Source organism: Tistrella sp., assembly GCF_002684955.1.
Taxonomy (GTDB): domain Bacteria; phylum Pseudomonadota; class Alphaproteobacteria; order Tistrellales; family Tistrellaceae; genus Tistrella; species Tistrella mobilis.
Window position 1 is genome coordinate 1 of record NZ_NYWI01000029.1, and the last position, 57,671, is coordinate 57,671.

At 68.9% G+C, this 57,671-nt stretch carries 43 protein-coding genes and 1 pseudogene (1 of these 44 running past the window's edge); 21 read left to right on the forward strand and 23 right to left on the reverse strand.

From position 1 onward, the window contains the following. The 7 genes and pseudogenes from CMO28_RS07080 to CMO28_RS07110 all read right to left on the reverse strand — a co-directional run. Window positions 1-6,276 (reverse strand): annotated as a pseudogene (locus CMO28_RS07080) (hypothetical protein); the annotation flags it as partial. A gap of 290 nt (window positions 6,277-6,566) precedes the next feature. Next, window positions 6,567-9,362 carry a beta strand repeat-containing protein gene (locus CMO28_RS07085; RefSeq protein ID WP_296711670.1) on the reverse strand — a complete coding sequence of 932 codons (2,796 nt, stop codon included), beginning with the start codon at window positions 9,360-9,362 and terminating at the stop codon, window positions 6,567-6,569. Between the two features lie 218 nt (window positions 9,363-9,580). After that, the gene (locus tag CMO28_RS07090; protein WP_322111313.1) at window positions 9,581-10,378 is read right to left on the reverse strand and encodes a carbohydrate ABC transporter permease; all 798 of its coding nucleotides are present in this window, start codon (window positions 10,376-10,378) and stop codon (window positions 9,581-9,583) included. A 74-nt stretch (window positions 10,379-10,452) separates the two neighbouring features. Then, window positions 10,453-11,331 carry a carbohydrate ABC transporter permease gene (locus CMO28_RS07095; protein ID WP_062767227.1) on the reverse strand — a complete coding sequence of 293 codons (879 nt, stop codon included), beginning with the start codon at window positions 11,329-11,331 and terminating at the stop codon, window positions 10,453-10,455. Window positions 11,332-11,414: 83 nt separating this feature from the next. Continuing rightward, window positions 11,415-12,707 (reverse strand): ABC transporter substrate-binding protein, encoded by a 1,293-nt coding sequence (locus tag CMO28_RS07100; protein ID WP_296711680.1) that lies wholly within the window; start codon window positions 12,705-12,707, stop codon window positions 11,415-11,417. Window positions 12,708-12,736: 29 nt separating this feature from the next. Continuing rightward, a complete protein-coding gene (locus CMO28_RS07105) occupies window positions 12,737-13,825 on the reverse strand; it encodes an ABC transporter ATP-binding protein (protein ID WP_296711682.1) in 1,089 nt (362 codons plus the stop codon). After that, complete coding sequence (locus tag CMO28_RS07110; RefSeq protein ID WP_296711684.1) at window positions 13,822-14,589, reverse strand: DeoR/GlpR family DNA-binding transcription regulator; 768 nt, start codon at window positions 14,587-14,589, stop codon at window positions 13,822-13,824. The genes CMO28_RS07105 and CMO28_RS07110 overlap by 4 nt, the downstream gene beginning before the upstream one ends. Window positions 14,590-14,917: 328 nt before the next feature. Between CMO28_RS07110 and CMO28_RS07115 the strand changes: the two genes are divergently transcribed. Both CMO28_RS07115 and CMO28_RS07120 read left to right on the forward strand, forming a co-directional pair. Further along, a complete protein-coding gene (locus CMO28_RS07115) occupies window positions 14,918-15,460 on the forward strand; it encodes a GNAT family N-acetyltransferase (protein WP_296711687.1) in 543 nt (180 codons plus the stop codon). A gap of 205 nt (window positions 15,461-15,665) precedes the next feature. After that, entirely contained in the window at window positions 15,666-18,071 is a 2,406-nt protein-coding gene (locus tag CMO28_RS07120) for a S8 family serine peptidase (protein WP_296711690.1), read from the forward strand. Between the two features lie 87 nt (window positions 18,072-18,158). On the opposite strand, the gene CMO28_RS07125 is transcribed toward CMO28_RS07120, so the two are convergent. Continuing rightward, window positions 18,159-19,229, reverse strand: coding sequence for a WD40 repeat domain-containing protein (locus CMO28_RS07125; protein WP_296711692.1), 1,071 nt, complete (start codon window positions 19,227-19,229; stop codon window positions 18,159-18,161). Then, window positions 19,213-20,271 (reverse strand): CobW family GTP-binding protein, encoded by a 1,059-nt coding sequence (locus CMO28_RS07130; protein WP_296711694.1) that lies wholly within the window; start codon window positions 20,269-20,271, stop codon window positions 19,213-19,215. The genes CMO28_RS07125 and CMO28_RS07130 overlap by 17 nt, the downstream gene beginning before the upstream one ends. 236 nt (window positions 20,272-20,507) lie before the next feature. Here CMO28_RS07130 and CMO28_RS07135 point away from each other — a divergent pair, with 236 nt between their 5' ends. Next, window positions 20,508-21,293 carry a hypothetical protein gene (locus CMO28_RS07135; RefSeq protein ID WP_296711700.1) on the forward strand — a complete coding sequence of 262 codons (786 nt, stop codon included), beginning with the start codon at window positions 20,508-20,510 and terminating at the stop codon, window positions 21,291-21,293. An 8-nt stretch (window positions 21,294-21,301) separates the two neighbouring features. Beyond that, entirely contained in the window at window positions 21,302-21,439 is a 138-nt protein-coding gene (locus CMO28_RS07140) for a hypothetical protein (RefSeq protein WP_296711708.1), read from the forward strand. Between the two features lie 47 nt (window positions 21,440-21,486). Here the strand turns inward: CMO28_RS07140 and CMO28_RS07145 are convergent, their stop codons facing one another. Continuing rightward, window positions 21,487-22,128 (reverse strand): LysE family translocator, encoded by a 642-nt coding sequence (locus tag CMO28_RS07145; protein WP_296711711.1) that lies wholly within the window; start codon window positions 22,126-22,128, stop codon window positions 21,487-21,489. After that, on the reverse strand, window positions 22,125-22,616 hold the full coding sequence (locus tag CMO28_RS07150) for an Lrp/AsnC family transcriptional regulator (RefSeq protein WP_296711714.1): 492 nt from the start codon (window positions 22,614-22,616) through the stop codon (window positions 22,125-22,127). Before CMO28_RS07150 ends, CMO28_RS07145 begins: the two co-directional genes overlap by 4 nt. 386 nt (window positions 22,617-23,002) lie before the next feature. Here CMO28_RS07150 and CMO28_RS07155 point away from each other — a divergent pair, with 386 nt between their 5' ends. From CMO28_RS07155 to CMO28_RS07180, 6 genes are read left to right on the forward strand one after another with little or no spacing between them, the layout of a single operon-like run. After that, complete coding sequence (locus CMO28_RS07155) at window positions 23,003-25,081, forward strand: TonB-dependent hemoglobin/transferrin/lactoferrin family receptor (RefSeq protein WP_296711719.1); 2,079 nt, start codon at window positions 23,003-23,005, stop codon at window positions 25,079-25,081. 47 nt (window positions 25,082-25,128) lie between these two features. Then, window positions 25,129-25,326 carry a hemin uptake protein HemP gene (locus tag CMO28_RS07160; protein WP_296711722.1) on the forward strand — a complete coding sequence of 66 codons (198 nt, stop codon included), beginning with the start codon at window positions 25,129-25,131 and terminating at the stop codon, window positions 25,324-25,326. Window positions 25,327-25,336: 10 nt separating this feature from the next. Further along, window positions 25,337-26,398, forward strand: coding sequence for a hemin-degrading factor (locus tag CMO28_RS07165; protein ID WP_296711724.1), 1,062 nt, complete (start codon window positions 25,337-25,339; stop codon window positions 26,396-26,398). After that, complete coding sequence (locus CMO28_RS07170; protein WP_296711726.1) at window positions 26,398-27,294, forward strand: heme/hemin ABC transporter substrate-binding protein; 897 nt, start codon at window positions 26,398-26,400, stop codon at window positions 27,292-27,294. Before CMO28_RS07165 ends, CMO28_RS07170 begins: the two co-directional genes overlap by 1 nt. A gap of 4 nt (window positions 27,295-27,298) precedes the next feature. After that, window positions 27,299-28,447: a FecCD family ABC transporter permease gene (locus CMO28_RS07175; protein WP_296711729.1), complete on the forward strand. Its 1,149-nt coding sequence runs from the start codon at window positions 27,299-27,301 to the stop codon at window positions 28,445-28,447. A 17-nt stretch (window positions 28,448-28,464) separates the two neighbouring features. Next, window positions 28,465-29,253: an ATP-binding cassette domain-containing protein gene (locus CMO28_RS07180; RefSeq protein ID WP_296711732.1), complete on the forward strand. Its 789-nt coding sequence runs from the start codon at window positions 28,465-28,467 to the stop codon at window positions 29,251-29,253. 13 nt (window positions 29,254-29,266) lie between these two features. Here CMO28_RS07180 and CMO28_RS07185 read toward each other — a convergent pair whose 3' ends face one another. After that, entirely contained in the window at window positions 29,267-30,523 is a 1,257-nt protein-coding gene (locus tag CMO28_RS07185) for a cytochrome P450 (protein WP_296711736.1), read from the reverse strand. Window positions 30,524-30,851: 328 nt separating this feature from the next. Here CMO28_RS07185 and mscL point away from each other — a divergent pair, with 328 nt between their 5' ends. Then, window positions 30,852-31,301, forward strand: a complete 450-nt coding sequence (gene mscL, locus CMO28_RS07190) for a large conductance mechanosensitive channel protein MscL (RefSeq protein ID WP_062767190.1) — start codon at window positions 30,852-30,854, stop codon at window positions 31,299-31,301. Between the two features lie 47 nt (window positions 31,302-31,348). Here the strand turns inward: mscL and CMO28_RS07195 are convergent, their stop codons facing one another. Further along, entirely contained in the window at window positions 31,349-32,887 is a 1,539-nt protein-coding gene (locus CMO28_RS07195; protein WP_296711741.1) for a hypothetical protein, read from the reverse strand. Between the two features lie 539 nt (window positions 32,888-33,426). Here CMO28_RS07195 and CMO28_RS07200 point away from each other — a divergent pair. The 6 genes from CMO28_RS07200 to CMO28_RS07225 all read left to right on the forward strand — a co-directional run bounded on the left by CMO28_RS07200 (window position 33,427) and on the right by CMO28_RS07225 (window position 38,285). Then, window positions 33,427-34,137, forward strand: a complete 711-nt coding sequence (locus CMO28_RS07200; RefSeq protein WP_296711744.1) for an outer membrane protein — start codon at window positions 33,427-33,429, stop codon at window positions 34,135-34,137. Window positions 34,138-34,404: 267 nt separating this feature from the next. After that, window positions 34,405-34,932 (forward strand): CC0125/CC1285 family lipoprotein, encoded by a 528-nt coding sequence (locus CMO28_RS07205; protein ID WP_062767183.1) that lies wholly within the window; start codon window positions 34,405-34,407, stop codon window positions 34,930-34,932. Between the two features lie 471 nt (window positions 34,933-35,403). Next, window positions 35,404-36,279: a MotA/TolQ/ExbB proton channel family protein gene (locus CMO28_RS07210; protein WP_296711747.1), complete on the forward strand. Its 876-nt coding sequence runs from the start codon at window positions 35,404-35,406 to the stop codon at window positions 36,277-36,279. 25 nt (window positions 36,280-36,304) lie between these two features. Continuing rightward, window positions 36,305-36,718 (forward strand): ExbD/TolR family protein, encoded by a 414-nt coding sequence (locus CMO28_RS07215; RefSeq protein WP_296711750.1) that lies wholly within the window; start codon window positions 36,305-36,307, stop codon window positions 36,716-36,718. Beyond that, entirely contained in the window at window positions 36,715-37,143 is a 429-nt protein-coding gene (locus tag CMO28_RS07220; RefSeq protein ID WP_296711752.1) for an ExbD/TolR family protein, read from the forward strand. Before CMO28_RS07215 ends, CMO28_RS07220 begins: the two co-directional genes overlap by 4 nt. Beyond that, window positions 37,140-38,285, forward strand: coding sequence for an energy transducer TonB (locus CMO28_RS07225; RefSeq protein WP_296711753.1), 1,146 nt, complete (start codon window positions 37,140-37,142; stop codon window positions 38,283-38,285). Before CMO28_RS07220 ends, CMO28_RS07225 begins: the two co-directional genes overlap by 4 nt. Window positions 38,286-38,434: 149 nt before the next feature. On the opposite strand, the gene CMO28_RS07230 is transcribed toward CMO28_RS07225, so the two are convergent. Continuing rightward, window positions 38,435-41,101 carry a glycosyltransferase gene (locus CMO28_RS07230; protein WP_296711755.1) on the reverse strand — a complete coding sequence of 889 codons (2,667 nt, stop codon included), beginning with the start codon at window positions 41,099-41,101 and terminating at the stop codon, window positions 38,435-38,437. Between the two features lie 338 nt (window positions 41,102-41,439). Here CMO28_RS07230 and CMO28_RS07235 point away from each other — a divergent pair, with 338 nt between their 5' ends. Beyond that, window positions 41,440-41,814 carry a hypothetical protein gene (locus tag CMO28_RS07235; RefSeq protein ID WP_051045319.1) on the forward strand — a complete coding sequence of 125 codons (375 nt, stop codon included), beginning with the start codon at window positions 41,440-41,442 and terminating at the stop codon, window positions 41,812-41,814. 4 nt (window positions 41,815-41,818) lie between these two features. Here CMO28_RS07235 and CMO28_RS07240 read toward each other — a convergent pair whose 3' ends face one another. Beyond that, on the reverse strand, window positions 41,819-43,624 hold the full coding sequence (locus CMO28_RS07240) for a calcium-binding protein (RefSeq protein WP_296711761.1): 1,806 nt from the start codon (window positions 43,622-43,624) through the stop codon (window positions 41,819-41,821). A gap of 197 nt (window positions 43,625-43,821) precedes the next feature. On the opposite strand from CMO28_RS07240, the gene CMO28_RS07245 reads away from it, so the two are divergent. Continuing rightward, a complete protein-coding gene (locus tag CMO28_RS07245; protein WP_296711763.1) occupies window positions 43,822-44,916 on the forward strand; it encodes a glucokinase in 1,095 nt (364 codons plus the stop codon). Window positions 44,917-44,943: 27 nt separating this feature from the next. Next, a complete protein-coding gene (gene aguA / locus CMO28_RS07250; protein WP_296711765.1) occupies window positions 44,944-46,083 on the forward strand; it encodes an agmatine deiminase in 1,140 nt (379 codons plus the stop codon). 4 nt (window positions 46,084-46,087) lie between these two features. Here the strand turns inward: aguA and CMO28_RS07255 are convergent, their stop codons facing one another. The 3 genes from CMO28_RS07255 to CMO28_RS07265 form a co-directional block, all read right to left on the reverse strand. Continuing rightward, the gene (locus CMO28_RS07255; RefSeq protein WP_296711767.1) at window positions 46,088-46,984 is read right to left on the reverse strand and encodes a pirin family protein; all 897 of its coding nucleotides are present in this window, start codon (window positions 46,982-46,984) and stop codon (window positions 46,088-46,090) included. Between the two features lie 145 nt (window positions 46,985-47,129). After that, a complete protein-coding gene (locus tag CMO28_RS07260; protein ID WP_296711768.1) occupies window positions 47,130-48,311 on the reverse strand; it encodes a M24 family metallopeptidase in 1,182 nt (393 codons plus the stop codon). A gap of 5 nt (window positions 48,312-48,316) precedes the next feature. Then, a complete protein-coding gene (locus tag CMO28_RS07265) occupies window positions 48,317-49,621 on the reverse strand; it encodes a spinster family MFS transporter (RefSeq protein ID WP_296711770.1) in 1,305 nt (434 codons plus the stop codon). A 160-nt stretch (window positions 49,622-49,781) separates the two neighbouring features. On the opposite strand from CMO28_RS07265, the gene CMO28_RS07270 reads away from it, so the two are divergent. After that, complete coding sequence (locus CMO28_RS07270; RefSeq protein ID WP_296711774.1) at window positions 49,782-50,786, forward strand: helix-turn-helix domain-containing protein; 1,005 nt, start codon at window positions 49,782-49,784, stop codon at window positions 50,784-50,786. On the opposite strand, the gene CMO28_RS07275 is transcribed toward CMO28_RS07270, so the two are convergent. The 5 genes from CMO28_RS07275 to CMO28_RS07295 form a co-directional block, all read right to left on the reverse strand. Next, on the reverse strand, window positions 50,776-51,684 hold the full coding sequence (locus CMO28_RS07275) for a cation diffusion facilitator family transporter (protein WP_296711777.1): 909 nt from the start codon (window positions 51,682-51,684) through the stop codon (window positions 50,776-50,778). The two genes, CMO28_RS07270 and CMO28_RS07275, sit on opposite strands and share 11 nt — an antisense overlap. A 204-nt stretch (window positions 51,685-51,888) precedes the next feature. Continuing rightward, a complete protein-coding gene (locus tag CMO28_RS07280; protein ID WP_296711780.1) occupies window positions 51,889-53,565 on the reverse strand; it encodes a glycosyl hydrolase family 17 protein in 1,677 nt (558 codons plus the stop codon). A gap of 84 nt (window positions 53,566-53,649) precedes the next feature. Further along, the gene (gene cobD, locus CMO28_RS07285) at window positions 53,650-54,723 is read right to left on the reverse strand and encodes a threonine-phosphate decarboxylase CobD (protein ID WP_296711783.1); all 1,074 of its coding nucleotides are present in this window, start codon (window positions 54,721-54,723) and stop codon (window positions 53,650-53,652) included. After that, entirely contained in the window at window positions 54,720-56,192 is a 1,473-nt protein-coding gene (locus tag CMO28_RS07290) for a cobyric acid synthase (RefSeq protein ID WP_296711787.1), read from the reverse strand. The genes cobD and CMO28_RS07290 overlap by 4 nt, the downstream gene beginning before the upstream one ends. Before the next feature lie 18 nt (window positions 56,193-56,210). Next, window positions 56,211-57,671: the 3' portion of a TonB-dependent receptor plug domain-containing protein gene (locus tag CMO28_RS07295; RefSeq protein ID WP_296711790.1), read on the reverse strand. 435 nt of this gene lie beyond the right edge of the window; only the last 1,461 of its 1,896 coding nucleotides appear in the window; its start codon lies off the right edge, out of view — the gene reads right to left on this strand; its stop codon occupies window positions 56,211-56,213.

The window sequence follows — 57,671 nt, forward strand, 5'->3', positions numbered from 1 at the left end:
ACCGGTCGCCGTGCCGGCGCCGAGGTTCACGGTCACAGCCGCTGCGGCGGCGGCATAGCTGACGGTGTCGGTGCCGTCGCCGCCGTCGAGGGTGTTGTCACCGGCATCGCCGGTCAGCGTGTCGTCGAAATCGGTGCCGATCAGGTTTTCGATCGAGGTCAGCGTATCCTGTTCGGTGCCGATGGTGGCGGTGCCGGTGGTGAGGTCGGCGACCACGGCGGCTGCGGCGCCGGCATAGCTGGCGGTGTCGAGGCCGTCGCCGCCGTCGAGCGCGTCGTTGCCGGCGCCGCCGGCCAGGATGTCGTCGCCCAGGCCGCCGGCGAGGCTGTTGTCGCCGGCATCGCCGGTCAGGATGTCGTTGCCGCTGCCGCCGATCAGGTTCTCGATCGAGGTCAGGGTATCGCCGACGCTGTTGGGGCCGCCCAGCGTGACGGTAAGGTCGGTGGTGAAGGCCTGGTAGCTGACGGTGTCGGTGCCGGTGTGGCCGTCGATGAGACTGGCGCCGGCGCCGCTGACGATGATGTCGTCACCCTGGCCGCCGATCGCGTTCTCGATATCGATCAGCTGGTCGCCCTCGCTGCTGCTGCCCGCGGCCAGGTCGATGGTGAGACCGGTGGTCTGTTCGATATAGCTGGCAGTGTCGCTGCCGGCACCGCCTTCCAGGCGGTCGGCGCCGTTGCCGCCGCGCAGCAGGTCGTCTCCGGCGCCGCCGCGCAGGATGTCGTCGCCATCGGCGCCGGCCAGACGGTCGTCGCCGTCGCCGCCGTCGAAGGTGTTGGCGATGCTGGTGCCGTTCAGGACGTCGTCGCCACTGCCGCCGATCAGACCTTCGATCGAGGAGAAGAGGTCTTCATTGCCTTGGGTCTCGCCCAGATTGACCGTAACGCCGGTGGTGCGGTCTTCATAGCTGGCGGTGTCGAAACCGTCGCCGCCGATCAGGGCATCCTGGCCCAGCCCGCCGATCAACCGGTCGTCGCCTGTGCTGCCGCTCAAACGGTTCTCGCCGTCGGTGCCGATGATCACATCGTCGAAGGCCGTGCCGGTGGCGTTCTCGATCGAGATCAACTGGTCCTGGTCCGAGGTGGTGCCGCCGGCCAGATCGATGGTCATGAAGCTCTGTGCATCGGTCGCCACGAAGGTGTCGATACCGTCGCCGCCGTCGATCCGGTCGGCGCCCGCACCGCCATAAAGGACGTCGTCGCCGAGTCCGCCCCGAAGGTCGTCGTCGCCGTCGTAGCCGGCCAGAAGATTCGCCGCGTCATCACCGATGACGACATCGTCGAAGCTGCTGCCGTAGACGTTCTCGATCGAGCTGTAGCTGTCGCCGGTCGCCGTGCCGGCCGTGCCGGTACCGGTGGCGAGATCGACCGCGATGCCGCCGGCGGCGTCGCGGTAATAAACCCCGTCGATGCCCGCGCCGCCGATGAAGGTCTCGCTGCCGGCGGCATCGATCAGCAGGTCGTCACCATCGCCGCCGTCGAGCCGGGCACCGTCGATGGCCAGGATGACGTCGTTCTGCGCGCTGCCGATCACCGCCTCGACATTGGAGAGCTGATCGATCGGCGCGCCGGCGGTGAAGCCGGCGAAATTGCCGGCACCGGCCTGGCCGGTGGTGAGGTCGATGCGCATATCGGCCGAGGCGGCGGCATAGCTGACCGTGTCGAAGCCCGCGCCACCGTCGATGACATTGACGCCGGCCGTGCCGCTGAGCGTGTCGTCGAAGGCCGAGCCGGTGACGTTTTCGATCGAGATCAGCGTATCGGCGCCGTCGCCGGATGCTTCGCCCGCCTCCAGATCCACGGTCACGGCGCCTGTGGCATCGGCATAGCTGACGGTGTCGGTGCCGGCGCCGCCGTCGAGGATGTTGTCGCCGGCATTGCCGCCGAGCGTGTCATCGAAGGCCGAGCCGGTGACGTTTTCGATGGCGATCAGCGTGTCGCTGCCGTCGCCGGTTGCCGTGCCCGCGGCGAGGCTGACGGAGACAGCCGCGGCCGCCGCGGCATAGCTGACGGTGTCGATGCCGTCGCCGCCATCCAGGGTGTTGGCGCCGGCATCGCCGGCAAGCGTGTCGTCGAAGGCGGAACCGATGAGGTTCTCGATCCCGGTCAGGCTGTCGGTGCCATCGGCACCGGTGACGGTACCCGTGCCGAGATCCGCCGTCACGGCGCCGGTTGCGCCAGCGTAGCTGACGGTGTCGCTGCCGTCGCCGCCGTCGAGGACGTTGTTCCCGGCATCGCCGCTGAGCATGTCGTCGAAGGCCGAGCCGATGACGTTTTCGATCGCGATCAGCGTGTCGGTGCCGTCGCCGGTTGCGGTTCCCGCGGCCAGATCGACCGTCACCGCGGCTGCGGCTGCGGCATAGCTGACCGTGTCGAGGCCCTGACCGCCGTCGAGGATGTTGTTCCCGTCCGTTCCACCGAGCGTGTCGTCGAAGGCCGAGCCGGTGACGTTTTCGATCGAGGTCAGCATGTCGGCGCCGTCGCCGGTTGCCGTGCCTGCGGCCAGATCGACCGTCACCGCGGTGGCGGCCGCGGCATAGCTGACCGTGTCGATGCCGTCGCCGCCGTCCAGCCGGTTCGCACCGCCATCGCCGGCCAGCAGGTCGTCGAAATCGGAACCGATGACGTTTTCGATCGCGGTCAGGCTGTCGGTTCCGCCGCTGCCGTCATCCGCGCTGCCGGCGGCGAGGTCGACCGAGACCGCCGCCGCGGCGGTGGCATAGCTGACGGTGTCGGTGCCGTCGCCGCCGTCAATGCTGTCGTTGCCGAGGCCGCCGGTGAAGCTGTTGGCACCGGCATCGCCGGTCAGGCTGTCGTCGAAATCGGAGCCGACCAGGTTTTCGATCGCGATCAGCGTGTCCTGTTCGGTGCCGCTGGTGGCGGTGCCGGTTGAGAGGTTCGCGGTCACGGCCGCGGCGGCTGCGGCATAGCTGGCGGTGTCGATGCCGTCGCCGCCGTCGAGCGTGTCGTCGCCCGCGCCGCCGGCCAGCAGGTCGTTGCCGCCCAGACCGCGGATGACATTGGCCCCGGCCGAGCCGGTGAGGATGTCGTCGAAGGCCGTGCCGGTCAGGTTCTCGATCGAGATCAGCGTGTCGCCATCGGGGTTGGCGCCGGTTTCGAGATCGACCGCGACGCCGCTGTCGCGGCCGTCATAGCTGACCGTGTCGAGCCCATCGCCACCATCGAGGATATCGGCGCCCGCACCGCCGTTCAGCGTGTCGTCGCCGGCGCCGCCGGCCAGGTTGTTGTCCTGATCGTCACCGGTCAGGCTGTCATTGCCGCTGCCGGCGATGACGACCTCGATGTCGATCAGCGTATCGCCATCCGGCCCGGTGCCGCTGGCGAGATCGATGGTGAGATTGCCGGTCTCGCTGCTGTAATCGGCCGTATCGACGCCCGCGCCGCCGTCGAGGGGGTCGGCGCCGGCGCCGCCCGCCAGGATGTCGTCGCCATCGCCGCCGTCGAGCCGGTTGTCCCCGGCATCGCCGGTGAGGGTGTCGTTGCCGCTGCCGCCGCGCACGCCCTCGATCGAGATGAATGTGTCGCTGTCCGGATTGGCTCCGGTGGCAAGGTTCACCATGACCGGGCCGGTGCGATCGGCATAGTCGGCAAGGTCGATACCGTCGCCGCCGTCCAGGGTGTCGCGGCCGAGCCCGCCCTGAAGCAGGTCGTCGCCGGCACCGCCGGTCAGGCGATTGTTGCCGGTATTGCCGATCAGCAGATCGTCATGGGCGCTGCCGGTGAGGTTTTCGATGCCGACAAGCACGTCGCCGACCGCTTCGTCATCCGGGGCCGTGCCGATGCCACCCGACACCAGGCTGACGGAAACGCCCGCGGCCGCATCGGCATAGCTGGCGGTGTCGGATCCCGAGCCGCCTTCCAGCCGGTCGGCGCCGCGGCCGCCTATCAGGATATCGGAGCCGGCGCCGCCGATGAGAACGTCGTCGCCATCACGGCCCTCGACGATGTCATTGCCGCTACCGCCGTCGATGGTGTCGGACTGATTGCTGCCGGCGATGATGTCTGCGTGATAGGAGCCGATGATCGCTTCGATGCCCGAGTACTGGTCACCCGCCGCGTCTCCGCCCGATCCACCGGAGATCAGGTCGACATGTACGCCGCTGGTCGCCCCGCCGTAGTCTGCCGTGTCAAAACCACTGCCGCCTTCGAGACTGTCCGCGCCAGCGCCACCTGCGAGAACGTCATCGCCGTCACCACCGGTCAGCTCGTCATCGCCATCGCCACCGTCGAGGGTGTCGTCGCCATCCCGGCCTTCGAGCCTGTTGTCGCCCGCATCGCCGATGAGCGTATCGGCCCCCGACCCGCCGATAACGCCCTCAATCCCGGTCAGCAGATCGCCATCCGGGTTCTCCCCATCCAGTTCGACGGTCAGATCATCGCTGCGGTCGGCATAGCTGACCATGTCGAAACCGTCGCCGCCCGCCAGTTCGTCCGCGCCATAGCCGCCGTCGAGAATGTCGTCGCCGGCGCCGCCGATCAGGATGTCGTCATTGTCGCTGCCGGTCAGGCGGTCATTGCCCGCACCGCCTTCCAGGCCCTCGATCGAGATCAGGGTGTCGCCGTCGGGAACGGTGCCGCCGAGCGTGGCTTCGATCCCCTCGGTGCGGTCGGCATAGCTGGCGATGTCGAGACCCGCCCCGCCATCGAGCGTGTCGGCACCGAGGCCGCCGCGCAGCACATCGTTGCCGTCGCCGCCCGCAAGCGTGTTGACGCCGTCATCGCCGATCAGCGTGTCGTTGCCGCTGCCGCCGGTGAGGTTCTCGATACCGGTCAGGCTGTCGCCACCCGTGGCGGTGCCCTGGGTGAGGTCGGCGGTGATGTTGGTGGTGCTGTCGGCATAGCTGGCGGTGTCGGTGCCGTCCCCGCCGATGAGGGTATCGGCACCGAGACCACCGCGCAGAAGGTCGTCCCCCGCGCCGCCCGTGAGGACGTTGTCGCCGTCATCGCCGCCGAGCTGGTCGTTGCCGCTGCCGCCGGTCAGGTTTTCGATGCTGCTGAAGCTGTCACCGTCGGAGGCCGTGCCGGTCGCGAGATCGGCAATGACGGTGGTGGTCCGCTCGGCGTAATCGGCGGTATCGGTACCGTCGCCGCCCGCGAGTGTGTCGGCACCCAGGCCGCCGCGCAGCACGTCGTCGCCATCGCCGCCGATGAGCGTGTTGGCGCCGTCATCGCCGGTCAGGCTGTCGTTGCCGCTGCCGCCGGTCAGATTTTCGATGCTGCTGAAGCTGTCGCCGTCGGGGGCCGTACCGGTTGCGAGGTTGGCGACCACGGTGGTGGTGCGCTCGCCGTAATCGGCGGTATCGGTACCATCGCCCCCCGCGAGTGTGTCGGCACCCAGGCCGCCGCGCAGCACGTCGTCGCCGTCGCCGCCCGAAAGCGTGTTGATGCCGTCATCGCCGGTCAGGACATCGTTGCCGCCGCCACCGGTCAGGTTTTCGATGCCGATGAACACGTCATCGTCGGTGTTGAGACCGGTCGCGAGATCCGCCGTGACCGAGGTGGTGCGACCGGCATAGCTGGCGGTATCGATACCGTCACCGCCGTCGAGCGTATCGGCGCCGAGGCCGCCACGCAGGATGTCGTCGCCGGCGCCGCCCGAGAGCGTGTTGGCGCCGTCATCGCCGCCGAGCACGTCGTCATGGGCGGAGCCTTCCAGGTTCTCGATACCGACCAGCACATCGCCTTCGGCATCGCCCCCCGCACCGATGACGGCCTCGGCGACGGTGACCGTCGCGCCGCCGGCAAAGCCGGCCCAGCTTCCCTCGATCGTCTGGCGGTTGGCCAGATCGACCGTCACCCCCGCTGCCGAGCCGGCGTAAGAGGCCGTGTCGGCATCCTCGGCAGGGTCGTAGAGATCGGTGGTGTCGGCGGGCAGGGCCAGCTCGCCGCCGACGATCAGATCCGCACCGGCGCCGCCGGCGAGGGTATCGTTGCCCATGCCGCCTTCAAGGAAATCCGCCCCGGCGCCGGCATCGATGATGTCGTCGCCTTCGCCGCCGAGGATGCTGTCGTCACCCTGGTCGCCGTAGACGGTGTCGTTGCCGTCTCCGGCCTCGATCTCGTCGGCGCCGTCGCCGCCGTAAATCGTATCGTCCCCGGCTTCCCCGAGGAGGCGATCATCGCCTGTACCACCATCTATGATGTCGTTACCCGCACGGCCCCTGAGCGTGTCGTCGCCACCCAGGCCCAGAAGGGTGTCGTCGCCGGACGTGCCGTTGATGATGTTGTTCGCATCGGTACCGGTGTAGGTCGCCATGCCGCCGTTCCCTCGCCTGCGGGGCACATGATGCGGGCATGTTGATGTGTGTCTGGATGGTCAGTCAACTACAAGGAAAGATGGAAATTTTACGTTAATACCAATGGTGTTAAAAATGCGCTGACAGATCAAACAGGTGATCATGTCATGGTTAACGAGAGTTTAATGAACTTTTTGCGCGGAATGGGATGCGGCAGCGCGCACGCCCGGTTCTGATGGTGCGCAGACAGGAAGACGGCCCGCGGCTGATGACAACCGCGGGCCGCCGGGTCTGCGCTGCCTGCCGAAGGTCAGAGCAGGAAGGCGTCGGCCGAGAAGTCCGCCACGGGCAGGGCGACCTCGAAGAGGAAGTTGCTCGTCCCATCACCGTCGGTGTCAATGCCGACGCTGGTATAGCCGGCATTGACGGAGGCAGTGATGCGCACTTCGCCGGCCGTGCCCGTATACGCGCCGCTGCCGATATAGGTCATCGTCTCGTGAGCGCTGGTTGACGGATCGATATCGAAGGTGGAGAGGTCGATCCGGTCGCCGGCGGCGATATCGAGATCCATGATCCGGTCACGCGAACTGGTGCCGGCGTTGCTGTCGGTGAGTGACTGGAACACGAAGCGGTCGGCACCGTCGCCGCCGGTCATGATGTCGCGTCCTGAACCGCCGATCAGGACATCGTCGCCGTCACCGCCCGACAGCGTGTCATTGCCGGTGTTGCCGAGCAGAATGTCGTCGCCATTGCCGCCCGCCAGCAGATCATCTCCGGAATAGCCGTCAAGCTGGTTGTTGCCGCCATCGCCGGTGACGGTGTCGTTCTCGGTGCCGGCGATCACGTTTTCGATCGAGATCAGCGTGTCGTCATGCGGCGCAGTGCCGGTTGAGAGGTCGATGGTCAGATCGACATGCTGTTCGACATAGCTGATGGTGTCAGTGCCCGCGCCGCCATCCAGTGTGTCGGCGCCGTTGCCGCCGCGCAGCAGATCGTCGCCATTGCCGCCGGTCAGAACGTCGTCACCATCCGCACCGGCCAGCCGATCATTTCCGTCACCACCGATAAAGATGTTGTCGATGCTGGTGCCGTTGAAGATGTCGTCGCCGCTGCCGCCGATCAGCCCTTCGATCGAGGCGAAGCGATCTTCGTTGCCTTCAGTGGCGCCCAGGAAGACGGTGACGCCCGTCGTGCGGTCCTGATAACTGGCGAAGTCGAAGCCGTCGCCGCCGATCAGGGCATCTTCACCCAGGCCACCGATCAGGATGTCGTCGCCGCCGCTGCCGCTCAGGCGATTGTCGCCGGCATCGCCGATGATGGTGTCGTTGAAGGTGGTGCCGGTGACGTTCTCGATGGAGGTGAGGGTGTCCTGGTCCGAAGTGGTACCGCTGGCAAGGTCGATGGTCATGCCGGCAGTGGCATCGGTTGCCACGAAGGTATCGGTGCCGTCGCCGCCGTCAATCTGATCGACGCCTGCGCCACCATAGATGATGTCGTCGCCAAGCCCGCCGCTGATCGTATCGTCACCGGCATAACCGACCAGCGTGTTCGCGCCGTCATTGCCCGTGATCACGTCGTCGAACTGGCTGCCGTAGAGGTTTTCGATGCCGGTATAGATGTCGCCATTCGCCTCACCGGCCGTGCCCATGCCCGTGGCAAGACTGGCCGTCACGCCACTTGCAGCCTCGAGGTAGGCGACCCCGTCCAGGCCCTCATTGCCGATGAGCGTGTCGCTGCCGGCCGAACTGATCAGGATGTCGTTGCCGCGGCCACCGTCGATCCGGGCACCGTCGATCGAGAAGATGACGTCGTTATGGTCGCTGCCGAGGATGGCTTCGACATTCTGAAGCTGATCGACCGGCGTGCCGGTGGAGAATCCCGCATAATTCCCTTCACCCGCCTGCCCGGTGGTGAGGTCGATGCGCATGCCGGCGCCGGCGCCGAAGAAGCTGACGGTATCGAAACCGGCGCCGCCATCGATGGTGTCCGCACCATCACGACCGTTCAGGAAGTCGTCGCCGAGACCGCCGTTCAGCGTGTCGTCGCCGGCGCCGCCGTCCAGCACATTGGCGCCGGCATCACCGGTGAGGGCGTCGTCGCCCCAACCCCCGGTCAGGCTCTCGATCGAGATGAACGTGTCTCCGTCCGTATTGGCACCCGTCGCGAGGTTGGCCGTGACGGTGGTGGTGCGGTCGGAGTAGCTGACGGTGTCGACGCCGTCACCGCCGTCGAGGGTGTCTGCACCCAGGCCGCCGTCGAGGATGTTGTTGAGGTCATTGCCGGTCAATTGGTCGGCGCCCGCACCACCGATCAGATTCTCGATGGAGATGAAGATGTCGCCGTCGCTATTGGCGCCGGTTGCGAGATTGGCGGTGACGGGTTCCAGATCGGTGCGGTAGGCATAGCTCACATAGTCGTTGCCGTCGCCGCCATCCAGTTTGTCTTGGCCCTTACCACCGTCGAGGACATTGTCATAGGCGTTGCCGGTCAACTCATCGTTGGCGTCACCGCCGATCACACCTTCGATCGAGGTCAGTTGGTCACCATCGCTGGTGGTGCCGATGGATATACCGGTCACGGGGTCTACGGTCAGGGTGACGGTGACCTTGGTTTGCCGGGTCGTGGAGGGATTGCCGTAAAGATCTGTGAAGGTGAGGGTGTCGAAGCCGTCGCCACCATTGATTATGTCGGCCCCAAATCCGCCATCAATGATATTTGCCCCACCATCGCCAATAATGGTGTCGTCGACGCTGCCGCCGATGGCGCCTTCGACATTGGTGAACTGGTCGCCGTCGGAGGCCGTGCCGGCGGCGAGGTCGATGGTCAGGCTGGTCGTATAATCGGCGTAGCTGACCCGGTCATAGCCGGTGCCGCCGTCGATCACATCGGCACCGGCGCCACCCACGAGGATGTCGTCTCCGTCGCCGCCATCGAGGATGTCGGTGCCGCTGCCGGCGGTAATCCTGTCATTGCCGGCGCCGCCGTCGAAGGTGTCGTTGCCGCCACCGCCGGTGATCACGTCCTGGCCCTCGAGGCCATAGAAGGTTTCGTTCGCGGTGGTGCCGGTCAGCGTGTCATTGCCTGCCGTGCCGATGATATCGGTCAAGGTCGATCTCCCCATCACATCTTCGCAGCGCGGCCCCAGGCTTCGGCGGTCGCGCTTCCTCGTGCCGTCGGTATGCAGATCCTGATATGTGATCGGGGGGGCGGTCAATCATACGATGATCAAGATCGAATGACGCGATCGTATGTTATGAAATTCTGACGGAGATTCAGCCGGATGCGATTTTTATGGTGAAGATATGATGAATGCCCGCAGCCGGTTTACTTGATCCCCGCCCGCATGAACGACTGCACGAAGGCCCGCTGGAAGATCAGGAAAGCGATCAGCAGAGGGGCGGCCGACAGCAGGGTGGCGGCGGTGATGATCGACCAGTCGATGCCCTGATCGGTGGAGGCGAAGACGGCGAGCCCCACGGTCAGCGGCCGGGTTTCGACCGAGCGCGCCACGACCAGCGGCCAGAGGAAATTGTTCCAGTGGTGGCTGATCGACACCAGGCCATAGGCGACATAGACCGGCTTCGCCAGCGGGATATACACCCGGCGGAGCAGGCCGGGCAGGCTGCAGCCTTCAAGCCGCGCGGCGTCGTCCAGCTCTTTCGGGATGGTCATGAAGGTCTGGCGGAGCAGGAAGATGCCGAAGGCCGAAGAGACATAGGGAATGGCGATGCCGGTGATGGTGTCGACCAGGCTAAGCTTCTCGAGCGTTGCGTAGTTCTGCACGATCAGCACGTCGGGCATGATGGTCAGCTGGACCAGCACGCCCAGGAACAGCAGGTTGCGGCCCGGAAACCGCAGCCGTGCGAAGGCGAAGGCGGCCAGCGTGCCGATCACCAGCTGGGCGGCCAGCGTGCCGGTCACCAGCATCACGGTGTTCAGCATGTAGCGCGGGAAGGGGGCCGCTTCCCAGGCTGCACGGAAATTGTCGAGGGTGAGCGGCGCCGTCAGGTCGAAGCGGGTGGCATAGGCGCCGGGGTGGAAGGCGGTCCAGACCGCATAGAGCAGGGGCGCCGCCCAGATGAAGGCGAGCAGCCAGGCGCCGAGGTCGACCAGCCGGGGCAGGCGGGCGACCAGCCGGGGCAGGCGGGTGGCAGGTCCGGCCGGGACGCGGGACGAGGGCGGGGGCGTGGTCGCGGTCATCGATAATGCACCTTCCGGTCGAGCAGCACGAACTGGCCGATGCCCACCAGCGCCAGAATGATCAGCAGCACCACCGAGATCGCGGCCGCATAGCCCGTATCCCAGAATCGGAAGCCGGTTTCATAGACATAGAGCAGCAGCAGCATGGTGGCGTTGTCGGGGCCGCCGCGGGTCATGATCATCACATGATCGACCATGCGGCAGGCATTGATGATGGCGTTGACCAGCACGAACAGCGTGGTGGGCGCGACCAGCGGCCAGATCACCCGCCGGAACCGCGACCAGGGACCGGCGCCTTCCAGCGTTGCCGCCTCGATCAGCTGGGGCGGGATCTGGGTGAGGGCGGCCAGGTAGAAGATCATGAAAAAGCCGGCCTCCTTCCAGATCGCCACCACGATCACCGCACCCAGCGCCGTTTCCTGCTGGCCCAGCCAGTTGGTGGCGCCGAAGCCCGCAAGCCCGGTCAGCTGATCGAGCAGACCGTAGGAGGGGGTGTAGAAGAACAGCCAGATATTCGCGACCGCGATCATCGGCAGCACGGTGGGCGTGAAGAAGGCGAGCCGGGCGAGGCCGCGGCCGCGGATCTTCGACGACACCAGCATCGCCATGCCGAGCGAGATCAGGATGGTGGCGGGCACGGTGCAGAGGGCGAAGATCAGATTGTTCCAGAGTGCCTTCAGGAAGGCCGGATCGTCGAGCAGCCAGAGATAATGGTCGAGGCCGATGAATTTCGACGGCCGCGCCCCCTTGGGTGTGGAATAGAGCGCCGTGACGAAGGTCTGCACCGCCGGCACGTGGGTGAAGGCGGCGAGCAGGACGACCGCCGGCAGCAGCATCAGGCTGGCGGGCAGAAGATGGGTGCGGCGGAAGGTCATCGGCGGCGATCCGGTGGCGGTCGAAAAACGGAGCCGGCCCGGCCCCTGCGCGCAGGCAGGGGCCGGGCCCGCGGGACGGCAGCTCAGCGATAGGGGCGGAGGATGCGGGTGGCTTCGGCCTGGGCCGCCTCCAGCGCCGGCTTCGGCTCGGCGGCACCGGTCAGCACCGCCTGCAGCGCGTTGTTGAGGGCGGTGGTCACGCGCTGGTTTTCATGCGTCGACAGCTCGGCGACCGCATAGTCCAGCTGGTCGCGGGCGACCGCGGCGGCCGGGAAGCCCTTCACATAATCCTGCATCGCCGGGGTCTGCCAGGCATCGGGACGCACGGCGACATAGCCCGTGTCGATGCCCCATTGTGCAGCGCGCTCGGGCGTGCTCATCCAGGTGACGAAGGTCGCGGCGGCCGCCTTCTGGGCGTCGGTGGCGCTGGAGAAGACGTAGAAATTGCCGCCGCCGGTGGGCGAGCCACGGCGTGCCTTGGCCGGCAGCATGCCGACACCGAAGTCAAAGGGCGCATTCTTGCGGATATTGGTCAGGTTGCCGGTGGTGGTCCAGATCATCGCCGCCTTGCCTTCGAAGAAGTCGCGCGGCGTGGTGCCCCATTCCACGATGCCGGGGGCGTGGATCTTCTCCTTGGCCGACAGGTCGCGCCAGAAGGTCAGCGCCTCGACCACCTTCGGGTCGTCGTAATGGGTGACGGTGCCGTCATCGCTGGCCAGTTCGACGTCGTTCTGGGTGGTCAGCGCCTGGAACAGCCAGTAGGGGAAGCCCGAGGACGGGATCTGCACGCCCCAGCGGGTGACATTGCCCGAGGCGTCGGTGCGGGTCAGCTTGTGGCCCATGGCCACGTATTCGTCCCAGCTGTCGGGGCCCTTTTCGGGGTTGAGACCGGCCTCGCGGAAGGCCTCCTTGTTCCAGAAGGCGACGATGGTGGAGCGCTGGAAGGGGATGCCCCAGGTCTTGCCGCCGGCCTGGCTGTTGGCCATGAAGGCCGGATAGAATTTGGACGGCAGGGCCTTCTGGGCGTCGGTGGCGGCGATGTCGTCGAAGGCGACGATCGCGCCCTCGTCGATCAGCGTGTACATGTCGGTCGACAGCATCACCGCGACCTCGGGCGCATCGCCGCCCTTGAAGGCGGTCAGCGCCTTGGTGACCGTGTCCTGATAGCTGCCCGAATAGATCGGGTTGACGTCGATCTCGGGATGTTCGGCTTCGAAGGCCGCGACATAGCCGTCGATGATCTTGGTGATCGGCCCGCCGACGGCGACCGGGTAGTAGAAGTCGAGCGTGGTCTTGTCTGCGGCAAAGGCGCTGCCGGCGACCATGGTCGAGGCCAGCAGGGCGGCAGCCAGCGTGCCGGTGACGGTGCGGAACATGGGTGCGGTTCTCCGGTGAGCAGGCAGGATCAGGGTCTGAGCAGGTCGGCCGCGGTGCCGGCCGGCGGGTCGACGCGCCGGCCGGTGGCAGCGTCGAAGACGTGCAGCCGGCCGGGTGCGATGGAGAGCGCCACGGCGGTGCCGGGCGCGATGGCATGGTGGCCCGGAACCCGGGCGGTGAGACGGCCGGCGCCCGGTGCGTAGCCGTCGAGATCGATGCCGAGGATCGCATCCGCCCCCAGATATTCACGCTCGGCGACCCGGCCGGCCAGGGCATCGGCGGCGGCGACCAGTGTGTCGAGCGGGGTGGGGCAGATGTCTTCGGCCCGTGCCCCGGCCAGCAGGCCGGGCGCCCGGGCCGGGCTGATGAGCCCGATCGGCGGCTGGCCGATGAAGCGGGCGGCGAAGACGGTTTCGGGGCGGTCGTAGAGCCGGTCGGGCCGGGCGGCCTGTTCGATGCGGCCGCCATTCATCAGCACCACCTGATCGGCCATGCTCATTGCTTCGGCCTGATCATGGGTGACATAGACCATGGTCAGGCCCAGGCGCTGCTGCAGGGCGCGGATCTCTCGCCGCATCTCGGCCCGGAGCCGGGCATCGAGATTGGACAGCGGCTCGTCCATCAGGCAGAGCGGCGCCCGGGCGACCAGCGCGCGGGCCAGCGCCACACGCTGCTGCTGCCCGCCCGAGAGCTGAGAGGGTCGGCGGTCGAGCAGCTGGCCGAGACCCAGAAGATCGGCCGCTTCGGCCAGACGCTTGCGACGTTCCGCGGCGGGAACCCCGCGTACCTCCAGCCCGAACAGGATGTTGCGGGCGACATCCAGATGCGGGAACAGGGCATAGGACTGGAACACCATGGCCAGGCCACGGGCCGCCGGCCCGTCGCGGGTGACGTCGCGGCCGCCGATCAGCACCCGGCCCTCGTCGGGCTGGTCCAGGCCGGCGATGATCCGCAGCGTGGTCGACTTGCCGCAGCCCGAGGGGCCGAGCAGCACCAGCATCTCGCCCGGCTCTGCCCGGACCGACACGCCGTCGAGTGCGGTCACCCCCGCCCAGCGGCGGGTGATGCCGTCGAGATCAAGGCCGATACCGGTGGGGGAGGGCTGAGGCGCTGTCATGCGGCGGTCTCCGCGGCGGTGACGATCACGCGGGTGCCGGCAGTGTCGAGCAGCCGGGCGAGCGCCGGCGGCAGGGCCGCATCGGTGACCAGAAGATGGGCGTCCTCGATCCGTCCGCCGCTGGCGCTGGCGGCGCGGCCGAATTTGGTGGCATCGGCGATCAGCACCCGCTGACGGCAATGGGCCATGATAGCCTGACGGGCGATCACCTCGTCAGGGGTGAAGTCGAGCAGGGTGCCGTCGGGATCGATGCCGCCCGCACCGGCGATACCGAAATCGACCCGATAGGCGGCGAAGACCCGTGCGGCCGCCTCTCCGGTGACGCCGCGATCGCTGAGCCGGCCGCCTGCAATGGTCACGTCCATCCGGGGCGTTTCTGAGAGCAGGGCGGCAATGGCGACATTGTTGGTGATGACGGTGAAGGCGGCCTCCCGCTCCGCCAGCGCGCGGGCGACCTGTTCGGGCGTGGTGCCGATGCCGAGCGAGACCGAGGCGCCGTCGGGGATGAGTGCCGCCACGGCGCGCCCGATCCGGCGCTTGGCATCCAGGTTCAGAACCTGACGGGTGCCATAGGCGATGTTGCGGTCGGGCCAGGCCGCCCCGCCATGCATGCGCTTCAGCCGGCCGTCATCGGACAGCGCGTTGACGTCGCGGCGGATGGTCTGGGGCGTCACCCGGAAACGGGCGGCCAGCGCGTCGATGCCGGCATAGCCGGTCTCGCGGACGAGCGACAGGATTTCGGTGCGGCGGCGGGTCGTGTTCATGGGCCTGATCCTGTCCGCGCCACGTCATCGGTTCAAAGGAAGGTTCGGTTTTCATTTGATGACGGTTCGGCGACGAGAGACCGTTCGTTCGCGCAAAAGATGCTTTTCGAATGAACGGTCGTTGGCTCAGGCAAATCGACACTGGCCGTCGAACGGGGTTGGGGATAGAAGCTTCATTTGATCCACGGGCAGGCAATCTGCGACACTGAGGCGGCCGGCTTCCCCGCATGCCGCGACGCCCGACGGGCATGGGCCACCCGATGGAAAACGGGTCAGGCCCGGTTGGATACGGGCCAGGAACGAGACAGGGACGAAGGCGATCTTATCCATGGACAGACGAGCCGGTTCATCCGACACGAGCGGGGCAGCGCGTCCGCCCCAGCGCGAGCTGCCGGTGGCCATCCGCGAAGGCCGGCTGGCCGATGCCGCTGCGGCGACCCGTGTGGGGGTTGCCGCGTGGGAAAAGGGGCCCGGCAGCGTGCTGCCGTCGTCGGCCCGTGCGCCGATGGCCGACGGCAAGATGCTGGAGACGCTGCTGCGCCAGACACCCGGGCGGATCCTGGTCGCCGATGTCGGCGGTCATGTTCTGGGCCTGGCGGTCGGCGATGCGGATGGCGAACAGCTGCCCGATCTCTGGGTCGATCCGCGCGCCTGGGGGCGGGGGCTGGGCAGCCGCCTGCTGGCCGCCTTCGAACAGGCGGCCGGAGAGCGCGGCCGCAAGCGGATCGTGATCGACGTTCTGGAAGGCGACGAACGGGGGCTGGGCTTCTGCCGCCGTCGCGGCTATCAGGCGGTCGGCCGGTCGACCGTCCGCGACCGGGATCTGCACATGATGATCGGCAAGATCCGCCTGGAGAAGCGCCTGGCCTGAGCCGGGCGCGCCGACGGCCGAGCCGGGTGACTGTTGCTAGAATGTGTCACCCGGGACTGCACGTGTATCGGGTAAACCGCGGTTGATCGCCGTTTACACGCCGTTTACATCAATCCGCTATGACGAGAGCGTGACACCCCCCGAAATGCGGGGGCCGGGTGGCAGCGCCGCCCGTGCACCTCGCGAGTGTGAGTACGCTCTGACCATGATCAATGTCGGATCGATCCGCGGCCGCCGGAGCCGCCGCCCTGCTTCCCGTCTGCCTGCTTCCCGTCTGACCGCGGCCCTGGTGGCCGGCACCGCCCTGGCGGGCGGGCTGGCCGCCCTGGTGCCCGCCGGCCCCGCCCGCGCCGACCAGCCGGGCGGCATCATGAATTCGGTGGACATGATCGGCGCCCGCGCGCTTTGGGAGCGCGGCATCACCGGTCAGGGTACCGTGGTGGTGGTGATCGACAGCGGCGTCGAGACCAGCCATCCCTTCCTTGAGGGCAAGGTGGTCGACGAGGCCTGCGTCGGCATTTCAGCCGGTGGCCAGACCGGTGATTGCGGCGGCGGTGCCGATTTTGCGACCGGCGAGGGGACGGCGACCCCCGATTATGACGATCCGGACGCCAATCACGGCACCCATGTCGCCGGCACGATCGCCGGCAACAATGGCGAGGCCTATGGCGTGGCGCCCGATGCGAAGATCGCGGCGATCCTGATCAAGAGCCCGGATGGCGGGGACGAGGAAGACGGCTGCGGCGAGGGCGACCCCGACTGCACCGGCGCGCTCAATGACGGCCTGACCCGTGCCTATTCCCACGTGATGGAGCTGGCGCAGCAGTACCGGGTCGTTGCGGTGAATATGAGCCTGGGGGCCGGTGAATATTCCGGCGTCTGCGACGAGCAGACCCCCGGCGGTGCGGCACTTTCCGAAGCCTTCCAGACGGCCCAGGCCTCGGGCATCGCCAATGTCGTGGCCTCGGGCAACGAGTACCACACCACCACCGTCTCGACGCCCGCCTGCCTGACCGGGGCCATTCCGGTGGGCGCGGTGGACAGCGACGAGATCATCGCCGTGTTCTCGAACCAGTCGGAACTGGTGGAGTTGATGGCGCCGGGCGTCGGGATCGTCTCGTCGGTGTTCAACGGCGAATATGACGAGATGGACGGCACCTCGATGGCGACGCCGCATGTGGCGGGCGCGATCGCGCTGCTGGCCTCGGCCTCTCCCGGTGCCTCGGTCAACGAGATCTATCAGGCCCTGGCGCTGACCGGCAAAGAGGTCACCTATGACGATGCGACCCTGACCGAGCGGGTGGACGAGCAGGGCCAGCCTCTGCCCGAGAAGCTGGTTTTCCGCCTGATCCAGGTCGACAAGGCGGCCTTCCTGCTGATCGCGAGCCGGGCCGACGCCATGACGCTGGCGGCGACCTCCGACCGCGGCCGGGTGATGGGCACGACCTTCCGGAACCTGGTCGGCGAGGATTTCGCCACCGATCCGCTGACCGTTTATCGCGCGCTCGACGTGGTCGGCCGCTCGGGCATGGACGGCGCGCTGTCGCAGCTCAGCCCCGACCGCAACACCGCCACCGCCGAGGCGACGCTGGCCCTGCTGGGCGAGATCGGCCGGACGGTGTCGGCACGCCTCGGCGCCGTGCGCCAGGGCGGTGCGGGCGTGACCGCAGCCATGGATGCGCCGCGCCAGTTCGCGGCCGCCGCCACCGTGATGGCCGATGTAACCTCGGGCAGTTCCAGCCTGGCCTCGCTCGCCCGCCTGCCGGGCATGGAGGGTGGTGAGACCGGCGGCTGGGTGCGCGGTTTCGGCCAGTGGCTGGATCGGGACGCGACGGCAGAGCGCTATGGCTATCGGGCGAGCGGCGGCGGTGTGATCGCCGGTATCGACACCATCGTCGGCGAGGGCTGGCGGGTCGGCGGCTTCACCGCCTATGGCCGCAGCAGCACGAAGACCGATGGCGGCCTGGGCGAGGGCACGGCGGATCTGGCCACCCTCGGCGTCTATGGCGGCTATACCAAGGATCGCTACCACCTGGATGGGTCGCTCTCGGTCGGCTATGGCTGGAGCGAGACCGACCGCGTGATCGCCCTGCCGGGCCTGCTGCGCACCGCGAAGGGTGAGACCGAGGGTCTGACCGTGCAGAGCCGGATCGCGCTGGGCGCCACCTACGACGTCTCCGGCTGGTCGGTCGGTCCCGAGGCCTGGGTCGGCTATACCGGCCTGCAGCAGAAGGGCTATACCGAAACCGGCGCCGGCAGCCTGAATGCGCGGGTCGACGAGCTGTGGCTGGGCGAGGTCGGCACCGGCCTCGGCGTCACGGTCGGCCGCGGCTTCGACCTGGGTGGCCCGGTGCTGATGCCGGCGGTGACGCTGGGCATGGGCTATCGCAGCCCCACCGGTGACGACAGCATGACCGGCGTGCTGGGCGGCACGGCGGCGGGTGCCTACAACCTGGATCTGGCGCGCGAGAACGAGCTGACCTTCGACCCCGTGGTCGAGGCGGTGCTGGCGGTCGACGGGTCGACCAGCGCCTATGCTTCGTGGCGTGGCCGCTTTGGCGACGGCGTCGCCGACCAGGCCGGTACGGTGGGCGTGCGCATCACCTGGTGATCGCGGACGTTCAGCGACGACGACAAGACGAAGGGCCGGACGAGCGATCGTCCGGCCCTTCGTTCTGAGTGATCCGGTGGCAGGCCGTCAGGCGGTCTGGCGGGCGCGCATGTCGAGCACGGTCAGCCGGCCGTTTTCGGTAACCGCGGCCAGCCAGTCGCCATCGTCGCTGATCGCGATATCGACGACCGGGCTGCCCGAGGGTTCGGTGATCGGCGCACCGGTGCCGGCCCCCGGCACCGCCACCACCAGCCCGTGATCATAGCCGATCATCAGGGTCGGCGATTTCGGATGCCAGAGCACCGCCGTCACCCCCGTGCCATAGGGCTGGGGGATTTCGGTCGGGGCCTTGCCTTCGGGGCCGGTGCGGCCGGCAAAGGACCAGACGATCACGTTCGACGAGCCGCTGGTCGCCAGCATCCGGCCATTGGGCGTGAAGGCGAGGCTGCGCACCTTGGTGTCATAGCCGGCCATGCGCAGCTTGTGGCCATCGGCCAGGCGCCAGGCATTCAGGGTGGAATCGCCGGTGGCGGCGACCAGCCAGTCGCCATCGGGCGAGATCCGCCCGCCGATCAGCTGACCCTCGACCGGCAGCCGTTTGGGCGACTTGCCGAACGAGGCCGTCCACCAGAGCGTCACCCCGTCGCCATGGACCACGGCCAGCCGCTTGCCCTTGGGATGGAAATCCAGCCCGGTGACGGTGCGCGGATGATCGTCGCCATCGCCGGTGATCCGGCCCTGGCGGTCGATCAGCACCACGCGCTTGCCCGCCGCCGCCGCGCGGAGGCCGCCCTGAGGCGACGTCGCCACGGCTTCCACCCAGCGCCGCCCCAGCTCTGCCAGCACGGTGACGCTGCCCTCGGCCGAGACCGAGGTGACCTTGCCGTCATCACCGCCGGTCAGGAAGGCGCCGGCGCCGATGTCGCGGGCGAAGGACAGCACCTGGCCCTTGTGGGCCTGAACCGCCGAGCCCAGGGTGAAGCCGTCATTGCGCCGGAAGATCCGCACACTGCCGTCGCCCAGCGCCACGGCCAGGGCTTCACCCTTGCGATCGAAGGCGAGACCCACGGCCGGGGCGTCGAGATCCTCGCTGCGCCGGCGCGATGCCAGGCGGCTGAAATAGCTGTCGGGTGCGGGGGTATCAAGCAACGTTGCCATCGAACCCCCGCTTCAGCTCGGCGGCATCCAGGTCGCGGCCGATCATCACCAGACGGCTGCGCCGGGTCTCGCCCTCCGCCCAGGGGCGGTCGAGCGTGCCTTCCGAGATCATGTGCACGCCCTGCAGCACGAAGCGCCGGTTCTGCCCGGCGAAGTTCAGGATGCCCTTGAAGCGCAGGATGTCCTGCCCCCTGGTCATCAGCAGCATGCTGAGCCAGCTTTCGAACAGCGTCTTGTCGAGCGGCTGGTCGGTGGTCAGCGACAGGCTGGAGATCGACAGGTCGTGGTCGTGGGCCAGCACGCCGGGTGTCGCGGGGGCGTGATCGTGGTCATGATCATGGTGGTCATGCCCGTGATCGTGCCCATGATCATGATCGTGATGATGGTGGTGGCCGTCGCCCTCGGTCAGGAAGTCCGGCTCCAGCGCCAGCGCCCGCTTCAGGTCGAAGGCGCCGCGGCCGAGGATGGCATCCAGGGCCACATTGCTGCGCTCGGTGCGGTGGATCTGCGCCAGCGGGTTCAGCCGGCGGATGGTGGCTTCCACCCGCGCCAGCGTGTCGGCATCGACCAGATCGGTCTTGTTCAGCACGATGATGTCGGCGAAGGCGACCTGCTGGGCCGCTTCCGGCGCATCGACCAGGCGCTTTTCAAGGTTCAGCGCGTCGACCACCGTCACCACGCCGTCCAGCTGGGTGCGGCTGGCGATGTCGCGGTCCAGGAAGAAGGTCTGGGCGACCGGTGCGGGTTCGGCAAGGCCGGTGGTCTCGATCAGAATGCCGTCCAGATTGCCCGAGCGCTTGAGCAGAGCGCCAACGATCCGGATCAGATCGCCGCGCACCGTGCAGCACAGGCAGCCATTGTTCATGGTGAAGACTTCCTCGTCCGCGTCCACGACGAGGTCGCCGTCGATGCCGATCTCGCCGAACTCGTTGACGATGACGGCATATTTGCGGCCGTGCTGTTCGGTCAGGATGCGGTTGAGCAGCGTGGTCTTGCCGGCACCCAGGTAACCGGTGAGCACGGTGACGGGAATCTTTTCCATGAGGTCCTCGGACGGGAGGGAATGGTTCAGGCGTCGGATATGGCAGGTCCGGAGTGGCGCGCCAAGAGCCGGGTGCGCGTCGGGGGCAAAAGCATAGCACCCGTGCGGGGGCCGTATACAACCGGCTTGTGATCCGTGCCGGCCGGGAGCTTGCGGCTGCGACGAAACCCGACATCGACGAAACCCCGCCGTGCAGCGTATGTTTCCCGAAGATCGTCACCTTCGGGAGCATCAGGATGACCGACACCCGCAGCACGCGCCGGATCGCCCCTCGCGCAGCCCTGGTTCTTGGCGCCGCCCTGGTTTCTGGTGCCATGCTGTCCGGTGCGCCGGCCCCGGCGGCAGCGGCAGCGGCAACCACGACATCGGCGCCGGCGGCAGCGGTGCTCCAGACCCCCGATTTCGTGGCACAGCTGGGCTATGTGGAAGGCCATCTGCGGGTCGGCGGCGCGCTTTACGCCGATGGCCGGCGCGAGGAGGCCCTGGTTCATTTCCGCCACCCGGCGGCGCATATCTATCCGCTGATCGCACCGTCGATCGCAGCCCGCGGCATCGCCGGCTTCGATACCGAACTGGATGCGGTGCGCGCGGCGGCCGAAGCCCAAAAGCCTGCGGCCGAGGTTTCGGCGGCGATCGACGCGGTGATGGCGAAGCTGAAGGCGGCCGCCGGTTCGGTGCCGGTCGAAGAGCGCCGCGACATCCATACCGGGCTTAAGGTCGCGAGTCTGATGCTCGACACCATCGCCGCCGAATACGGCCAGGCGATCAGCGGCGGGCGGATCACCAATGCTGCCGGCTATCAGGACAGTCTGGGCTTCATGCAGGTGGTGATCGGCATCCTGCGCCAGGCCCAGCTGCGTTTTCAGCAGGCCGATCCCGATCGCTGGAAGGCGGTGGCGGGCGATCTGCGCCAGCTGGCCCGGGCCTGGCCGTCGCTGGTGCCGCCGGCCGAGCCGGCGCTGTCGGCCGGCGAGGTCGAGGCGCTGACCTCGCGCCTGCGCCTGGCACTCGACGGGTTCTGAGGGCCCGGATGAAGACCGCTCATCGCGACGACAGCCGGCCCAGGGCCCGCCGGCGGCCGAAACGGCGCCCCTGGCTGGCGCTTGCCGCCATTCTGGTGCCGCTGGCGGCCGCGGCGGTGCTGGCGCTGGTCCGCAGCCTGCCCTGAGTCGATCAGCCTGAGCCGGGCAGCCTGAGCCGGGCAGCCTGAGCCGGTCAGCCGGCGGCTTCGGCCGCCAGCCAGATCCCGCCGGCCATGAGCGCCAGCCCCGCCCCGATATCGATGCGGGCCAGGCTGCGGGCGCCGAGCCTGCGGCCGAAGCGGCTGCCGGCCGCCGACAGCATCACCCACCAGCCGAGCGAGCCGAGGAAGACCCCCGTCGCCAGGGCGGCCGGCACCAGGGGCCCGGCACCCGCCGGTGTGGCACCGAGGCCGAGCCCGGCGAAGAGGCCCGCGAAACTCGCGATGGTCATCGGGTTGGAGAGGGTGAGCAGGAAGGCGCCGAGCACATCGCGCCCCGCCCGGCCGGTACTGGCCGCAGGGCCGGCATCGCCACTGGCGAGCACGGCCCAGCCGCGGCGGACCGCCCCCAGGCCGATCCAGAGGATCAGCGCGGCCCCGGCCAGCCGCGGCCAGAGCGGATCGATCGCCGCCACCCCCAGCGCCGCGCCGAGGCCGAAGGCCGCAATCACCGCATAGACGAGATCCGCCGCCGCCACCCCGAAGCCCGAGGCGAGGCCGGCTGTGAAGCCGCCGGTCACCGCGCGTCTGAGGCAGAGCAGGCCGACCGGCCCCACCGGGGCCGCGACCGCAAGGCCGAGCGCCATGCCGCGTAAGAGCGCATCGAGCGGGGTCATGGCGTCACCTCGGGCGGCAGATCGGAGAGAGGCATGTCGGGGAAGGGGGAGGGGGCGCCGTCATCCTTCGGCGACGAGAGGGCGATCATGCTGTGGCTGCGGACGAGCGCGCCGGTCGCCTTCAGCCGGCCGAGCAGGGCTTCGAGGCCGGCGATGTCCGCGACCCTCACTTTCAGCAGATAGGACCAGTCACCGGTGACGTGGTGGCATTCCAGCACCGCCGGATCGGCTTTCAGCATCTCGACGAAGGCGGCTTCGACCGCAGGGCCCCCCAGCGCCACGAACACGAAGCCCAGCACACCCCGGCCGATGGCCGCGGGGTCGACGCGCAGCGTCATGCCGCGAATGACCCCGCGTTCGGTCAACCGGCGCACGCGATCGTGGGCGGCAGAGGTAGAGAGGCCCGCAGCCTGCCCCAGCTCGGCCATCGGCGTGCGGGCATCGGCCTGGAGCCGGGCGATGATTTTCCGGTCGGCGTCGTCGAGCATCGGATCACGTCCTGAGAAATTCATATTAATCGGGATTGTATTCGTATTTTGTGGGAATGGGAAGATATCATCCTGAAAATTACCGCATATGGTGAATGCCATCCCGGGTCAGGCGATTGGTTTTCTGGTAATGAGAATGAGTTGCAATTGCGTAAGACTCCGTTTAGGTTTCGGCGTGTGAGGCGGTTGCGACATGAGGTCGCGACCGCCCCCCCTAGAGCCAGCCACCCAGCATGGGGGCCGTTCCGCCGTTTGGTCGCGCTGCGGCCGGGGTGGCCCCCATGCCAGGCAGCCAGTGCCCGCTCCCGGGCGTGGCGCCGCGCCCCGTTCGGGAGCGGCACTGCGCCCGTCCGGTCATAAGAACCGCCGTGAGAAGGCTTGGCCCCGTGTCGTTCTACGTTCTAACCAATCAGGGCATCGCCCGCCGCCGCCTGTCGGCGCTCGGCCTTGTGCTTGCCGCCGGCACCGCGCTTGCCGCCGGTACCGTGCCCCATCATGCCCGTGCCGCCGATGCTGCCGCCCCGGCAGACGAGATCCAGCTTGCCGCCGGCCGGGCGCCGATCGAACTCGATCCGGTAACCGTGCTCGGCACCCGCACCGAAAAGACCGCGAGCGAGGTGCCGGCCTCGATCGGTGTCGTCGGGCAGGAAGAGATCAAGATCCGCCAGGCCGATGATCTGGGCGATCTGGTCGACGACATGCCCGGCGTGGAGATGTCGGGCGGCCCGCGCCGCACCGCCATGCAGCCGGTGATCCGCGGCCTGACCGGAGAGCGGGTGGTGCTGCGCGTCGACGGCGCGCGCCAGAATTTTGAAAGCGGCCATCGTGGCCGGATCTTCATCGACCCCTCGCTGCTGGAGCGGGTGGAAGTGCGGCGCGGCCCCGCCTCCTCGCTCTATGGCAGCGGCGCAATCGGCGGCGTGATGGAGGTCGACACCCTCAGCCCCGGCCGGTTCCTGGAAGACGGTGAGCCCTGGGGCGGCGAGGTCGGTGTCAGCTGGGAAAGCAATGGCGACGGTTTCGGCGCCCATGCGATCGGTGCGACCCGGCTGGGTGCCAATGCCGAAGCCCTGGTCGGCATCACCGGCTTCGATGCCGACGATCTTGAGAACGGGTCGGGTGAGACCATCCCCTATACCGCCGACGAGGTTCGCAGCGGCCTGGCCAAGCTGGTCTTCCGGCCGGCCGAAGGCCACGAGCTGACCGCCTCCTACCTGCAGTTCCACGACGACCACATCATCCCGTCGGCGGCCAATACCAACACCAACAGCATCATCGTCGACCGCAAGACCGACCAGAAGACCATGACGCTCGGCTGGCGCTTCGACGGCAACGGCAACCCCTGGTTCGACCTGGATGCGAAGGTCTACCGGACAGAGACCGCCCTGGAAGAGCGCCGGACCGATACCGGCCGCTTCGACGAGACCGATCTTGCGACCACCGGCATCGACATCGCCAATACCAGCCGCTTCCAGTTTGGCGGCTTCGGCAGCCATGCCGTGACCTATGGTGTGGAGGCCTATCGCGACGAGCAGGACGGCAAGCGCAATGGTGATGCGCGGCCGCAATATCCGGATGCGCAGCAGGATATTTTCGGCCTGTTCATCCAGGACGAGATCGTGTTCTTCGAACGCCTGACCTTTACGCCGGGCGTGCGCTACGATCGCTTCGACCGTGAGGCCGATGGCCTGGACAGCAAGTCCGACGATGCCGTCAGCCCGTCGATCTCGGTCGCCTATGCGGTCACGCCCTGGCTGAAGGCCTATGCCAGCTATGCCGAGGCCTTCCGCGCGCCCTCGCTGACCGAACTCTATGCCACCGGCGAACACTTCCCGGGCAACAACTTCGTGGCCAACCCGGATCTGCGGCCCGAGACGGCGAAGAACAAGGAGATCGGCCTGACCCTGTCTGAGGCGGATGTCCTGACCTCGGGTGACCGGCTGACCGGCCGGGTTGCCGCCTTCCGCAATGATGTGGAAGACTTCATCGAGATGCAGGTCCGGTTCGACAGCTGGCCGGGAACCACCACCCGCAGCAATGTCCAGGACGCGCGGTTGGAAGGTGTGGAATTCGAACTCGCCTATGATGCCCCGCTGTGGTTCGCGACCTTCGGCGCCGCCCGCATCCGCGGCGACGACCGGACCGAGGGCGATCCGCTGGGCGGGCTGCCGGGCGACAAGGTGTCGCTGGGCGGCGGCCTGAAGTTCATGGGCGGCGACGTGGTGACCGGCTGGCGCATGGTCGCCCATGACCGCCAGGACCGGATCGCCAATGGCGAGACAGTGACCCCGGGCTATGCCGTCCATGACGCCTGGATCAGCTTCCAGCCGTCGGATGGCGGGCTGCGCGGGGCGCGCTTCGACCTGGCCGTCGACAATGTCTTCGACAAGACCTATCGCCAGGCGCTGTCGGAACTGGACGATCCGGGACGGACCGTCAAGCTGACCGCCGCCTATCGCTTCTGATCCGACCCGCCGTTCTTAGCGGAACGACCCGACAAGGACCGCCGATCATGCACACCGAACCCGCGGACGTCCGTATCGAGGCCGAGAGCGGCCAGCGCTCGCAACCGCGTACCGGCCCGGGCGGGCCGGCCAGCCTGGACAGCCATGCGCTGCTCGGCGCCGCGGGGGAGGTGCTGATCGCGCATTGCGGCGAGACCTACCGTCTGCGCCGTACAAGACAGAACAAGCTGATTTTGACCAAGTGAGGCGAATGAGATGACCATGCCCTCCATCGATCAGAGCGCCGACCTTGCCGCCCGCCGCGCGGCCCTTGCCGCGGCCGAGCCGGGGCTGCGCGTCCGCGACCAGGCGGCCCGTCTGGGCGTGTCGGAAGGCGAACTCGTGGCCTCCGGCATCGGCGGCAACGTCATCCTGCTGGATGCGGAGCCGGGTGATCTGATCCGCGCCGTGGAAAGCCTGGGCCCGGTGATGGCGCTGACCCGCAACGAGCATGCGGTGCACGAGATCGTCGGCACCTATGGCAATGTCTCGCTCGGCGCCCATGCCGGCCTGGTGATCAACAAGCCGATCGACCTGCGCCTGTTCCTGAACCGCTGGTTCGCGAGCCTGGTGGTCGAGGAAGCCCGCGGCGACACGAAGCTGTCCAGCCTGCAGTTCTTCGACCGCCATGGCGTCGCCATGCACAAGATCTATCTGCGCCCGGAAAGCGACCGTGCGGCCTGGGCGGCGCTGATCGAGGCGAAGCGTGCCGCCGTGCAGGCGCCGCCCGCCTTTGAACCGGCGCCCGAGGCCGACGGGATCCCCGCCGAGGCGCCGGCCGGCTTCGATGCCGGTTCCTTCCTGTCGGATTGGGAACATCTGGCCGATACCCACGACTTCCTGCCGATGCTGAAGCGCCATGGCGTGTCGCGCCCGGCGGCGCTGAAGCTGGCCGAAGGCCGCTTTACCCGCCGGCTGAGCCAGGAGGCCTTCCGCGCGGCGCTGGAGGCTGCGGCGCGCGATCAGGTGAAGATCATGATCTTCGTGCCCAACCCGGGCTGCATCCAGATCTCGGGCGGGACCATCCAGCGCGTGGAGCCGCGCGGGCCCTGGATCAACATCCTGGATCCGGGCTTCAACCTGCATGTCCGCGAGGACCATATCGCCGCCGCCTGGCAGGTCGACAAGCCGACCGTCGACGGCACCGTGACCGCGGTCGAGCTGTATGACGAGGCGGGGGAGCTGTTCCTGATCATGGTCGGCGTGCGCGAGACCGGCGTGCCGGAGCTGCCCGAATGGCGCGCCCTGGTTCATGCCCTGCCGGGGGTGACCGGCTGATGCGCCCGGCCGACCTGAACCGGCGGTGGTTCCTGGCGGGCCTGGCCGCGCTGGGGGCCGGCGGCGCCGTCTCCGGCCTGGTCGGCCGGGCCGCCTTTGCAGCAGATGCCGCCGCATCGGACCGGTTTGTGACCATCGGTGCCGCCGTGACCGAAACGGTCTGGGCGCTGGGGGCAGGGGATCGCATCGTCGCGGTCGATACCACCAGCCAGAGCCCGGCCGAGGTGATGAAACTGCCCAAGGTCGGCTATATGCGCACGCTGGCCGCAGAAGGGCTGATCGCCACCGGTGCGACCCGGGTGATCGCCGATGACGGCGCCGGCCCCGCCTCGACGCTCGATCAGGTGCGTGCGGCCGGTATCGATGTGCGGATGATCCATTCCGCGACCCGGATCGACGAGGTCGAGGCGGCGATCATGGCCGTGGGGAAGGCTGTCGGGCTGGAAGGCCCCGCGGCCGAACTCGGCCGGACGGTCACCGCCGAACTCGCCAGCCTGGCCGCGGCGGCCGAGACCCGCGCGCATCACCCGTCGGTGATGTGCGTGATCGGCATCGGCAATTCCGGGCTGATGGCTGCCGGCCGCGACACCGCGGCCGCGGCCGTGATCCGGCTGGCCGGCGGCCGGAATGCCTTTGACGAAGTGGCCGACTACGCCCCGGTTTCGGCCGAGGCGGCAGCGGCGGCGGCGCCCGAGGTGCTGATGATGCCGGAACATGCCATCGCCCGCATGGGCGGCCGCGAGGCCATTCTGAACCTGCCGCAGCTCAGGCTGACGCCTGCCGCCCTGGCGGGGCGGCTGCTGGCGATCGACGGCCGGGCACTCGCCGGGCTCGGCCCCTCTACCGCCCGGATCGCGACCGGCTTCGCCGCCGGGCTCGACAGGGCAGGGGTCTGACATCGTGGCGGTCGTGACCGACCAGGCGGCCGTGCCGCCGGCGATCGACGGCATCGTCGATGCCCGGGCGCGCGCCCGGCGGCGCATGGGCGCGGCACTGGTGATCGCGCTTCTGGCGGTGGCGGTCGCGGCACTCGCGACCGGGCCGCTCGCCATCGCGCCGGCCGATTATCCGGCGGTGGCGCAGGCGCTGATGGTCCGCTTCGGCTGGATCGATCCGGCCGCGGTCGACATCGCCCGGGCCGATCAGGTCAAGGCGGCGGTGCTGATGGATATCCGCCTGCCGCGGCTGATCCTGGGGCTGATGGTGGGCGGCGTGCTGGGCCTGTCGGGTGCCGTGCTTCAGGGGCTGTTCCGCAACCCGCTGGCCGATCCGGGGCTGATCGGTGTGTCGTCGGGGGCCGCACTCTTCGCGGTGGCGGCGATCGTGCTTGGCCATGCGCTGGTGCCGGCGCTGCCCGACTGGGCGGCCGCGGCGATCGTGCCGGTGGCCGCCTTCTGCGGTGCTATCGCCGCCACCATGCTGGTCTGGCGGCTGGCCGGCGGGGCTGCGCTGGATGGGGCAGCGGGAGGGCAGGACATGTCGCTGCTGCTGCTGGCCGGTGTGGCGATCAGCGCGATCGCGGCGGCCGGCGTCGGCCTGTTTTCGTATATCGGCGACGACCAGCAGCTGCGGGAACTGACCTTCTGGGCCATGGGTGGCCTGGGCGGGGCACGCTGGGGCTTGATCTGGGCGCCGGCCATCGCCATCGCCATTGCGGCCTGGCTGCTGCTGCCGCTGGCCCGGCCGCTGGATGCCCATGCGCTGGGTGACCAGGACGCCTATCATCTGGGGATCGACGGCACAAGGCTGCGGCGCCGGGCGGTGATCGGCGCGGCGCTGGGTGTCGGTGCCGCGGTCGCGGTCTCCGGCACGATCAGCTTCGTGGGGCTGGTGGTACCGCATCTGGTGCGGCTGGCCGTGGGCCCCGCCCATCGCGGCGTGCTGCCGCTGTCGGTGCTGGCCGGTGCCGTGCTGCTGGTCGGCGCCGACCTGCCGGCGCGGCTGGTGGCTGCCCCCGCCGAACTGCCGATCGGCATCGTCACCGCCCTGATCGGCGGGCCGTATTTCATTCATCTGCTGCGCGCCCGCATCCGCGGTGGCGGCATCTGATCCACCGGAGGGCCCCGATGCTGAGCCTGACCCGCGTCACCTGCCGCCGTGGCGGCCGGACCCTGGTCGATGAAGCCGATCTGGACATTCAGCCGGGGCGCCTGGTCGCCATCCTGGGCTGTAATGGCGCGGGCAAATCCACCCTGCTCGGCCTCGCCACCGGCGCAATCCGGCCCGATGGCGGGCGGGTGGCGCTGGATGGGGTGTCGCTGGAGCGGATCCCGGCCGGGAAGCTTGCCCAGAGGCGGGCGGTGATGGGGCAGGCCGACATGCTGGGCTTCGCCTTCACCGCGGCCGAGGTGGTGGCGCTGGGGCGGGCGCCCTTCCGCGGCGTGGCGACGCCGGACGAGGATGCGGTGGCGATCCGCCAGGCGATGGCGGATACCGGCATCGGGCCGCTGGCCGATCGCATCGTCACCCGGCTGTCGGGCGGCGAGCGCCGCCGGGTGCAGCTGGCGCGGACACTGGCCCAGGCAGCGGGCTGCCGGGCCGAGCCGGGCACCCGCGCCCTGCTGCTGGACGAGCCCAATGCCGCGCTCGACATCGCCCGCCAGCGCGATCTGGCGCGGGTGATGCGTCAGGCGGCCGATGGCGGGCTGGCGGTGGCGGCGGTTCTGCACGATCCGGATCTGGCGGCGGCGGTCGCCGACGAGGGGGTGCTGATGCGGGCCGGGCGGATCCTGGATCGCGGCGCGCCCGCCCGGGTGCTGACGGCGGCGGCGCTGGATGCCGTCTATGACGTGACCGCCCATGTGGTGCTGGACGGCACCACCGGCAGGCCGCGGATCGGCTTCAGCTGGCTTTGAGCCGGGCCGCCCCTCAGGCGACGGCGGCACCGGGCAGGCTGGCGGTGGCTGGGCGCCGGCGCGGGTCCAGCACCAGGGTCAGGCGCTGCGGCCGGCGGAAACCTTCGCCGGTGATGGTGGGGTCGCAGTCCTCGGCGGGGCGGATATCCTGAAACCCGCCGGCCAGGCGGCGCAGGGCTTCGGCGATGATCGCCGAGGCGAGCGGCCGGCCCGGACAGGCATGGCGCCCGGCCCCGAAGGACAGCACCGGCACCGGCGGCCGCCCGGGCAGGAAACGCTCCGGGTCGAAACGATCGGCCGCCTGGAAGACGCTTTCATCGCGATTGGCACTGGCCAGGAAGACACGGACCGAGGTGCCGCGCCGGACCTCGATGCCGCCCAGCATGGTATGGCCGCGCACGAAGCGGGTGGTGTCGTGCTGGGGCGGCTGGAAGCGCATCACCTCCAGCGCGAAACTGTCGGCCAGGCTGGGCTCCACCGCCAGGCGGTCGATCAGATGACGATGATCCAGCAGCACCGCCAGCGCATTGGCGATGGCCGAAAGCGGGGTTTCGACGCCGGCCGCCATCATCAGCAGCATCAGCCGCATCAGCTGGGTGCGCTCCAGTTCCGAGGCCATGCGCTGTACCCTGAGGGCCAGCGCCGCCGGGCGCGGCGACAGCCCCTCGTCGATCAGCCGGCCGATTTCGGCTTCGAGCGCCCGGCGGTCTTCGACCACATCGCCCAGATCGACATCGGCGGTTTCGATATAGCGGCTGACCCGCGACAGATGCCGTGCAAGCCGGTCGCCGGTTTCGGCATCGATGCCGAACAGGCCGCGGATGACGCCCCGGGCGATCGGCTCGGCCAGGGCCGCGACCGCATCGACCGGCCGGCCCGCCGGCAGGCCCGATATCGTGGCGCCGATGATGCCCGGGGCAAGCCCGGCCACCGCCGCGGCCACGCCCTCGAAGCCCAGCAGATGCTGGGCGGCGCGGCGCTGGGCAAGATGACGGGCGCCATCGATGTCGAGCAGGGTTTCCCCGAAGGCCTGGCGGGTACGCTTGAACGGGTATTCGACGGTGAAGACCGGGTCGGTCAGCACCCGCATGACATCGGCATGGCGCACGACGCAAAGCTGGCCCAGCCGGTCCGACCACCAGACCGGCCGGTCGCGGCGGGCGCTGGCATAGGCCGGCCAGGGATCGGTGCGGAAAGCCGCGCTGCCGAAATCGATCGGCTCGGCCTGGCCACCATTTCCGGCCTTATTGCCCTGTCCGATCATGGTCATCGGTGCCCCCGCACGGATCTTTCATCCCCCGTCATGGTTCAAGACTAGCATGAACTGCCGCATCGCAACACGCGTGGGACCATCGGTCATCATATGGGGTGGTCGTATCGGCCCGCCAGAGGACGTGACGTCGCGGGGAGCCGTGCGGCCGGGAAATTGAACTGTCATGGGCCGGCCTGCGCCCGGGACTTGCCGTTGCGGGGCAGCCGCTGCCTAATCAGGGCAGGCGTGTCGCTGCGGACACCGCCCTCCCGCCTGCGGCCGACGGGAAGAAAGTCATAGAAAGACGTCGTCGAAAGACGTCGTAGAACGAAAAGGGGTCCTGCCTATGAAGCTGATCGACGAATTCCGCGTCTTCGCGGTCAAGGGCAATGCCTTCGACCTGGCGGTGGGCGTCATCATCGGTGCCGCCTTCGGCGCCATCGTCACCTCGCTGGTCAACGATGTGATCATGCCGCCGATCGGCTATCTCACCGGCGGCATCGATTTCACCGACATTTTCATCAATCTGTCCGGCGGCGACTATCCAAGCCTGGCGGCCGCCAAGGAAGCGGGCGCCGCCACGATCAATGTCGGCGTCTTCCTGAACCGGGTGATCAGCTTCCTGATCGTCGCCTGGGTGCTGTTCCTGCTGGTCCGGCAGATGAACCGCCTGAAGCGCAAGGAAGAAGCCGCCCCGACCGTTCCGGCCGCCCCGCCGCCGCCGGCGCCGGAACTGCTGGTGCTGCAGGAGATCCGCGATCTGCTGGCGTCGGAGCGCGGCCAGCCAAAGCCCTGAGCGGCCTTCAATCGTCGCCCAGCGCCGCAATCAGCCCGGCGCCCCAATCAGCCCGGTGCCTTGAGCACGCCGACCAGAGGCGGGGTGGCGGTGGCGGCGCCGATCGCCTCGCCTGCGACCAGATCGGCGCCGGCCGCGGCCGCCATGTCGAGCCGCTCGTCATCGTCGACGCCCAGGATGTAGAGGCGCAGGCCCGCGCGCTGCACGCTCAGCCCCAGGGCTTTCAGCGCCTGCGGGGACATGCGCACCTCCGGCGTGAGGCTGCCGGTCACCAGACTGGCAGCCTGCCGGGCTGCTGCATCGGCGTGGCGACCAAGATGGATGCCCGTGCGACGGATGCCGGCCGCGGTCGCCGCCTCGAAGCGCCGGTGATCCAGTTTGATGCGCATCAGCACCATGCGGCAATGCGGGCGGATCGGAGCGACCATCGCTTCCAGCATCGACGGTGCCACATCCGGCGGACAGCCCACGATCTCGGGCGCGATCCGTGCGCCGCTCTGATCGGCGGCGGCGGCCAGCCTGCCTGCATAGACCATCCGTCGCGCCGTGGGGGCCAGGGTCTCGAAATGCACCGACAGGGTGACGAACGTTCTCCGCCCCTGGCGTTGTGCCTCCGTGAGGTCGGCGGTCGCCCGCTGCAGGCAATAGAGATCGAGCTGGGCGATGTCCACGGCATCGGCCTGCGGTCCCAGAACGGCATATCCCCGCAGGACGGCAGTGTTGCGCTTCAGCTTTGGGCGGAGCATTCCGGCCGCGACCCGGCCGTGAACCAGAGAGACCACAGGCCGATAGTCGCAATCCAGATGGGCCTGCACGCTCTCGTCAGGCTTTGATCCATCCCCTGCTGGCATCTCGGTGGGTGGGGGCGTCGTCGGCTGGTCGAGATCGCGCATGGGCTGCCAGAGCGGCCCGAGTGCCGCTCGTGCCGTTTCGGCAGCTATGGCGCGCAGGTCTGGCAGGGGAGCATGGATCGGTGCCAGTGGCGGCGATGATGGCGGGACCGGCACCCGGCTCGACGGCGGATCTGCCGGAGACCGTGTCCGATCGGGCTCGGAGAGTGAGGCCACGAGATCGGCAATCTGCACGGCGGTAAATCTCGGCTCTTCACCCTCCAGCCCATCCGCGACGGATATGGCGGGCCAGGGCCCGGCATCGTCCCCGCCGAACGCGAACCGGGTAATCTCGGCGGCCGCCCCGGCGGTGGCGGCCAGAACCATGTCGGGCGTGCGGTCGGGCGCCACAGCGATCAGTGCCAGCGGGCCGTGGGGCAGGATCACCGCCGTCTGGCCCAGCCGCCTGCCCAGGATTGCGGAGGCGGCGGTGCGCACCCTGGCGGCGGCCGCCGGCCACCGGTCGCCCAGCCGGTCGGCGATCGGTTCCAGCGACAGCCGGACCACCCGGCCGGCCATCGCCGCCGGGCGGGCCTTGAGCAGGCGGCTGACCTCTGCTTCCACCTGACGACGGACCTGTTCCAGCCGTTTCAGGTTCTGCCGGTCGTCGTCGGCTTCGGCGACGGCCGCGCTCGATCGGGCCGGCGCGGCGGTATCGCTGGTCAGAAGATCTCGAACCCAGTGCAGCAGATCCATGATGCCTCGCAGGACGCGGGAGAGTCCGACGGCAAGGTCAGAATGCCAGGGGGAGAGCGGAAGGGTAGATGTCGGATGGAGGCGACCGGACCATGTTAAACCTTTTCGTCATCCGGAAGACATGGTTGTGCAGCTTTTCAGTGCAAGGTGGTCGATTTCAATAACAAGGTTACCACATGATATGTTGCATGAAATGCACAACTGTGGCAGTTCTGTCGGAAGCTGATGCCCAAGCTGATGACAGGCGCCCCGTCAACCCCCATAGTAAAGGGGACGGAAGATGCATGCTCGGTATCTGTCACAACGATGGTGCCGGCTGAATCAACTGCGCGGACGCGGACTGATCCATACGGTGGACACTTGCCGTATGACGTTTCGGCCGCTATGACGGTTGCAGACCCCCCCTGAACCGGTGGTGCCACCTTTGCGGGTGGCGCGGTTGGGGGCGGAACGTGGCCGACGGCGGTGAAAGGCCGGCGGAAACCGGACTGCATCGGTTCCACCAAGACGAAGATCCGTCTACAGGAGATCGACGAGCGATGACCCGCAAGCTGACGGTGGCCGCGATGGCCGTCGCATTCTGCGCCCTCCCTGCCTTCGCATATGCGCAGGATGTCGCCAGTGAGATCGCGCTCCGGCGCGGTGGGGAGCCGGGCTGGTATGGCTCGCTGCGCGGCGGCGCGAATATGGAAACCGACACGAGCTTCACCTCGGGCCTTGCCGGCGGCAAGATCGAGCAGGAGTTCAAGACCGGCTTCGGCGTGCTTGGCGCGGTCGGTTATGATTTCGGGCGCGTCGCCCAGTGGGGCGGCTTCCGCACCGAACTCGAAATCGGCTATCGCCAGAACAACATCGACAACCACACCGTCGGTGGCGTGGACCAGCCGGACAGCAACGGCAAGTCCAAGGTCTGGTCGGGCATGCTGAACGTCTATCATGACTTCTACCTGCCGGCCTCGCGCCTGACCCCGTATCTGGGTCTGGGTGTTGGCGGCGCGTATGTTGAGGCCGATGGCTATTCGGCCGACGGCTCGCCCCCCCTGCTGGACGATGACGACACCGTCTTTGCCTATCAGGCGATGCTGGGTGCGTCCTATGCCCTCAGCCCGTCGATGTCGCTGATCGGCGAGTACCGCTATTTCGGCACCCAGGGCGTGGAGCTGACCACGACCGCCGCCGACGGCGCGCGCACCAGCAGCGACAGCTATGGCTCGCACAACGTGATGGTCGGTCTGCGCGTCAACTTCTGATCCGCACCCTCCGTTACGACGGCTTGTCCGGCCCCGGCCGGCAAACCTGCTTCGGAACCGCCCGTGCCTCTGGTACGGGCGGTTTCGTCGTCTCCGGGGGAGGCGGCTGCGGCACCATGACATATCTCTGCCACTGGTGAGCCGGCGGGCAGGGTGCCATATATGCAGCGATGGCGGAGGGGGTGCGGCCCGCACCCGGCGCGACCCCGCCCGGTCCGGCCCCGACCCGTTATGCCGGGGCGACAGGTACAGCGGATGACCGATCCCATGATGCCGCAGACCCGCCGCCGGCGCCTTGTCCGGCCGCTTATCGTGATCGCCGGTCTTAGTCTGGCGCTGGCCGCCTGCGCCGGGCCCACGCCCTATCAGCCGCTGCTTCACGGGCAGGGCTATGCCAATCAGCGGCTGGAAGCCAACCGTTTCAGGGTCAGCTTTGCCGGCAATTCGGCCACGCCGCGTTCGGTGGTGGAGGACTATCTGCTCTATCGGGCGGCCGAGATCACGACCACCACCGGCAACGACTATTTCCTGGTCGTGAACCGCGATGTGGAACCCCGCAATCGATATACCTATGACGCGCCCCCGGTCTGGGGCTATGGGTATGGCTGGGGCGGGCGCGGCAGCGGATATGGCCTGGGCCTGTCGACCGGCACGGCCGAACCCGATACCCGCTATACCGCCTGGCTTGAGATCCTGGTCTTCTCGGGCCCCCGGCCCGCCGATCCCAATGCCTATGACGCGCGCGAGGTGATGGGGGCCATCGGCCCGGAATTGCGGCGCCCGGCCCGGAGTTGAGGCCGGCAGGGCAGGCGGGTTGTGCGTTGCGGCAGGATCATTCCGCGAATGATTTGCAATCGCTTAAATCTCGGTGTAGCGTCGCACGCGATGTCCTGACGACCGGAGGATCTCCGTGCGATGACCGGCGAACCCATCACCCCTGAGACCGCTGCACCCGGCACTGCGCCGGCGGCCGTAACGGCCGCGCCTGCGCCCGTGGCCGGATCCGAACCCGGAAGCGGTGCGCCGGGGGCGATGCACAGCGCTGCTCCTGCATCCGTGACGACCGCTGCGGTGCCTGATGGCGCACCGGCGGCGGCCCCGGTTTCTGCGCCGGCCACTGATGCCGGCACGGTGGCCCCGGCTGCGCCGCCGCCGGTCGCTCCGGTTCAGGCGGTCCCGGTACAGGTCACTCAGACACAGGCAGCCCAGGCTCCCGCGTCTCAGACGCCGGCTGCACCGGCCCCTGCCGCGCCTGCCGGTGCTGCAATGCCGGGTGCGGATACCGCCGGGACCACTGGTGCAACCAGGGCGGATGGTGCAACCTCGGGCGCGACTGACGGCGCGGCCGCCGGCGACGCGATTACCGCCCTGCCGGGCATGACCCAGCCCGGCGATACCGTCGCCACCACTGAAGCCGATGGCGGCACCGGGTCGTCGACGCTGGATCTGCTGATCGCCGGCGGCCCGATCGTGGGCGTGCTGGGGGTGCTGTCGGTGATCGCGACCGCGATCATCCTGCTCAAGATCTGGCATTTCCTGAGCGCCGGCCTCGGCAATGGCCGCAAGCTGGCCCGGGCGGTCGACCGCGCGGTGCGCGAGGGGCCCGAGGCCGGGCGCGCGGCGCTGGACGGGGTGACCCATCCCGGCACCGACGTGATCCGCACCGTGCTCGACGGCCGCCTGCATGGCGTGCCCGAGCCGGCCCTGCGTGAAGAGGCCGAGCGGATCGGCCTGGAGCGGGTGGAAAGCCTGCGCAGCCATCTGCGGGCGTTGGAGCTGATGGGCGGCATCGCGCCGCTGCTGGGCCTGCTCGGCACCGTGCTCGGCATGATCACCGTGTTCCAGACGCTGGAGACCGCCGGTTCGGCGGTGGACCCCTCGCAGCTGTCGGGCGGCATCTGGGAGGCGCTGCTGACCACGGCGGTCGGCCTGATCGTCGCCATCCCCTGTGTCGTCGCCCATGCCTGGCTGGACCGGCGGGTGGAGCGTGCGGCCCATGTGATCGAGGATTCCGCCACGCGGCTGTTCGTCTCGCGCGACATGATCCGCCAGGCGGGCGACGTCCGGCGGCCTGCGGCCATCCATGGCGGCGGCATGGCCCCCGATCTCCGGACCGCCCGCGCGGCCGGCCCATCCGCCTGATCGGCCGGCACGGGAAGCACATCTCATGCGCCTGACCCGCAGCCGCCGTCGTCATGGCCTGGCCATCGGCCTGACGCCGCTGATCGACGTGGTCTTCATTCTGCTGCTGTTCTTCATGCTCGCCTCGTCGCTGGCCGACTGGCGGGTGCTGGAGGTGGTGATGCCCGAGGCCCGGCCTCAGGCAACACCGCCGCCGCCGTCGTCGACCGTCCGCAACCTGGTGGTGGTTGCCGTGGCCGCCGATGGCGGCCTGTCGATCGACGACGAGGCGGTCACCCCTGAAAGCCTTGCCCAGCGCCTGACCGCCCGTGCCGCGGCCGACCCCACCCTTCGGGTGCATGTGCGGCCGGTGGAGGCTGCCCCCATGCAGGCGGTCGTCTCGGCGCTTGAAGCGGCCGGACAGTCGGGTGCGGCATCGGTGGAGGTGCGGCCGCGATGAGACTGCGCCGGCAACGCGCCCCCTATAACAGCGACGACGCGCTGATCCCGCTGATCAACGTCGTGTTTCTGCTGCTGGTTTTCTTCATGGTCGCCGGCACCATCACCGCGGGCGATGCCTTCCGGGTCGAGCCGGCGCGGATCGCGGCCGAGGCGCGCAAGGAAGCCGCCGAGGGGCGGCGTGTGCTGCTGGTCGGCGCCGACGGCCGCTATGCCTTCGATGGCGAGACCTTCGACCGCGACGCGCTGGGCGAACACCTGGCGCGCGCGGTGCAGGCTGCCGCCGATCGCGGCCAGGCTTTGCAGCCGCTGGCGGTGAAGACCGATGCCGCGGCACCGGCGGGGGCGGCGATCGCCGCGACCGAAGCGGCAAGGCTGGCGGGCTTCCCGGGCGTGGTGCTGCTGGTGCAGCGGGTGCCGAAATGACGCAGCGCAAACGGCAGTCGGCGGAGGCGCCCGGCGGACGGGCGGTCACCGCCGCGGTGATGGCGGCGCTTGCCCTGCATGGCGCGGGCGCGATCTGGCTGCTGAACCAGCCGGTGGAGCCGGCCGGCATTCCCGGCGAGGTCGCGATCGTGATCGGTTTCGGCGGCGCCGGTGGCGATGGCGGCCAGGGCGGCGAGGGCGGTGGCGTGGCCACGCCCGATGCCCCCGATGCCGCGCCCACGGACGAACCGGCTGCGGCCGCCGCCCCCGACGCCACCCCTCCTGACACCGTTGTCGAAGAACCGCCGCTCGAGGAACTGGAACCAGAGCCTGAGCCCGAGCCCGAGCCCGAGATCGTGCAGCTGCCGGAGCCCGAACCGGAGCCCGAGACGCCGCCGGTTGAAGAGGCGCCTGTCACCCCGCCGCCCGAGCCTGACCCGGTTCCGGAGCCTGAGCCCGAGCCGGTCCCGGAACCAGAACCCGAGCCGGAGCCGGAACCCGAGCCGGAACCGGAGCCAGAACCCGAGCCGGAGCCCGAGCCGGAACCGGAACCCGAGCCGCAGCCGACCCCGCAGGAGGTGCGGCAGATGGCGGCGGTGATGCCGCGCGCCAAGCCCACCCCGCCGCCGGCACCGGTGAAGCCTGCGCGCCCGGCACCGCGGCCGGCGCCCCAGCCGACCGAGGCGCCGAAGCCGGCCGCCGGTGCCGAAGCCGAAGCGCCCGAGACGGGCCCGGCGGGCACTCAGGCGGCGGGTATACCGGGGCGCCTGGCCGGTGCGGCCGGCGTCGCAGGGGCGGCAGGTCTGCCGGGCGGTGGCCAGGGTGGCTCCAACGGCGTGGCCGACCCCAAGGAGGTCGACCTCTACAACGCCCGGATCATGGCCTGGCTGGAACGGCACCGGCGCTATCCGCGATCGGCCCAGCTTCGCAACCAGCAGGGGACGGTGCAGCTGGAGTTCACCATCGATGGCGCCGGACAGGTGGTGTCGTGGCGGATCGTGCAGCCCTCGGGCATTTCCTCGCTGGATCGCGAGACCGAGCGGATGATCGAGGCAGCCTCCCCCGTGCCGGCACCGCCGCCCGAGATGCTGGATGGCGGGACCAAGACCTTCGTGATCCCGATCGTCTTCCGGCTGCGCTGAGCGGTCTTCCCGCGCCGCCGACGCGCCATCCGACCAGACAAGCGAAACCCCCGGCAGCACGGGCTCTGCCGGGGGTTTCCTGCCTCCGGCCCCGGCCGCCGGGGAGAGCCGGCGACGGCGGGGACGGGATCCGGGATGGTGGTCAGAGGTCAGGCATGCTGGCCGGTCTTGGCCGCCAGCAGCTGGGCCTTGGCCGCCTTGCGGGCCGCACGGGTCTTGCGGGCGGGCAGGGCGGCGATCAGCGCCATCCCCAGGCTGGAGCCGTAATTCGCGGCCTGCAGCAGCATCAGCGCCACCCAGAACCGGCTTTCGACGAAGGGCGCATAGACGATCGAGATGCCGATGGCGACACCCACCAGGGCCACCGCCAGGATGGTTTCGGCGCGGGCCATCTGGAAGGCCTGCATCACCGCCGGCTGATTCTCCGCCTTGGGCGTGCGGAAGAAGGGCAGATGTCTGGTGATCAGACCGTAGAGCACGGCCGTGCCGATGGTGAAGCTGAGGCTGAGACCGGCAAGGCAGGCGCCCAGCCGCTGGCCGATGGTGCAGTTCACGCGGCCCTGATAGAGGCCGATGATGTGCATGGTGCGGATCGCGAAGCCGGCAAGCGCCGGGACGACGAACAGCGAGGAGGGCAGTTCCACGATCGCCGGGAAGGCGATGGCCAGCGCACCCCACAGAACCGACAGCACGGCGATGATCAGACCCAGGGCATCAGCCGCCCAGCCGGCCCAGCCGGCCAGGAAGTGATACTTCTGCATCGGCTTCAGCGCCGAGCGCTTGCGGCCCATGATATAGCCCAGATGGCCGCGCATGATCTGCATGCCGCCATAGGCCCAGCGGAAGCGCTGCTTCTTGTAGGCCATGAAGCTGTCGGGGGTGACACCCCAGCCGAAGCGGTGGTTCGAATAGACCGAGCTCCAGCCGTTCTCCATCAGGCGCAGGCCAAGTTCGGTGTCTTCGCAGATGCACCACTCCGACCAGCCGCCGACACTCTCCAGCGCCTTGCGGCGGATCATGGTCATGGTGCCGTGCTGGACGATCGCATCGTGATCGTTGCGCTGAACCATGCCGATGTCGAAGAAGCCGGCATATTCCCAGTTGGTCGCGGTCTTGAAGGGATGCTCCTGCCAGTCGCGATGATCCTGCGGCGACTGGACGAAGCCCACCTTCTCGTCGGCGAAATGCGGCGTCATCTTCCGCAGCCAGTCGGGCGAGACCACGTAGTCCGCGTCGATGACCGCGATCACCTCGGAATCCTCGGCCGTGTGGCGCAGCGCATAGTTCAGCGCACCGGCCTTGAAGCCTTCGAGCGGGGCGACGTGGAAGAAGCGGAAGCGGGGGCCGAGTTCGGCGCAGATCCGCTCCAGCGGCCGCCACACGGCCTCGTCCTTGGTGTTGTTGTCGATGACCAGGACCTCGAAGTCCGGGTAGTCGAGCCGCGAGAGCGCGACCAGGGTCTCGCGCATCATCTCGGGCGGCTCGTTATAGGCCGGCACGTGGATCGAGACCTTGGGCAGGCGGTAGCCTTCGGGAGCGGCTTCCACCGGCTCGCTCGGCCGGCGACGGCCGCGGGCGAACAGGACCTCGACGAATTCCAGCGTCTGGGAGAGCAGCAGGATGACCAGCATGCCCATCAGCACCGCGAGCACGCCGCCCGCGACCGCACCCGAGACGTCCATGTACTGGACGGCGAAGCGATAGCCGACCCAGGCGACCAAGGCCGCCGCAGCCTGCACCAGCACCACGAAGGAGAGCCGGCCGGTCCACGACATGTCACGACGACGTGCCAGGAAGGTGAGGTTCAGCGGCAGGGCGATCAGCGCCGCGGCCAGCGCGATGGCAGGCCAGGCCGGCAGCGGATCGACCGGACCGGTCAGGTCGAATTTCGGCTGACGGTCGGCATTCCAGTAGCCCCAATAGGCACCGACGCCACCCTCGTCATACCGCTTCCACGGCTGGTCGAAGGCTTCCATCAGGTAGAAGTTGATGCCTTCCTTCCTGGCGCGCGCGACCAGCTGGCGGATGAACCTGGCTTCTTCGCCAATCGAGGGCACGGCCTTGTTGAAGGCACGGCCATCCGACGGCCAGCCGGCCTCGGCAACCAGGATCGGCTTGCCCGGATACATCCGCTTCAGGCGGTTGTACATAGCGACCGTGTGGTCGATCGACTGCTCGACGGTCAGGCCTTCCCAATAGGGCAGGATATGGACCGCGAGGAAGTCGGCGGCACGGCCGAGTTCGGGATGTTCAAGCCACACATGCCAGGGCTCTGCGGTCGACACCGGCTGGCGGACCTGACTCTTCACCTGACGGATGCGGGCGATGATCTGTTCGGGCGTCTGGTCGGCGCGCAGGATCGCCTCGTTACCCACCAGCACGCGGGTGACGTTGGGGTTCCGGCGGGCGCCCTGGACCAGGGCCTCGATCTCGCGATCGTTCTTGGCCTCGTCCTTGTCCAGCCACGAGCCCATGGTGACCTTCAGGCCGCGCTCGCGCGCCAGGGCCGGTACGGCCCCCTGGATGCCGAGGGCCGAATAGGTCCGGATCTCGCGGAACCGGGTGGCGACCAGCGCCAGATCTTCCCGGACCTGATCGACGGTCGGCTCCTCGCCGGCCTTCGGATCATTCTCCGGGCGAAAGGGTGAATAGGCGGCGCCGAGCAGGGGCTCGGTCACTGCGGGCAATTCCCGCTCGTGCTGATTGGGGAGGGCCCAGAAGGCCACGTTGCCAAGCGCGATGACGGCCGTGACGGCAATGGCGCCGATCCAGCCGCGCGTCTTGCCGCGCGTCTTCTTGGTCGGTTCAGCAGGCATGTCGTTCGGCACGATCTTGCGTCCCAAGTGATGCCACGGAAAAACGGCGCGCCCCGGAATGGAGTGCGCCACGAGCCAACCATTTGTCTTTTGAGTGCACTTGAAGGCTGCGCCCGCTGATCTCTTTCGATCACCGGACGGAACGACAGGCGTCTTTTTAGACGGCTTGCGTCGTTCCTTCCACTTCCAGCTTTACCTCAAAGGAAACCGGGCTTCGCCACGCCCGACCTGTCCTCGTTTCTTTTTTAGTTCCGACGCAGCCCCGCGTCGGTTACGAGTTATATATGCTCCGCCCCGGGCCACACAACAGCGGAACGTGCATAGCCATGTGTCAAGATATGTCCCGCGAACATCCCTCCGCCCTGTTTCTGCCCCTCGCTGGTCTTGGGATCGCCGCAACCATCCTTCTGGCCCTGTGGTTGAGGGTGGAAGTGGTCCAGCCCGAGGCATTGACGTGGGCCTGCGCCGCCGAGGCGCGCCCGCTGTGGTGCGGCCCCCGGCAGCTGCTGCTGGAAGCCTTCAACATGGGCGTGATCGGCGGCGCCGCCCTTGTGGTGTCGATCGCAGCCCTGATCATCGCCCATCCGCTGGGCCAGAAACTGGCGCTGGCGGGGCTGGTGCTCTCGATCTTCGCCTTCGCGCTCTACAATGCCGGCGCTGCGGCCCCGGCCGCGGTCTTCGCCCTGTTGCGGCTGTTCCGCAGCCGGGGATAACCCCTTATGCCAGCAGGAAGTCCGCCGCGGTCAGCCCACCCGGCTGCACGCCGTCGAGGATGATGCTGCCGGCGGCGGTGACGAGGACGGCATCACCGCCGATGCGCATGAAGGCCGCGCGGGCGGCCTCTGCCGAGGCGAAGAGATCGGCGTCGAGCACGATCAGATCGTGATCGTCGGCATGGGCGTTGAAATCGGTGATCCGGTTGACGCCCGCGATGCCGGCTGAAAAGTCGAAACGGTCACTGCCCGTGCCGCCCGACAGCCGGTCATTGCCGGTGCCCGCGATCAGCACGTCGTCGCCCGCGGCACCGAACAGGGCGTCATCGCCCGCGCCGCCGTCGAGCCGGTCGCCGCCGGCCCCGCCATGGAGCAGGTCCCGGCTGCCGAGCCCCGCCAGGACGTCGTCGCCGGCCAGGCCGAAGATCCGGTCGGTGCCGGCGGTGCCCGCCAGGGTGTCGGCGGTGCCGCTGCCCTCGCTATGGCCGGCCCAGGCGATATCCGCCCCGAACCACGACCGGTTGTCGAGCCCGTCCGCGCCCAGGTCGAAGGACTGGAACCAGCCGTCGAAATCCACCCGCTCGACCGAGCGCAGCTCTTTGAGCCCGAGCGTGCCGGTTTCGTCATAGAGGAAGACGGTGCCGTCGCCGAGGCGCAGCGCGGTGATGTCCGACGCGTCGCCCGCGATCTCCACCCGGTCGGTCCCGGCGCCGCCCGCGACCGTGTCGTTGCCGGTGGACAGCGCCACCAGATCATCGCCGCCGAAGCCGTCGAGGAAGTCGCCGCCCCGGCCGTCCCGCAGGCGATCGGCCTGATCGGTGCCCAGGATGAAGGCGGGCGCGCCGTGGTGATCCGAGGTGGCGCGCGGCGCATCCTCCACCCAGACGGTGCCGCGGAGCAGGTCGCTCAATTGCGAGATCACCACCACGCTGTCGGTCGTGATCTGATCATAGAAGCTCGACCGGCCGATCACGCTCACCGCCGGTTCCGACAGGATGCCGGTGACATGGGCGTTCCAGCCGCCCGCGATGTTCAGGATGCCGAAGGGGCCGTAGGGCGACAGCGGGTTGGCGTAAAAATCGTTGAACAGCACGATGTTGTCAGCCGAACTTGCGAAGCTCTGATCCTCGTTGATCAGCGCTTCGAGCAGGCCTTCGCCGACCGAGCCGTCGGAGGTGCCGATGATGCGGTAGACCACGTCGTTCTCGGCGCCGAAATTGAGCACCACATCCGGGTCGTCATGGATCGTCGGCGAGGAGAAGCCGAAATAGTCGGCATCGGCATAGAAGCCATCGGCCAGTTCCCCGCGGCGTTCGGCCAGATTGTTCACGGCCGCGCCACCCAGGCTGTAGCCGGTGACCAGCACGTCGGCGCCCGTCAGGCCGATATCGGCCGCGAAACCGGCCGTGGCCTCCAGAAGATAGGCGAATTCATCGACATAGGCGGCATCGACCAGATCCAGATAGTCGACCACATCCCCCGCATCGCTGGTGCCGGCGAAGGCGACCGCCAGCCGGGTGATGCTGCCGTCAGCCGCCGTCTCGGCCAGGATGCGGGCCTGCGGGCTGCTGGAGGTCTGGCCGATGAAGTTGCCATAGGCATCGACCCGATCGGCGGAAAGCCCGAGTTCGGCGGCGGTGACGGCGCGCCAGCCGGCGGGCAGGTCGGGATCACCGCCACCGGCTTCGGCCACCACGCCGATGACGCCGGCGAGGGCATTGAAGGCGGCGAACTGGGCATTGCGGGCAAGACCGAAGGCGGTCTCGATATCGGCGCGGGCATCCTCGCCCTTATAGGTGAAGATCGGCATTTCCCCTCCTCAGCCGTGACCAGGGGTCCGGCGTCTTTTTATCAACCAAAGGTTATGTTAGAGGCGGGGCGTCGGCGTGGTCAATGACGTTTACGTAAACGTCAATCACCCGGTCCACGGCCTTCCGGGCTAGGCAGTGCCGGGGTGGCAGGGTATGAAGGGCCGGGTGGCGGCGCTTTCAAGAAGGATCTGATGCGATGCGCTTTCCCGACGGCAGCCCCTCGCAGCCGGGGCGCCCGCAGCGGGGCGGTTCGAAGACGGAGCGGCCAGCGGCACCGCGGCCGCAGCCCGATCTGCTGATCGCGGATCTGGGCGGCACCAATCTGCGCATCGCCCGGCGTGACGGCCGCGGCCGGACCGTCCTGCTCGGCCGCTTCGCCACCCACGAGATCGGGGATCTGCCCGATCTGCTGCGCCGGGTCTGGCTGAAGGCGGCCGGCCGGGTGCCGGCGGCGCTGGCCATCGCCGTGGCGGGCCCGATCGATCATGGGGCCGGACAGGCGCTGCTGACCAATCATCCGGCGCTGGCGATTTCCTCCGCCGCCATCGCACGGGCGCTGGGCCTGCGCGGCATTGCGATGGTCAATGATCTGGCGGCCCAGGCGATGGGGCTGGCACTGGGGGCGGGCGGCACGCGCGAGATGGTGGCGCCGGGCACGCCCGACGACGAGGCACCGCGGCTGCTGATCGGGCTGGGCACCGGCTTCGGCACCGCGCTGATCCTGCCCGGGCGTGGCGGGCTGCCGCAGGTGGTGCCGGCCGAAGGCGGGCATGTGACGCTGGCGGCGGAAACTGCCGCCGAATGGGCGGTGATCGAGGCGGCGCGGCCGCTGCCCGGCACGGCCGGGGTGAATGATCACGTCTCGGCCGAAGATCTCGTTTCCGGCCACGGCCTGCCGCGGCTGGCGGCGGCGGTGGCCGCGGTGCGCGGCCTGGCCCCTGTCCAGGGTGAAGCTGAGGCGGTGACGGAGGCAGCCCTTGCCGGCGATGCCGGGGCACGGGAGGCGTTCGAACTGTTCTCGGGCTGGGCCGGCGCGGTGGCCGGCGATCTGGCGATCGCGACCGGCGCGCGCGGCGGCGTGGTGCTTTCGGGCGATCTGCTACATCGGCTGGGCGGGCTGTTCGATCGCCGTCGGGCAGCGGCGCGGTTCAGGGCCAAGGGCAGGTTTTCCGGCTATCTTGCCAATGTGCCGCTGGAACTGGCGCCGGCGGGTGACGATCTGGCCTTTGCAGGGCTGACCGGCATCGCTGATGCGGTGGCGGCGCGCGAGGCCGGTCCGGTTTTCGACTGACAGGCTCCAGAGGCGGGAGAGAGCGCCATGACGGGCGATCAGACAGTTCCGACGCCGGCCACGCGCGGTTTCCGCATGCCCGGCGAATTCGCACCGCAGGATGGCTGCTGGATGATCTGGCCGGAACGGCCCGACAACTGGCGGCTGGGCGCCAAGCCGGCCCAGGCGGCCTTCACCGCGGTTGCAACGGCGATCGCCGACGCCGTACCGGTGACGGTGGCGGTCTCGGCCCGGCAGTGGTCGAATGCCCGATCCCGGCTGCCCCGCCATGTGCGTCTGGTGGAGATGAGCACCAACGATGCCTGGATGCGCGATGTCGGCCCCAGTTTCGTGATCGACGACGCCGGCGGGCGACTCGGTATCGACTGGCGGTTCAATGCCTGGGGCGGCTTTCATGACGGGCTGTATTTCCCCTGGGACCAGGACGATCTGGTGGCGGCCAAGGTGTCGGAGATCGATGCCGATGGCAGCTGGCGGGCGCCGGTGGTGCTGGAGGGCGGCGCCATCCATAGCGATGGCGAGGGCACCGTCTTCACCACTGCCGAATGCCTGCTATCCCCCGGCCGCAACGGCCTTGAGGGGCAGGCGGCGGTCGAGGCGGCGCTGGGGCAGGCGCTCGGCGCCGAACGGGTGATCTGGCTGCCGCGCGGCGTGTTTCTGGACGAAACCACCGGCCATGTCGACAACCTGATCCATGTGGTGGCGCCGGGCGTGGTGTGCCTGACCTGGACCGATGATCGCGGCGATCCGCAATGGGAACGCTCGGCCGAGGCCGAGGCGCTGCTGGCCGAAGCACGTGATGCACGCGGCCGGCGGCTGACCGTGCACCGGGTGCATCAGCCGGGCCCCCTTGCCCTGACCGCAGAAGAAGCGGCGGGGGTGGATGTCGTGCCCGGCAGCCAGCCGCGCCTGGCCGGCGATCGCCTGGCCGGGTCTTACGTAAATTTCCTGATGGCCCACGGGGCGGCATCGGGCCGGCGGCGGATCGTGATGCCGCTGCTGGATCCCGCACGCGATCAGGCGGCGGCCGATGCAATCGCCGCCGCCTGTCCGGGATGGGAGATCCTGGGCGTGCCGGGGCGCGAGATCCTGCTGGGCGGCGGCAACGTTCATTGCATCACACAGCAGGTGCCGGCGCGTCTGGCTGGCCGGTCCGACCGGCCGTGACCGGTCAGAAGCGGCCGCGGCGATAGTCCTCGATCGCCTGGATGATCTCCGCCTCGGTGTTCATCACGAAGGGGCCGTAGCGGGCGACCGGCTCGCCGATCGGGCGGCCGGCAACCAGGATCGCCCGGGCGGGCTGGTCCGAGGCGTTGGCAAGGCCGAGCCCGCCATCGCCGCCCAGAACCGCCAGACGTGCGGTGCCGAGCGGCCGCGCCGCCTCTCCCGTGCCGGCGATCAGCGCACCGTCATAGACATAGAGGAAGGCGGTGTGGCCGGCAGGGACCGGCAGTTCCACCTCGCCGCCCGGCACCAGCTCGATGTCGACATAGAGCGGATCGCTGGCGACGCCGGCCACGGGGCCGGTGGTGCCGAACACCTCGCCCGCGATCACCTTGACCGTGCCGGCATCGCCGGGCAGGGCGGCGGCGGGGATGCTCTCGGGCCCGAATTCGCGATAGGCGGGGCGCGCCATCTTTTCGGCCGCGGGGAGGTTCACCCACAGCTGAAAGCCGCGCATCAGCCCTTCGGTCTGCTCGGGCATCTCTTCATGGATGATGCCGCGACCGGCGGACATCCACTGCACGCCGCCCGGCACCAGCACGCCCTTGTGCCCGGCATTGTCGGCATGGCGCATGCGGCCGGCGAGCATGTAGGTCACGGTCTCGAAGCCGCGATGCGGATGGGCGGGAAAACCGCCGATATAGGCGCCGGGATCGTCGGAGCCGAATTCATCCAGCATCAGGAACGGGTCGAGCATGTCGAGCGACGGCTGACCGATCACCCGCTTGAGCTTGACCCCGTCACCATCGGAGACGGCACGGCCGACCACCACCTGCGTGACGTGGCGACCGGTCGTGGCATCCGCGGGCCGGGGCGAGGAGGTGAGGGTGGTGGTGGCGGTCATCGGGCACCCCCTTTCGAATGGCTGCGGGCGGCGCACCGGCGCCGCCCTGTCTTCCCGATTCAAGATAGGGTGTCGGAGACTGTTTCCGAAGACCGTAGAATTGCAACGCTCCGTCGCGCGGATGGAAACGATGCGACGGGGCGGCTTACACCGGGACCACAAGATCTTCCAGCCGGTCCGGGGCGCTGGTCAGCGACAGGCAGCCGGTTTCGGTCACCAGCACGGTGTCGGAATGGCGGAAGCCGCCCAGCCCCTCGATATAGATGCCGGGCTCGATGCTGAACACCTGGCCGGCCTCGACGATCCGGTGATAGCCCTCGGCCAGAAAGGGCGCCTCGTGGCCGGTGACGCCGAAGGCATGGCCGGTGCGGTGCAGCAGGTGGTCGCCATGGCCGGCGCGGATCAGCGATGCATTGACCGCCTCGTCGATCGCGGCCATCGACGCCCCGGGCTTCAACAGGTCGAAGGCCAGCGCCCGGGCCTCTGCCATCGCGTTGAAAGCGGGCTTGGCGGCGGCCGGTGCCTCCCCCAGGAAGAAGGTCCGCTCCAGCTCTGCCGCATAGCCGTCGGCCCGGCAGGCGACGATGCTGACATGCGGGCCGCTCCGGCCCAGGGCCATGAACAGGTCGGTGAAGTTGTGCGGATCGTGCGAGACCTCGGGCGGCTGGGCCACCGCGGCGAAATTGCAGGCCAGCAGGTTCAGATGCGGATTGGCGGCAAGGGCTGCGCCGGTCATCCGCCGGGACAGCGTGCCGTGGATCTCGATCACCTTCAACCCCGGCTGCGCCATGGCGAGAAGGGCGGCATGGGCGTCGGAGACCAGATCGGCGGCATGGCGCAGCCGGCCGATCTCCCAGGGGGATTTCACCATCCGCAGATCCTCGACCAGGGCGGCCGGTACCGGATCATGGCCGGCCGCCGACAGCCGCCCGGCGACGAAGAGCGGGCAGTCGGGTTCGACCGCGACCTTGAGGCCGGGGGCGAGCAGCCCGGTCAGCCGGTCATCCCAGCCCTGGCCGGCAGGGGCGGGGAATTCGCGATAGGCGATGCAGTCGATCGCGCCCAGGCCGCGGATGCGGACATGGGGGATTTCGAGCGCCGGCACGATGAAGCGCAGCGGGCCCTGGCCCGTCACCACAAGGATAAACGGGCGTTCGTGGACGAAGTTCGCAAAATGGGTGAGGTAGTAGACGCTGTCGGGGTTGGTGAGGACCAGGGCGTCGACGCCGGCAAGCTCCATGGCGGTGCGCAGGCGGTCGACACGGCCGGTGATCTCGGAGAGCGGCGGGGCGCCGGTGATGGGGGCGGGGCGGGCGTCGGCGGTCATGAGGCTCAAAGCTCCGGATCGATGCGGCGGCGGCGGTTGAGCGCGGCCTGAAAGAACAGGCCGCTGATCAGGGGTGGCAGCAGGGTGACGATCAGCGCCAGGCGCAGCGAGGCGCCGGCATCGGTGGCGAGGCCATGGGCGAGCGCCAGATCGCTGATCAGCCCGACCAGGGCCGGCGCGCCGCCATAGCTGATGATCGAGGTGGCGAAGACCATGAAGGCGATGGCGGTCGCCCGGATATGGGGCCCGGCCACGACCTGCATGCAGGACATCGACGGCCCCATGCCGAGGCCCGAAACCAGGAAGGCCAGGAAGAGCAGACCATAGGCGAGGCCGGTATCGCCCACCAGGAAGGTGGCGGCGAAGAGCGGGGCCGAGACCAGACCCGCCAGTGCCGGCAGACGGAATTCCCACGATCGCGCCCGGCGGATCAGCCGGTTGGCGAGCCAGCCGCCGGCGAAGGTGCCGATCAGCACGCCGAGCCCGAGGGCGAGCCCGCCGCTGCGGCCGAAGTCTGCGATACCGACGCCGTGGACGCGCTGGAAAAAGGCCGGGATCCAGGTGGCGAGGCCGACGGTGACGTAGAAGAAGGGGATCGCGATCAGCAGGTGGACCACTGCGGCCGAGCCCAGCAGCTCGGCCAGTGCTGGCCGGAGCGCGGGCGGCCGGGCGCTGCCGCCCTGGTCGAAGCGGCCGCGGGGCGGTTCGCGCAGAACCAGCGGAATGATCAGGGCGAGCGCCAGGCCCGGCAGGCCGAAATAGAAGAAGACCATCCGCCAGCCATGCTCCGCGACCAGCGCGGCCGCGACCACCAGGCCGATCATGCTGCCGAGCGAGCCGATGCCGGTGAAGACGGAGACCGCCCAGGCGCGGCGTTCGGGCGGAAACAGGTCGCCGATCAGCGAATGGGCCGAAGGCACGCAGCCGGCCTCTCCAACGCCCACCGTCATGCGGGCGGCGAAAAGGCCGATGAAGCTGCGGGCCAGGCCGCAGGCGGCGGTGGCGAGGCTCCAGAGGGCGAGCGACACCGCGATCACCCGTACCCGGTTGGTCCGGTCGGCGAGCCGGCCCATGGCGAGGCCGAACACGGCATAGAACAGCGCAAAGGCGAAGCCGCCGAGCAGGCCCATCCGGGCGTCGCTGAAGCCCAGCTCGGCCTTGATCGGCTCCAGCAGGACCGAGAACAGAACCCGGTCCATGTAGTTGAAAAGATTGATCAGGCCGAGCAGCGCAAGCGCGAGCCCGGCCCCCTGTGCAATCGTCGGCCCACCCTCGGACCTGTCGGTCGCAACTCCGTCTGATGCCGTCATTGTCGTTGTGCTCCCTGTCTGCCGCCTTGATGGCGGGTTGAGGAAAGTGTGGAGTGCGGGCCGGCCCGGCGTCTTTCCAGGGATGCACGGAGATTTTGCATTTCGTCCCTCTGCATGCGCTGATACGAGACCAGATGCAAAATTCTTCGGGAGAAGGTGGATGGCGGCGGGGATTGGCACGCCCTGGACCGATCAGCGGGCGGTGGTGGCGGCGCTGGAGGCCGGCACGCCGCTGATGGACGCGGCCCCTTTCGAGGGGCGGAGCCGGTTCGAGATCATGCCGGGCGGCATCGTCGGCTGGTGGCTGGACGGACGGCTGACCGCGGATCTGACCCTGCGCCATGTGATGGACGACACCGTCAGCATCCAGTTCGTCCAGACCGGCGGCGGGCGGCGGCGGATCACCGCCCATGGTACCGAGCGCCATGGCGGCGGCACGCTCTATATCGGGCTGTTTCCGGCCGGCAGCCGCCAGATCCGGCGCTGGCGGGCAGGGCGGCCGATCCGCTATGCCGCCTTCTGGGTTCCGCCCGCCCATGCGGCGGCGGTGCTGTTCCCCGACCGCACCGGCCGGCTGCCGGCTTTCACCGATCTGCTGAACGGGGGTCTGGAGGCGCCCTTCGGCCTGTCGGTGGCGATGACGCCCGCCATGCATGCGGTGATGGACGCGCTGATCGACGGCCCGCCCCGGCCTCAGGCGCTGGCCCGGGCCTATGAGAGCCTGAAACTGCAGGAACTTATGATCGAGGCGGCGGGCGTGATGGCGGCCGCGGCGGGGCCACGCCGCGCCGCCGACGGGGTGCCGGCCCGGACCCGCCACGAGATGCAGATCGAACGGGCGGCGGACATCCTGCGGCGGGAACTGGCCGACCCGCCCGGTTTTCGCGACCTGGTGCGACGGGGGGGCATCAGCCACAACCGGCTGGCGGCGGGGTTCGTGGCGCGCTTCGGCTGCACACCCCACGACTATGGCAAGCGCCACCGCATGCAGGCGGCCCGGCGGATGATCCGCGAGGGCCGCCATGGTCTGGTCGACGTGGCGGCCCTGGTCGGATTCTCAGGCCAGGCGGCGTTCGGCCGGGCCTATACCGCCTTCTTCGGCCATCCGCCGGGCGCGGACAGGCGAGCGGGCGTGGATGGGCGAGGGCGTGCGATCAGGCCATGACGTGATGGCCGGCCGGCTGCGGCACCAGAACGATCTGCGCGCCCGGCAGGGCCTGGGCGAGGGCGGCGCGCATCCGGTCCAGGATGCCGGCGATCTGCGAGAAGGGGCGGTCGCCTTCGAAGGTCAGCGTGATCTCGACCTCGGCACCATTGCCGAGCCGGCGGCTGCGGACCCGGATGATGTCGTCATATTCGTCGAAGAACTGCGCCAGGACCTTGTTGATCTCCATCTGCATCGGCTCTGCCAGAGAGCGGTCGAGCAGGTCGGGCATGGCTTCCTTGAGCATGCCATAGGTGGTGGTGAGCATGATGACGGCAACGACCGTCGAGCCGACGATATCGGCCCAGTAGGACAGCATCATGTCGCCGGCCAGCTGGTCCAGTGCCACGCAGCCGACCACCACCACCGAGCCGATGGTCTTGGCGATCCGGGCGCGATATTGCGACACCACGATGATCGAGGCGCCATCGCGGGCCGCGCGGCGCAGCGACAGCATCTGGGCGGTGTTCAGAAACAGGTTGAAGGTCACGAAGAAGGTGGCGAGATAGGCGGCATTGCCGGTTTCCGACGCTGCCGGCACCTTGGTCGCGATCTTGTAGATGATGAAACAGGCCGCCACGACCAGCATCATCGCGATCAGGATGGAGACCGCCTGTTCCAGCTTGGCGGTGCCGTATTCGAAATTGCCGGTGCGGCGGCGGTTGATGTTGCGCAGCGTGGCATAGGATACCAGCCCCACGCAGATCAGCAGCGTGCCGCGCACGCCGTCGGCGATCATGGTGAGCGAGCCCGACCAGATCGCAACCGCCACGAACGGCCCGCAAAGGGCAAGGTCTGCCAGAACTGCGATCGCAACCGCGCGTTCGCGTGCCCGCTCGGCTGGCGACATGATAGACATACTGACGTCTCCCGGTGAACGGGTCGTTGTTCTTCCGGCCGCCAGGGGATGCCGATCCCCACCGGCAGGCCCCTGCGGTGCCGGCGAACCGGCCCCGGCGGATGGCCCCCCTGCCATCCGGACCGATGATGCGTCAAAAGGCGCGGTGGGCGAAAGCGCGAAGTGCGACGGGTTGATGACTGTTTCCCGCCCGGCGGGTGCGGTTCAGACGCTGTCGGACTGGCTGCGGCGCGGCGCCACGGCAACCGCCGCGGCAAAAACCAGGCCGATCAACGCCCAGAGATGCGCCTCGCCATTCTCGGGCCCTTCGCCGATGGCGATCGCAAGCGCGCCGCCGCCGATCATCAGCGCCAGCAGCGCCTCTTCGATCTTCAGCCGCAGCCGCGGTGTGCGCGCGCGGCCGGCCACCGGCATCAGCGCATCCACCGCCCAGCCGATCGCCGGGATCAGGAAGGTGACGATCGGGAAGTCCCGATAGCGCGGATCGAGGGCGAGACCGATCATGGCGATGGCGACGGCCACCGCCGCAAGACCCTTGAGCAGGCCGAGGCGCAGCCCGCGGGGGCCGTCGCCCGCGCCCAGCCAGTCGATGCCGAGCGGGCGGCGCAGCGCGCGCAGCACCTCGATCACCGGGGCCGGCTGGATCCGGGCTTCGGCCGGCCCGGCCCAGCGGCGCGCCAGCACCACGGCGGTGACCGCCGAGACCAGCCAGAGGCCGATGCCGATCGCCCATTCCACCGGGCCGCGATTGACCAGCGACAGATGATCGATCGAGAGCAGCAGCGTGGCGCCGGCCAGCTGGGCGGCGGTGACGGCCGATACCCAGCCCGCGATTTCGCGGCCCAGATGCTCGTCGATTTCGTGATCGGGGATGCGCCGGCCGGCGGCGATCATCAGCAGGCCGGCGACCAGGATGCCGCCGGCTGCCAGCCAGTGCCAGTTGGGCATCTCGACCACCGGGCCGGTCAGCGGGAATTTCTGCTCACGATATTCGTCGACCAGCCCCCAATGGCCGCCGACCGTGCCTTCCTGCACCCGCTTCCAGGGCTGATCGAAGGCCTCGATCAGGTTGTAGTCGACGCCCAGCTTGCGGGCGAGGGGGATGAAGTCGCGGACAAAGCTCGCCTGATTGACCAGGCTCGGCACGGCGGGGCCGCGGGTACGGCCTTCGCTCGGCCAGCCGGTCTCGCCGATCATGATCGGCTTGTTCGGGAAAGCGGCTTTGACCTCGTCGATGATCCGGCTGAGATGCGCCATGGCATCATCGATGGAGACGGGTTCGTCTTCCCAATAGGGCAGAATGTGGACGGTGACGAAATCGACCTCGTCGGCGAGGTCGCGGTTTTTCATCCAGAATTCCCAGACATCGGCATAGGTCACCGGCTTGTCGGTGCGCGACTTCACCTCGCGGATCAGCTTGCGGAGATTTTCCGGTGACTGTTCCCGGCGCAGCAGCACCTCGTTGCCGACGATGACCGCCTTGACCGCCTGCGGATTGCGCGCGACGACGTCCAGCGCCGCATCGATCTCCATCTGGTTGTTCTGAGGGTTGGCGCCGATCCAGATGCCCTGAAGCACGCTCATGCCGAGCTGGGCGGCCTGCACCGACACCTCTTCCAGCCCCTGGCGGGCGGAATAGAGGCGCACGCAGTCGGTGACCGATTTCAGGATCGCCATATCCTCGGCGATCTGCTCGGGCGGGGCCACGAAGCTTTCGTTATGGGGCGTCTGGCGGCCCCGGAACGGGGCATAGGAGGGGCAGGCGACGTGGGCGTTGGGAACGTCCGGCAGCTCCACGGGCGCATTCGCCCATGACCAGAAGCCCCAGGCGATCGCGGCGGTGACGACAAAGGCGACCAGTCCGATCAGGCGCGACGACATCGCTCGGCAGTTCTCCTAAAGGGCGGGGAGCAGGACCGACCATACGCCCCGACCGGACATCGTTAGCCGAAACCGGGTGTCTTGTCAGCCTTCCGTGTGTGACGCGGCATCGGCGAGCCCGCCTTCGAGCCGCGCCCATTCGCCGGGACGTCCGCCGGCGTTGTCTTCGGCCGGGATGCCGAAGCGCAGCCAGCCGGCCTGGGCCGGAATGGTGACGGGGCCCGGCCAGTCGCGGATCAGGATGCCATGACGGGCGGCCAGCCGCTCCAGGATTTGCGCAGCACGGGCCCGGCTGCCGGCATCGACGGTCACGAAAAGATCGGTCTGGCCGACAGGGGCAAGTCCTCTGCGATGAAGCAGGCGCGAGAGCCGGTCGGCCCCGGCGGCCAGACGGGTCCGGGTCTCAGTGATCCAGGCCGTATCGTCATAGGCCCGTGCCGCCACCGCAAGTGCCGGGCCCGAGACGGCCCAAGGGCCAAGATGATCGGTCATGCGCAGGGTGGTTGCCGGATCCGCGATCGCAATACCCAGCCGCAAGCCCGCAAGACCAAAGAATTTTCCGAAAGACCGCAGCACCACCAGCCCGGGCCCGGCCAGATCGGCGACCGAGGTGTCGGGCGTGATCTCGGCAAAGGCCTCGTCGACCACCAGCCGGCCGCCGCGATCGGCCATCAGCCGTGCCAGCCGGCGCAGCTCGTCGCGGCCGGTCAGCCGGCCGTCGGGATTGTTGGGGTTGACGATCAGCACGGTGTCGATCCCGGGCGCCGTCAGCCGGTCGGGGTCGGTTTCGACCGTGACGGCATGGCCGGCGCGTTCCCAGGCAGGCCCGTGCTCGTTATAGGTGGGGCCGAGCACGGCGACCCGACCCCGGGGCACGGCAAAAGGCAGGGCCTGGATCAGCGCCTGCGATCCCGGCCCGGCACAGAGATGGTCGGGGCCGGGGGCGCGGTAGAAGCGGGCGGCGGCATCAAGGCAGGGGCCGATCAGGTCGCCATCTGGCAGCCGCGTCCAGGCATCGGCCGGGATATCTCTTGGATCAAAGGGATAGGGGTCGCGGTTGATGCCGGTGCTGAGATCGATCCAGGGCCTGGGCGCCGCCGGATGGCTGGCGGCCATGGCTGCAAGCCGGCCGCCGTGATCGCGGTGTGCGGCGGTCATGGCAGCACCGGCCGGGCTGCGGCCGCGAACAGGGCCTCGATGTCGAGTGCTGCTTCCAGATGGTCGGCGAGGGCATCGAGGGCGGCCTCGACCGAGGCTTCGTAATCGACCGGTACCGGGCGCCGGCCGGTCAACGCCTCGATCAGGGCGGCGCGGTAGCCGTCGGCGCCGAACAGACCGTGGAGATAGCAGCCGGCGACCCGGCCGTCATGGCCGGTGGCGCCGTCGGGGCGGCCGTCGGCCAGACGCAGCATCGGCCGCGCCGTGCCGGGGCCGGTGGTGACACCGACATGCATTTCATAGCCGCGCACGGCCGCGCCTGTGGTGATTTCGGTGCCGGTGGTTTCGATCAGCGCCTTGTCGCCGCCGAGTCGGGTTTCGACGTCGAGCAGGCCGAGGCCCGGCACGGCGCCGGCCGGCCCCTCGATGCCGTCCGGATCCTCGATCACCCGGCCCAGCATCTGATAGCCGCCGCAGATGCCGATCACCCGGCCACCGCGGCGGACATGGGCGGCAAGATCGACATCCCAGCCCTGGGCGCGGAAGAAGGCGAGATCGGCGATCGTCGCCTTGCTGCCGGGCAGCACGATCAGATCGGCCACCGGCAGGGGCTGGCCGGGCGGCACCATGGTCAGCGCCACCTGCGGTTCCAGCTTCAGCGGATCCAGATCGTCGAAATTGGCGATGCGGGCGAACATCGGCACGGCGATCTTCAGGCCCCCGGGCCCCGGATCGCGCGGCGTGTCCAGCGCCACCGCATCTTCGGCCGGCAGCCGCGCCGCGGCGGGCAGCCAGGGCACCACCCCGAAACTCTTCCAGCCGGTGCGGGTCTCGATTTCAGTCAGGCCGCCGTCGAACAGGCGGACATCGCCGCGAAACCGGTTGATGATGAAGCCCTTGATCAGCGACAGCTCATCTTCCGGCAGAAGCGCATGGCTGCCGACCATCTGGGCGATCACCCCGCCGCGATCGATGTCGCCCACCAGCACCACCGGCGCCCCAACGCGGGTCGCGAAGCCCATATTGGCGATGTCGCCGGCGCGCAGATTGACCTCCGAGACCGAGCCCGCCCCTTCGATCAGCACCAGATCGGATCGGGCGGCGAGGCGGGCGAAGCTCTCCAGCACCTTCGGCATCAGCCGGTCCCGCCAGCCGCGATATTCGGCGGCGCGCGCCGTACCGGCCATGCGGCCCTGCACCACCACCTGCGCGCCGATATCGGTCTGCGGCTTCAGCAAGACCGGGTTCATGTCGACCGAAAGCGGCACGCCGGCGGCACGGGCCTGCAGTGCCTGGGCGCGGCCGATTTCGCCGCCATCGGCGGTGACGGCGGCATTGTTCGACATGTTCTGCGGCTTGAACGGCAGCACCTTCAGCCCGCGGCGCACCGCGATGCGGGCAAGCCCCGCCACCAGCAGCGATTTGCCGACGTCGGATCCCGTGCCCATCACCATCAGGCAGCTTGCCATCGGCGGCGTCTCCCAATGTCAGAAGGCGACCCGCAGGCCGAGATAGAGGCTTCGACCAGGGGTGGCGTAGCCGTCCACTTCCTGATAGTCCACGTCGAAGACGTTGTCGAGCCGGGCATAGGCGGTGACGGCGTCGGTCAGGCGGTGGTCGCCATTGATTCCCATGATGGTATAGCGGCGGATCTTGGTCGGCCGGCTGGCGGAATTGACCTGCGCGCCGACATGGGACGCCTCGATGCCGATCCGGGTGCCGTCCAGCGGATAGACATCGGCGGCGGCGAACAGGGTGTGGCGCGGACGGCGCGGCAGGGCCGTGCCGGTCTCCAGATCCGTCGTCTCGAGATAGGTATAGGCCGCCTGAAGCGTCAGCCAGTCGGCCGGCACCGCCTTTGCCGTCGCTTCCAGCCCCTCGGTGCGGGCGCGGGCGGTGTTGCGGTAGCGGCTGGCGGCGGAATCGAAGCTCAGCATGTTGCGGATGTCGTTGCGGAACCAGGTGAGCCCCAGGGTCAGCGCGTCGTCGACGAGGCGCTGTTCGATGCCGATATCCCAGCCCCGGCTTTTCTCCACCTCCAGATCCGCATCGCCATAGGTCGGGTGATAGAGCTGGTAGAGCGACGGCGCCTTGGAGCCGGTGCCCCAGCTGCCGCGCAGCGTGGTGCCGGTGCCGGGCACGATCCAGGCACCAGTGAAGCGCCAGGTGGTGTGGGCGCCGAAGGCCGAATGATCGTCGCGGCGGACACCGGCGGTCAGATAGAGCTGGTCCCAGAGCCCGGCCCGGTACTGGCCGAAGATCGCGGTGGTATCGGCATTGGCCGAAAGCGTGTTGATCACCGGATCGCCGGGGGCCTTCGCATCACCGATCGAGGCGGCCTCGTGCTCGCGCGAGAGGCCGACGGTGGCCACGTCGTCGTGACCGTCGACGGTGATGTCGGTCTGGTTCTCGATCCCGGTCCGCCGGCCGTCGAAATCGGTGCGGACCGAAAAGCTGGAGGTCGGGTCCTTCGAACTGCGGTCGAGCCGCGAGCCCGAGAGGGTGGTACGGTTTTCAACCCGGCCGTCGAACAGGGTGGCGATGGCGGTCACCCGGCCGCTCAGGCTGTCGGCCTCGTTCTCGCCCGGCGCCTCGGGCTTGCGCGAGGGGTCGAAATCGGCCGAGGTGCGGGCGGCCGTGCCGGTGGCTTCGATCGCGAATTGATCACTCAGGGTCAGCCCGCCGCTGAGGCCGATCTGGGTGCCGGTGAAACCGTCATCCTCCCGCCCGCCTTCCAGGCGCGAGAAGCCTTGGGTGCGGAAATCGACGATCGAGACGGCGCCGTCCCAGCGCTCGCCGGCACCGCGCAGCGCCGCGGAATGCCGACGGCTGCGATAGGCGCCGTATTCTGCCGAGGCGTCGCCCTCCACCCCGGTGCCGCCATTGCGCAGACCCCGGCGGGTGACGATGTTAACCACGCCGCCCATGGCATCGGCGCCGTAAAGCGC

What these genes read in the sequence shown, in the direction of transcription:
- CMO28_RS07165 (WP_296711724.1), top strand. Translation starts at nt 25,337, where the DNA reads ATGACCATGCCCTCCATCGATCAGAGCGCCGACCTTGCCGCCCGCCGC.
- CMO28_RS07220 (WP_296711752.1), top strand. Translation starts at nt 36,715, where the DNA reads ATGAGACTGCGCCGGCAACGCGCCCCCTATAACAGCGACGACGCGCTG.
- CMO28_RS07270 (WP_296711774.1), top strand. Translation starts at nt 49,782, where the DNA reads ATGGCGGCGGGGATTGGCACGCCCTGGACCGATCAGCGGGCGGTGGTG.
- CMO28_RS07260 (WP_296711768.1), bottom strand. Translation starts at nt 48,311, where the DNA reads ATGACCGCCGACGCCCGCCCCGCCCCCATCACCGGCGCCCCGCCGCTC.
- CMO28_RS07210 (WP_296711747.1), top strand. Translation starts at nt 35,404, where the DNA reads ATGCCGGGTGCGGATACCGCCGGGACCACTGGTGCAACCAGGGCGGAT.
- CMO28_RS07280 (WP_296711780.1), bottom strand. Translation starts at nt 53,565, where the DNA reads ATGTCGTCGCGCCTGATCGGACTGGTCGCCTTTGTCGTCACCGCCGCG.
- CMO28_RS07185 (WP_296711736.1), bottom strand. Translation starts at nt 30,523, where the DNA reads ATGACCATGATCGGACAGGGCAATAAGGCCGGAAATGGTGGCCAGGCC.
- CMO28_RS07120 (WP_296711690.1), top strand. Translation starts at nt 15,666, where the DNA reads ATGATCAATGTCGGATCGATCCGCGGCCGCCGGAGCCGCCGCCCTGCT.
- CMO28_RS07235 (WP_051045319.1), top strand. Translation starts at nt 41,440, where the DNA reads ATGTCCCGCGAACATCCCTCCGCCCTGTTTCTGCCCCTCGCTGGTCTT.
- CMO28_RS07100 (WP_296711680.1), bottom strand. Translation starts at nt 12,707, where the DNA reads ATGTTCCGCACCGTCACCGGCACGCTGGCTGCCGCCCTGCTGGCCTCG.
- CMO28_RS07200 (WP_296711744.1), top strand. Translation starts at nt 33,427, where the DNA reads ATGACCCGCAAGCTGACGGTGGCCGCGATGGCCGTCGCATTCTGCGCC.
- CMO28_RS07255 (WP_296711767.1), bottom strand. Translation starts at nt 46,984, where the DNA reads ATGACCGCCACCACCACCCTCACCTCCTCGCCCCGGCCCGCGGATGCC.
- CMO28_RS07230 (WP_296711755.1), bottom strand. Translation starts at nt 41,101, where the DNA reads ATGCCTGCTGAACCGACCAAGAAGACGCGCGGCAAGACGCGCGGCTGG.
- CMO28_RS07150 (WP_296711714.1), bottom strand. Translation starts at nt 22,616, where the DNA reads ATGCTCGACGACGCCGACCGGAAAATCATCGCCCGGCTCCAGGCCGAT.
- CMO28_RS07265 (WP_296711770.1), bottom strand. Translation starts at nt 49,621, where the DNA reads ATGACGGCATCAGACGGAGTTGCGACCGACAGGTCCGAGGGTGGGCCG.
- CMO28_RS07245 (WP_296711763.1), top strand. Translation starts at nt 43,822, where the DNA reads ATGCGCTTTCCCGACGGCAGCCCCTCGCAGCCGGGGCGCCCGCAGCGG.
- CMO28_RS07170 (WP_296711726.1), top strand. Translation starts at nt 26,398, where the DNA reads ATGCGCCCGGCCGACCTGAACCGGCGGTGGTTCCTGGCGGGCCTGGCC.
- CMO28_RS07240 (WP_296711761.1), bottom strand. Translation starts at nt 43,624, where the DNA reads ATGCCGATCTTCACCTATAAGGGCGAGGATGCCCGCGCCGATATCGAG.
- cobD (WP_296711783.1), bottom strand. Translation starts at nt 54,723, where the DNA reads ATGACCGCCGCACACCGCGATCACGGCGGCCGGCTTGCAGCCATGGCC.
- CMO28_RS07180 (WP_296711732.1), top strand. Translation starts at nt 28,465, where the DNA reads ATGCTGAGCCTGACCCGCGTCACCTGCCGCCGTGGCGGCCGGACCCTG.
- CMO28_RS07095 (WP_062767227.1), bottom strand. Translation starts at nt 11,331, where the DNA reads ATGACCTTCCGCCGCACCCATCTTCTGCCCGCCAGCCTGATGCTGCTG.
- CMO28_RS07275 (WP_296711777.1), bottom strand. Translation starts at nt 51,684, where the DNA reads ATGTCTATCATGTCGCCAGCCGAGCGGGCACGCGAACGCGCGGTTGCG.
- CMO28_RS07130 (WP_296711694.1), bottom strand. Translation starts at nt 20,271, where the DNA reads ATGGAAAAGATTCCCGTCACCGTGCTCACCGGTTACCTGGGTGCCGGC.
- CMO28_RS07105 (WP_296711682.1), bottom strand. Translation starts at nt 13,825, where the DNA reads ATGACAGCGCCTCAGCCCTCCCCCACCGGTATCGGCCTTGATCTCGAC.
- CMO28_RS07145 (WP_296711711.1), bottom strand. Translation starts at nt 22,128, where the DNA reads ATGACCCCGCTCGATGCGCTCTTACGCGGCATGGCGCTCGGCCTTGCG.
- CMO28_RS07205 (WP_062767183.1), top strand. Translation starts at nt 34,405, where the DNA reads ATGATGCCGCAGACCCGCCGCCGGCGCCTTGTCCGGCCGCTTATCGTG.
- CMO28_RS07110 (WP_296711684.1), bottom strand. Translation starts at nt 14,589, where the DNA reads ATGAACACGACCCGCCGCCGCACCGAAATCCTGTCGCTCGTCCGCGAG.
- CMO28_RS07215 (WP_296711750.1), top strand. Translation starts at nt 36,305, where the DNA reads ATGCGCCTGACCCGCAGCCGCCGTCGTCATGGCCTGGCCATCGGCCTG.
- CMO28_RS07195 (WP_296711741.1), bottom strand. Translation starts at nt 32,887, where the DNA reads ATGGATCTGCTGCACTGGGTTCGAGATCTTCTGACCAGCGATACCGCC.
- CMO28_RS07290 (WP_296711787.1), bottom strand. Translation starts at nt 56,192, where the DNA reads ATGGCAAGCTGCCTGATGGTGATGGGCACGGGATCCGACGTCGGCAAA.
- mscL (WP_062767190.1), top strand. Translation starts at nt 30,852, where the DNA reads ATGAAGCTGATCGACGAATTCCGCGTCTTCGCGGTCAAGGGCAATGCC.
- CMO28_RS07125 (WP_296711692.1), bottom strand. Translation starts at nt 19,229, where the DNA reads ATGGCAACGTTGCTTGATACCCCCGCACCCGACAGCTATTTCAGCCGC.
- CMO28_RS07225 (WP_296711753.1), top strand. Translation starts at nt 37,140, where the DNA reads ATGACGCAGCGCAAACGGCAGTCGGCGGAGGCGCCCGGCGGACGGGCG.
- CMO28_RS07140 (WP_296711708.1), top strand. Translation starts at nt 21,302, where the DNA reads ATGAAGACCGCTCATCGCGACGACAGCCGGCCCAGGGCCCGCCGGCGG.
- CMO28_RS07160 (WP_296711722.1), top strand. Translation starts at nt 25,129, where the DNA reads ATGCACACCGAACCCGCGGACGTCCGTATCGAGGCCGAGAGCGGCCAG.
- aguA (WP_296711765.1), top strand. Translation starts at nt 44,944, where the DNA reads ATGACGGGCGATCAGACAGTTCCGACGCCGGCCACGCGCGGTTTCCGC.
- CMO28_RS07115 (WP_296711687.1), top strand. Translation starts at nt 14,918, where the DNA reads ATGGACAGACGAGCCGGTTCATCCGACACGAGCGGGGCAGCGCGTCCG.
- CMO28_RS07135 (WP_296711700.1), top strand. Translation starts at nt 20,508, where the DNA reads ATGACCGACACCCGCAGCACGCGCCGGATCGCCCCTCGCGCAGCCCTG.